At 73.5% G+C, this 51,494-nt stretch carries 50 protein-coding genes and 3 pseudogenes; 33 read left to right on the top strand and 20 right to left on the bottom strand.

Translation table 11 applies throughout. From position 1 onward, the window contains the following. Positions 1-352 precede the first annotated feature (352 nt). The 3 genes from AB0P06_RS29850 (at position 353) to AB0P06_RS29840 (ending at position 2,596) form a co-directional block, all read left to right on the top strand. Positions 353-538, top strand: coding sequence for a hypothetical protein (locus AB0P06_RS29850; protein WP_363612758.1), 186 nt, complete (start codon positions 353-355; stop codon positions 536-538). 90 nt (positions 539-628) lie between these two features. Further along, positions 629-1,969, top strand: a complete 1,341-nt coding sequence (locus AB0P06_RS29845; RefSeq protein WP_363612756.1) for an RICIN domain-containing protein — start codon at positions 629-631, stop codon at positions 1,967-1,969. Between the two features lie 87 nt (positions 1,970-2,056). Continuing rightward, complete coding sequence (locus AB0P06_RS29840; protein ID WP_363612754.1) at positions 2,057-2,596, top strand: winged helix-turn-helix domain-containing protein; 540 nt, start codon at positions 2,057-2,059, stop codon at positions 2,594-2,596. Between the two features lie 98 nt (positions 2,597-2,694). Here AB0P06_RS29840 and AB0P06_RS29835 read toward each other — a convergent pair whose 3' ends face one another. Continuing rightward, positions 2,695-3,813 (bottom strand): NAD(P)/FAD-dependent oxidoreductase, encoded by a 1,119-nt coding sequence (locus tag AB0P06_RS29835; protein ID WP_363612752.1) that lies wholly within the window; start codon positions 3,811-3,813, stop codon positions 2,695-2,697. 53 nt (positions 3,814-3,866) lie between these two features. Here AB0P06_RS29835 and AB0P06_RS29830 point away from each other — a divergent pair, with 53 nt between their 5' ends. Continuing rightward, positions 3,867-4,559 carry a TetR/AcrR family transcriptional regulator C-terminal domain-containing protein gene (locus AB0P06_RS29830; RefSeq protein WP_363612764.1) on the top strand — a complete coding sequence of 231 codons (693 nt, stop codon included), beginning with the start codon at positions 3,867-3,869 and terminating at the stop codon, positions 4,557-4,559. A gap of 202 nt (positions 4,560-4,761) precedes the next feature. Here AB0P06_RS29830 and AB0P06_RS29825 read toward each other — a convergent pair. Then, a pseudogene (locus AB0P06_RS29825) lies at positions 4,762-4,983 on the bottom strand (Tn3 family transposase); the annotation flags it as partial. 525 nt (positions 4,984-5,508) lie between these two features. On the opposite strand from AB0P06_RS29825, the gene AB0P06_RS29820 reads away from it, so the two are divergent. The 8 genes from AB0P06_RS29820 to AB0P06_RS29785 all read left to right on the top strand — a co-directional run bounded on the left by AB0P06_RS29820 (position 5,509) and on the right by AB0P06_RS29785 (position 11,987). Continuing rightward, the gene (locus AB0P06_RS29820) at positions 5,509-6,090 is read left to right on the top strand and encodes a TetR/AcrR family transcriptional regulator (protein ID WP_363612750.1); all 582 of its coding nucleotides are present in this window, start codon (positions 5,509-5,511) and stop codon (positions 6,088-6,090) included. A 243-nt stretch (positions 6,091-6,333) separates the two neighbouring features. Beyond that, on the top strand, positions 6,334-7,086 hold the full coding sequence (locus AB0P06_RS29815; protein ID WP_363612748.1) for an SDR family oxidoreductase: 753 nt from the start codon (positions 6,334-6,336) through the stop codon (positions 7,084-7,086). Beyond that, complete coding sequence (locus tag AB0P06_RS29810) at positions 7,086-7,409, top strand: hypothetical protein (RefSeq protein WP_363612746.1); 324 nt, start codon at positions 7,086-7,088, stop codon at positions 7,407-7,409. Before AB0P06_RS29815 ends, AB0P06_RS29810 begins: the two co-directional genes overlap by 1 nt. 399 nt (positions 7,410-7,808) lie before the next feature. Continuing rightward, entirely contained in the window at positions 7,809-9,350 is a 1,542-nt protein-coding gene (locus AB0P06_RS29805; RefSeq protein WP_363612744.1) for an ATP-dependent DNA ligase, read from the top strand. Positions 9,351-9,544: 194 nt separating this feature from the next. After that, positions 9,545-9,781: a ferredoxin gene (locus AB0P06_RS29800; protein WP_363612742.1), complete on the top strand. Its 237-nt coding sequence runs from the start codon at positions 9,545-9,547 to the stop codon at positions 9,779-9,781. A gap of 176 nt (positions 9,782-9,957) precedes the next feature. Continuing rightward, positions 9,958-11,172, top strand: a complete 1,215-nt coding sequence (locus AB0P06_RS29795) for a cytochrome P450 (protein ID WP_363612740.1) — start codon at positions 9,958-9,960, stop codon at positions 11,170-11,172. 200 nt (positions 11,173-11,372) lie between these two features. Continuing rightward, positions 11,373-11,525: a hypothetical protein gene (locus AB0P06_RS29790; RefSeq protein ID WP_363612738.1), complete on the top strand. Its 153-nt coding sequence runs from the start codon at positions 11,373-11,375 to the stop codon at positions 11,523-11,525. 108 nt (positions 11,526-11,633) lie between these two features. Beyond that, positions 11,634-11,987 carry a hypothetical protein gene (locus tag AB0P06_RS29785; protein ID WP_363612736.1) on the top strand — a complete coding sequence of 118 codons (354 nt, stop codon included), beginning with the start codon at positions 11,634-11,636 and terminating at the stop codon, positions 11,985-11,987. An 84-nt stretch (positions 11,988-12,071) separates the two neighbouring features. On the opposite strand, the gene AB0P06_RS29780 is transcribed toward AB0P06_RS29785, so the two are convergent. From AB0P06_RS29780 to AB0P06_RS29765, 4 genes are all read right to left on the bottom strand, one after another. Then, on the bottom strand, positions 12,072-12,977 hold the full coding sequence (locus tag AB0P06_RS29780) for a hypothetical protein (protein ID WP_363612734.1): 906 nt from the start codon (positions 12,975-12,977) through the stop codon (positions 12,072-12,074). 36 nt (positions 12,978-13,013) lie between these two features. After that, positions 13,014-13,298 carry a DUF427 domain-containing protein gene (locus AB0P06_RS29775; protein ID WP_363612732.1) on the bottom strand — a complete coding sequence of 95 codons (285 nt, stop codon included), beginning with the start codon at positions 13,296-13,298 and terminating at the stop codon, positions 13,014-13,016. Positions 13,299-13,368: 70 nt separating this feature from the next. Further along, entirely contained in the window at positions 13,369-13,605 is a 237-nt protein-coding gene (locus tag AB0P06_RS29770; protein ID WP_363612730.1) for a DUF6296 family protein, read from the bottom strand. 33 nt (positions 13,606-13,638) lie between these two features. Next, complete coding sequence (locus AB0P06_RS29765) at positions 13,639-13,887, bottom strand: DUF2277 domain-containing protein (protein ID WP_363612728.1); 249 nt, start codon at positions 13,885-13,887, stop codon at positions 13,639-13,641. Between the two features lie 197 nt (positions 13,888-14,084). Here AB0P06_RS29765 and AB0P06_RS29760 point away from each other — a divergent pair, with 197 nt between their 5' ends. Beyond that, the gene (locus AB0P06_RS29760; RefSeq protein WP_363612726.1) at positions 14,085-15,341 is read left to right on the top strand and encodes an MFS transporter; all 1,257 of its coding nucleotides are present in this window, start codon (positions 14,085-14,087) and stop codon (positions 15,339-15,341) included. A 43-nt stretch (positions 15,342-15,384) separates the two neighbouring features. On the opposite strand, the gene AB0P06_RS29755 is transcribed toward AB0P06_RS29760, so the two are convergent. Further along, entirely contained in the window at positions 15,385-16,743 is a 1,359-nt protein-coding gene (locus AB0P06_RS29755) for a serine hydrolase domain-containing protein (RefSeq protein ID WP_363612724.1), read from the bottom strand. 210 nt (positions 16,744-16,953) lie between these two features. After that, a complete protein-coding gene (locus tag AB0P06_RS29750) occupies positions 16,954-17,520 on the bottom strand; it encodes a DJ-1/PfpI family protein (RefSeq protein WP_363612722.1) in 567 nt (188 codons plus the stop codon). 239 nt (positions 17,521-17,759) lie between these two features. Here AB0P06_RS29750 and AB0P06_RS29745 point away from each other — a divergent pair, with 239 nt between their 5' ends. The 3 genes from AB0P06_RS29745 to AB0P06_RS29735 all read left to right on the top strand — a co-directional run bounded on the left by AB0P06_RS29745 (position 17,760) and on the right by AB0P06_RS29735 (position 20,411). After that, the gene (locus tag AB0P06_RS29745) at positions 17,760-18,308 is read left to right on the top strand and encodes an alpha/beta hydrolase (protein ID WP_363612720.1); all 549 of its coding nucleotides are present in this window, start codon (positions 17,760-17,762) and stop codon (positions 18,306-18,308) included. 33 nt (positions 18,309-18,341) lie between these two features. Beyond that, entirely contained in the window at positions 18,342-18,929 is a 588-nt protein-coding gene (locus tag AB0P06_RS29740; protein WP_363612718.1) for a hypothetical protein, read from the top strand. 192 nt (positions 18,930-19,121) lie between these two features. After that, entirely contained in the window at positions 19,122-20,411 is a 1,290-nt protein-coding gene (locus tag AB0P06_RS29735) for a glycerophosphodiester phosphodiesterase (protein WP_363612716.1), read from the top strand. Between the two features lie 64 nt (positions 20,412-20,475). Here the strand turns inward: AB0P06_RS29735 and AB0P06_RS29730 are convergent, their stop codons facing one another. The 3 genes and pseudogenes from AB0P06_RS29730 to AB0P06_RS29720 form a co-directional block, all read right to left on the bottom strand. Beyond that, positions 20,476-22,752 carry a transglycosylase domain-containing protein gene (locus AB0P06_RS29730; RefSeq protein ID WP_363612714.1) on the bottom strand — a complete coding sequence of 759 codons (2,277 nt, stop codon included), beginning with the start codon at positions 22,750-22,752 and terminating at the stop codon, positions 20,476-20,478. A gap of 296 nt (positions 22,753-23,048) precedes the next feature. Next, positions 23,049-23,309 (bottom strand): annotated as a pseudogene (locus AB0P06_RS29725) (alpha/beta hydrolase); the annotation flags it as partial. Positions 23,310-23,384: 75 nt separating this feature from the next. Continuing rightward, positions 23,385-24,446 (bottom strand): hypothetical protein, encoded by a 1,062-nt coding sequence (locus AB0P06_RS29720; RefSeq protein ID WP_363612712.1) that lies wholly within the window; start codon positions 24,444-24,446, stop codon positions 23,385-23,387. A 131-nt stretch (positions 24,447-24,577) separates the two neighbouring features. Here AB0P06_RS29720 and AB0P06_RS29715 point away from each other — a divergent pair, with 131 nt between their 5' ends. Both AB0P06_RS29715 and AB0P06_RS29710 read left to right on the top strand, forming a co-directional pair. Further along, on the top strand, positions 24,578-25,627 hold the full coding sequence (locus AB0P06_RS29715) for an SPFH domain-containing protein (protein ID WP_363612710.1): 1,050 nt from the start codon (positions 24,578-24,580) through the stop codon (positions 25,625-25,627). Then, positions 25,624-26,523, top strand: a complete 900-nt coding sequence (locus AB0P06_RS29710; RefSeq protein ID WP_363612708.1) for a hypothetical protein — start codon at positions 25,624-25,626, stop codon at positions 26,521-26,523. Before AB0P06_RS29715 ends, AB0P06_RS29710 begins: the two co-directional genes overlap by 4 nt. Positions 26,524-26,574: 51 nt before the next feature. Here AB0P06_RS29710 and map read toward each other — a convergent pair whose 3' ends face one another. Beyond that, on the bottom strand, positions 26,575-27,342 hold the full coding sequence (gene map / locus AB0P06_RS29705) for a type I methionyl aminopeptidase (protein WP_363612762.1): 768 nt from the start codon (positions 27,340-27,342) through the stop codon (positions 26,575-26,577). Between the two features lie 126 nt (positions 27,343-27,468). Between map and AB0P06_RS29700 the strand changes: the two genes are divergently transcribed. Further along, complete coding sequence (locus AB0P06_RS29700) at positions 27,469-27,738, top strand: helix-turn-helix transcriptional regulator (RefSeq protein ID WP_363612706.1); 270 nt, start codon at positions 27,469-27,471, stop codon at positions 27,736-27,738. A 91-nt stretch (positions 27,739-27,829) separates the two neighbouring features. Here the strand turns inward: AB0P06_RS29700 and AB0P06_RS29695 are convergent, their stop codons facing one another. Next, positions 27,830-28,591 carry a glucose 1-dehydrogenase gene (locus AB0P06_RS29695; protein WP_363612704.1) on the bottom strand — a complete coding sequence of 254 codons (762 nt, stop codon included), beginning with the start codon at positions 28,589-28,591 and terminating at the stop codon, positions 27,830-27,832. Positions 28,592-28,789: 198 nt separating this feature from the next. Next, on the bottom strand, positions 28,790-29,371 hold the full coding sequence (locus AB0P06_RS29690; protein WP_363612702.1) for a TetR family transcriptional regulator: 582 nt from the start codon (positions 29,369-29,371) through the stop codon (positions 28,790-28,792). A gap of 256 nt (positions 29,372-29,627) precedes the next feature. Here AB0P06_RS29690 and AB0P06_RS29685 point away from each other — a divergent pair, with 256 nt between their 5' ends. Continuing rightward, complete coding sequence (locus AB0P06_RS29685) at positions 29,628-30,116, top strand: DoxX family protein (RefSeq protein ID WP_363612700.1); 489 nt, start codon at positions 29,628-29,630, stop codon at positions 30,114-30,116. Between the two features lie 158 nt (positions 30,117-30,274). Here the strand turns inward: AB0P06_RS29685 and AB0P06_RS29680 are convergent, their stop codons facing one another. Continuing rightward, complete coding sequence (locus tag AB0P06_RS29680; protein WP_363612760.1) at positions 30,275-31,795, bottom strand: SulP family inorganic anion transporter; 1,521 nt, start codon at positions 31,793-31,795, stop codon at positions 30,275-30,277. Between the two features lie 973 nt (positions 31,796-32,768). Between AB0P06_RS29680 and AB0P06_RS29675 the strand changes: the two genes are divergently transcribed. Continuing rightward, a complete protein-coding gene (locus AB0P06_RS29675) occupies positions 32,769-33,257 on the top strand; it encodes a pyridoxamine 5'-phosphate oxidase family protein (protein ID WP_363612698.1) in 489 nt (162 codons plus the stop codon). Positions 33,258-33,321: 64 nt separating this feature from the next. Here AB0P06_RS29675 and AB0P06_RS29670 read toward each other — a convergent pair whose 3' ends face one another. Next, positions 33,322-33,783 carry a MarR family transcriptional regulator gene (locus AB0P06_RS29670; protein WP_363612696.1) on the bottom strand — a complete coding sequence of 154 codons (462 nt, stop codon included), beginning with the start codon at positions 33,781-33,783 and terminating at the stop codon, positions 33,322-33,324. A gap of 59 nt (positions 33,784-33,842) precedes the next feature. Here AB0P06_RS29670 and AB0P06_RS29665 point away from each other — a divergent pair, with 59 nt between their 5' ends. From AB0P06_RS29665 to AB0P06_RS29650, 4 genes are all read left to right on the top strand, one after another. Then, positions 33,843-34,955 carry an ABC transporter substrate-binding protein gene (locus AB0P06_RS29665; protein WP_363612694.1) on the top strand — a complete coding sequence of 371 codons (1,113 nt, stop codon included), beginning with the start codon at positions 33,843-33,845 and terminating at the stop codon, positions 34,953-34,955. A 161-nt stretch (positions 34,956-35,116) separates the two neighbouring features. Then, a complete protein-coding gene (locus AB0P06_RS29660) occupies positions 35,117-36,568 on the top strand; it encodes an APC family permease (RefSeq protein ID WP_363612692.1) in 1,452 nt (483 codons plus the stop codon). Further along, positions 36,565-37,584 carry an acetamidase/formamidase family protein gene (locus AB0P06_RS29655; protein WP_363612690.1) on the top strand — a complete coding sequence of 340 codons (1,020 nt, stop codon included), beginning with the start codon at positions 36,565-36,567 and terminating at the stop codon, positions 37,582-37,584. The genes AB0P06_RS29660 and AB0P06_RS29655 overlap by 4 nt, the downstream gene beginning before the upstream one ends. Before the next feature lie 163 nt (positions 37,585-37,747). Beyond that, positions 37,748-38,236, top strand: coding sequence for a glutathione peroxidase (locus AB0P06_RS29650; RefSeq protein WP_363612688.1), 489 nt, complete (start codon positions 37,748-37,750; stop codon positions 38,234-38,236). A 75-nt stretch (positions 38,237-38,311) separates the two neighbouring features. Here the strand turns inward: AB0P06_RS29650 and AB0P06_RS29645 are convergent, their stop codons facing one another. After that, a complete protein-coding gene (locus AB0P06_RS29645; RefSeq protein WP_363612686.1) occupies positions 38,312-39,274 on the bottom strand; it encodes a LysR substrate-binding domain-containing protein in 963 nt (320 codons plus the stop codon). A gap of 96 nt (positions 39,275-39,370) precedes the next feature. On the opposite strand from AB0P06_RS29645, the gene AB0P06_RS29640 reads away from it, so the two are divergent. The 3 genes from AB0P06_RS29640 to AB0P06_RS29630 are packed head-to-tail and all read left to right on the top strand — an operon-like array spanning position 39,371 to position 42,752. Next, positions 39,371-40,075 (top strand): succinate dehydrogenase cytochrome b subunit, encoded by a 705-nt coding sequence (locus AB0P06_RS29640; RefSeq protein WP_363612684.1) that lies wholly within the window; start codon positions 39,371-39,373, stop codon positions 40,073-40,075. Further along, positions 40,072-42,018: a fumarate reductase/succinate dehydrogenase flavoprotein subunit gene (locus tag AB0P06_RS29635; protein ID WP_363612682.1), complete on the top strand. Its 1,947-nt coding sequence runs from the start codon at positions 40,072-40,074 to the stop codon at positions 42,016-42,018. Before AB0P06_RS29640 ends, AB0P06_RS29635 begins: the two co-directional genes overlap by 4 nt. After that, entirely contained in the window at positions 42,015-42,752 is a 738-nt protein-coding gene (locus AB0P06_RS29630) for a succinate dehydrogenase/fumarate reductase iron-sulfur subunit (RefSeq protein ID WP_363612680.1), read from the top strand. The genes AB0P06_RS29635 and AB0P06_RS29630 overlap by 4 nt, the downstream gene beginning before the upstream one ends. A gap of 50 nt (positions 42,753-42,802) precedes the next feature. On the opposite strand, the gene AB0P06_RS29625 is transcribed toward AB0P06_RS29630, so the two are convergent. Then, the gene (locus AB0P06_RS29625) at positions 42,803-44,602 is read right to left on the bottom strand and encodes a sulfatase (RefSeq protein WP_363612678.1); all 1,800 of its coding nucleotides are present in this window, start codon (positions 44,600-44,602) and stop codon (positions 42,803-42,805) included. Then, positions 44,599-45,243, bottom strand: coding sequence for a helix-turn-helix transcriptional regulator (locus tag AB0P06_RS29620; protein WP_363612676.1), 645 nt, complete (start codon positions 45,241-45,243; stop codon positions 44,599-44,601). The genes AB0P06_RS29625 and AB0P06_RS29620 overlap by 4 nt, the downstream gene beginning before the upstream one ends. Before the next feature lie 94 nt (positions 45,244-45,337). Here AB0P06_RS29620 and AB0P06_RS29615 point away from each other — a divergent pair, with 94 nt between their 5' ends. Together AB0P06_RS29615 and AB0P06_RS29610 are read left to right on the top strand one after the other, a co-directional pair. After that, positions 45,338-46,315, top strand: coding sequence for a formylglycine-generating enzyme family protein (locus AB0P06_RS29615; protein WP_363612674.1), 978 nt, complete (start codon positions 45,338-45,340; stop codon positions 46,313-46,315). 330 nt (positions 46,316-46,645) lie between these two features. Then, entirely contained in the window at positions 46,646-46,957 is a 312-nt protein-coding gene (locus tag AB0P06_RS29610; protein WP_363612672.1) for a hypothetical protein, read from the top strand. 66 nt (positions 46,958-47,023) lie between these two features. Here AB0P06_RS29610 and AB0P06_RS29605 read toward each other — a convergent pair whose 3' ends face one another. Then, complete coding sequence (locus AB0P06_RS29605) at positions 47,024-48,019, bottom strand: hypothetical protein (protein WP_363612670.1); 996 nt, start codon at positions 48,017-48,019, stop codon at positions 47,024-47,026. Positions 48,020-48,198: 179 nt separating this feature from the next. Between AB0P06_RS29605 and AB0P06_RS29600 the strand changes: the two genes are divergently transcribed. The 3 genes and pseudogenes from AB0P06_RS29600 to AB0P06_RS29590 all read left to right on the top strand — a co-directional run. Beyond that, on the top strand, positions 48,199-48,870 hold the full coding sequence (locus AB0P06_RS29600) for a hypothetical protein (protein WP_363612668.1): 672 nt from the start codon (positions 48,199-48,201) through the stop codon (positions 48,868-48,870). A gap of 166 nt (positions 48,871-49,036) precedes the next feature. Then, entirely contained in the window at positions 49,037-51,205 is a 2,169-nt protein-coding gene (locus AB0P06_RS29595; protein ID WP_363612666.1) for a restriction endonuclease, read from the top strand. Between the two features lie 190 nt (positions 51,206-51,395). Beyond that, positions 51,396-51,494, top strand: a pseudogene (locus tag AB0P06_RS29590) (ABC transporter ATP-binding protein); the annotation flags it as partial.

Below are 51,494 nucleotides of genomic sequence, written 5' to 3'. Positions count from 1 at the left end.
CAGTTGCGCTCGCGTCACACACCACGGTCTACCGGATCAGGACCCGCCGCGAAGGTGAATCACACAGATTGATCACGACCGAATACGCGCCCTAGAACAGGCCGCTGAACAGCACCTTCGGTGAAATCTGCTCGACCAGGACGCACCGTGTAGGGGTACATCTCGGGTTCGAGAGAGAGTCCACGACGAGTGGGCAAATGAGAAAAGGGCCCTCGGCCTCCCTTCGCGGGAGGCCGAGGGCCCTTTTCGTCATTTCGGGGCCAGCCAGTCCGGGGCCCAACTCGCCGTCCGCCGGCGGCGTTCGCTACTCGTCCCGCGCTTCCAGCTGGTACCCGATGCCCAGGACTGGCGGGTGTCCGTCCGCCGCGCCACCCACTGGGCCCTCTCCCAGTCCCGCCTCTCGGAGTTCGTCACGGAGACCGGTTTCGAGGCGCCCACCTGGCACGCTCCGGAGGCATCCGGCTTCTTCCAGCCCCTGCTGACGGCCGGAGCTCCGGGTCCGGCGCGGCTCGGCATGCGTCCGTTTAATGAACGTTGATCTCCGCTTTGCATGCTCTTCGAGTCCTTGCCGCCCACGCCGCACCCGCGGCGAAACGGGGCGGACGAGGGGGACAAGGAGTCGCATCACATGCAGACGATTGCAAGAGGCCGACGGCAGGGGCTGCCGGCCGTGGCCTGGGCGATGGTGGCGTTCCTGCTCGCCTTCGGGGCCGTACTGGCTCCCACGCCCGCCCAGGCCGCTCCGCCGGACGGCTGGAACAACCGCCATCTCGACGAGATCACTCTGCTGGGCAGCCACAACGGATTCTCCAACAGCGCCGACGGCGTCAACTTCGCGCAGAACCAGAGCTACTCCCTGCGCGACCAGCTGAACAGCCTGAACGTACGGGCGACGGAGCTCGACATCTGGGGTACCGGCAACGGGGTGTGGGTCGAGCACGGAGCCCCCGACTTGACCGGGGGCAAGCGGCTGTTCCTGCACATGCAGACCATCGTGGACTTCCTCCGCAACAATCCCCACGAGATCTTCGTCCTCACCTTCGAGGACTACACCGACACCGCTCAGCTCCAGCGGGAGTTCGATCTGGTGCCGGGCCTGCAGGACCTGGCGTTCAACCCCAACGCGTGGGACGTCTGGAACAAGGGCTGGCCCAGGGTCGAGGACATGGTGAACACGAACAAGCGCCTGCTGATGCTGTCGGGGAGGTACGACAAGCAGGATCTGAACGTCTTCCCCATGAAGGAGTGGACCGTACAGAACCACTACGACGACGGCGTCGGCGCCTGCAACGACCGCAAGGGCGATGGGATCTCCACCCAGCTGGGAAAGGCGACCTGGGCCAATGGTGACGGCCCCAACAGCCATGCCAACACCAACGCCCGCGCGTTCCAGAAGCTGTTCTTCAACAACAACTTCTCCGCGCGTTCGTACGACGACTTCTACCGCTCGGTGAAGGCGTGCGAGCCGAAGACGCTCGGCCGGATGCCGAACATGATCTCGACGGACTGGATCGGCTACAGCAACCGCGATGCCGAGCGGTTCGTCAACGACACCAACCGGGCGGTCGGCTGGAACGTCGGGAGCACCAACCTGTGCCTCGACGTCGAGGGCGGACGTACCGAGGACCGCACCCCCGTCCAGTTGTACGGGTGCAACTGGTCCAACTCGCAGGCATGGCGGCGCGTGCCCATCGACGACGCCCTGGACGGGTTCGAGCTCCGCGCCCTGGGCCAGTGCCTCGACGTGGCGGGCGGCATCGCGGCCAAGGGCACCAAGATCCAGACCTACGGCTGCAACGGCACGGTCGCGCAGCGCTGGGTCCACGAGGGCACCGGCAACAGGCTGCGCAACCTGGGGACGAACATGTGCCTGGACGTCACCAATGGGATCATCGCGTCAGGGACGAAGCTGCAGCTCTGGGACTGCAACGGCAGCCCCTCGCAGTACTTCGACTGGCGCATGGTCTGACCTCGTCGGACCGCTACTGAACCTGAAAGCGTGATGTCGGGGCGGTTCGCCTGACAGCTGTCGGGTGGGTCCGGTAGCCCTGAGCCTGTGAGATACGCGCAGGGCGGCGGGTTGACCGACACCGAGAGGGCCGCGCGGGAGCGGATCCGGCTGCAGGCCATGGAACGCTTCGAGGGCGGGGAGAAGAACCGGGAGATCGCCACCGCGCTGCGGGTGAGCGAGCGGTCGGTGGAGCGATGGCGCCGGCAGTGGCGTGAGCGCGGCGAGGCCGGGGTCCTCTCGAAGGGCTCACCCGGTCGCCCGAGGCTCGGCGAGAAGCAAATCGTCAGGCTGGAGCACGAGTTGGAGCGAGGTCCGCTCGTCCATGGCTGGGAGGACCAGCGGTGGACGCTCGCGCGGGTGAAGACGCTGATCGGCCGGCTGTTCCACGTCGGCTATACCGTCGAGGGGACCTGGGCACTGCTCAAGCGCCACGGCTGGTCGTGGCAGCAGCCGACCCGCCGGGCCATCGAACGGGACGACCAGGCGGTCGAGTTGTGGAAGAAGGAGGTGTGGCCCCGGGTAAAAGCGCGGCGGCGGCTCGGGGAGCCTGGCTCGTCTTCGAGGACGAAGCCGGGCAGACCATGAGACCGCCGCGCGCCAGGACCTGGGGCCGCATCGGGTGCACGCCGGTGGTCCGTGAAGCCGTGGCGAGCTGTCAGTGCTGGTGCTCTCGCGCTTGGCGGTCAGGATGGCTGGACTTGGTCGAAGAGGGCGAGGGCTTCGGCGGGGTCCGGGCTCACGAGGCGTTCCAGCCCGGCCATCGTGATCTTCGCCCACCTGCCGGCCCGTGCCCACATCTGTTCCTCGAAGGCACGGACGGCCTCGTCCAGATCTCCAGGGCCGGTGGCGATGGACTCGGCGAGTTCGGCGCCTTCCAGCATCGCGAGGTTCGCGCCCGCCCCCAATGGGGGCATCAGATGGGCGGCGTCGCCCAGTAGCGTCACCCCGGAGACGTGGGTCCAGGTGTGGGACACGGGCAGGACGTAGAGGGGGCGGTGGACGAAAGCGGTGCCGTGGCGGAGGAGGTCGAGGACGGGAGCGGCCCAGCCGTCGAACAGAGCCAGCAGACTCGATCGCACGGCCTCGACGTCGGCCAGGTCCAGGTTCGTGTGCCAGTCCAGCGGCGCGCGGAACTGGGCGTACACCTTGACGTGGCCGCCGCTGTTGCGCTGGGCGACGAGAGCTCGGTTCACGCCGTACACAGCCACGGAGCCGTCGCCGATCAACCGGGCGAGGTCGGGGTGGCGGGTGTCGACGTCGTCGAGGGAGGTCTCGACCGAGGTGACGCCGGTATAGTGCGGCGTCACCGACGAGACTGCCGGGCGGATCCGGGACCAGGCGCCGTCCGCGCCGACCACGAGGTCGAACGTCTCCTGGCGCCCGTCCGCGAAATGGACCAGTACGCCATCCCGGGTCCCCGGCACCACCTGCGTCACGCCCCGCCCCCACCGGACGTCGAGAGGGCCGAGCAGCAGGTCACGGAGTTGCCCGCGGTCGATCTCGGGATTGGCCCGGTCATCTGAACGGGGTCGCCAGTCGCGCAGGACGGTCCCGTCCGGGTCCAGGATGCGCATGGCCTGCCCCTCGGGACGAGACAGCGCCCGGAATTCCGCCAGCAGCCCCGCCTTGTCCAGCGCGAGCTGGCCCAGCCCTTCGTGCAGGTCCAGTGTGCCGCCCGGGGGGCGGGCGTCGGGGGCGGGATCGCGTTCGAGGACGGCGACGGGGTAGTCATGGCGGTGCAGGACACGGGCGAAGGCAAGGCCGGCAGGGCCGCTCCCGACCACAGCGATACGATGTCTCATGTCGATACACTGTATTTCCCCATGACGACGCATCGCAACAGAACGGCGTGACCATGACTGTGTGGGACCGGCCGGAGCCGCCGACTCGCCCCGTGCCGCTCGACCGGGAGCGGATCGTCGCCGCCGCCATCGCGCTGGCCGACGAGGGCGGGCTGGGGGCGGTGTCGTTGCGCAAGGTCGCCGCCCGGCTGGACGCCGGCCCGATGCGGCTGTACGGATACATCTCCACCAAGGAGGAGCTGTTCGACCTCATGGTGGACGAGGTCCACGCCGAGATTCTCCCCGAGGAGCAGTCCGGCGACTGGCGGGAGGCCCTGCGCATCCTCGCCCACCGCACCAGGCAGGCCGCTCTCCGTCACGAATGGCTGGCCGACCTGCTCGGCGGCCGCCCGACCCTGGGCCCGAACGGCCTCGCCGTGACCGAGGCCACGCTGGCCGCCCTCGACGGCCTCGCCGACATCGACACCGTCATGCGCGCCGTGGAGACTGTCAGCGCCTACTTCACCGGCGCGATCAGACGCGAGATCGCGAACCTTCGGGCCGAACGCGCCACGGGGCTGTCCAAGCACGACTGGCAGCGCGCCTCCGGCCCGCATGTGGTGAGAATGCTGGCCACGGGCCGCTTCCCGGCGCTGACCAAGGCCGTGTACGACGGCACGGACGTGAACGCCGAGACATCCTTCGCGACCGGCCTGGACTGGGCCCTCGACGCCGTGGCCGCCAAACTCACCCGGCCGCCGGCGTGACGCTCAGCTCTTGCCGAGTGTGAGCGAGGTCGGCGCCGGTGTCCCCGGGCCGTGCGGGCTTGCGCCGCCACCACTTCATAACGTTGGTGCCGCCCTCAAGTGGGTGGGCCCCTGCCTGGTCACGCCCGCCGCGCGCGAGGACGCTCCCATCCTCGGCGGGGAGCGGGTCGTCGGCGTCCTGCGCCGCTGACGACCGTCGCCGGGGGGAGCGGCGGGCCACGTCCTCGTCGCGGACGTCGAAGCCGTCCTCGCGCAGCTGCGTGACGGCGGCGTCCATGTGCCTGGTGTCGAAGAACACCAGGGCGTTGAGGACCAGTCCGAGAGCGCCGGTCTGATCCTCCATGCCGTCCTGGTAGCGCTGGTAGAGCTGTCCGGCCCGACCGTGGAAGATCTTCCGGGCGAGCGCGTGGCGCCCCTCCTGGAGGTTGGCCTGCACCACGTGGTCGCGGATCGCCAGGGGCACGCGTCACTCGGCGCCCCCCGACACGTCGCCGTGGCTGTTCCCTGGCGGACGACCAGGACACCCGATCAGTTCGTTCCGGCTCTCCGAGCGACTCCGCGCCATCGGCGTCCTCCCCGGCCGATCCCGCACTGCGGCCCTGTTCCAACTCGCCGAGGAACTCCCAGCCGCACCACTGGCACGCATGCTCGGCATCCACATCAGCGCCGCCGTCCAATGGCAGCGAGCCGCAGCCGGCGACTGGACCACCTACGCCGCTGACATCAGCCAACGCACCGCAAGACGGGAACACTGATGACAGCTCACCATCGCGCCGGGAAGCCGTCAGGCCCGAGATCTTCCAGTGGCGATCCAATACGACTTGCCATACGTTATCCGTGCGGATAACTTTATCCGTATGGATAAATCTCTGGCCGTGGTGGCGGTCGTGGCGGGCCGCAAGGCCGTCCCCGTGGGCCTACCCCCAATCAGACAAGTAAGCGCACCATCATGACTACCCGTCATGCAGCGACTGCGGCCCGCAAGGAACAGATCACTCGTGCCGCAATCGCCTTGCTGGGCGAGCGCGGCTACCAGGCCACCACCTTCGAGGCCATCTGCAAGGAGGCCGGGCTCAGCAGCAAGCGGCTGATCACCTACCACTTCTCCAGCAAAGACGAACTGTTTGCAGCCGTCGCCGACCAGATCGTCGCCGACGTTGAAACGTACATGCGGCCCGCCCTTGAGGCCGCCACGGGCACTCGCGAACTGCTCGCCGCCGCCATCCGGGCGAACGTGGGGTTCATCGCCGGCCACTCGGCGCACATGCTGGCGCTCCAACAGATCCTTCTCAACGGCGGTCTGGGCGGCTGGGAACGACACCACATCGAATCGCAGAACCGGCTGGCCAGCCTGTTCGCCACCGGGCAGCGCACCGGAGCCTTCCGCTCCTTCGATCCGCAGGTCATGGCGGCGGCGCTGCGAGCCTCGATCGACAACGCGGCCCCGCTCCTGTCCGCCGGCCTCGACCCCGACCTGTGCGCAAACGAGCTCATCGAACTCTTCGACCGCGGCACGCGTGAGCAGCCATAGATGGTCCGCAGGTCCCCGGTGAACCAGCCGCGCCAAGCCGGACCTCGGTCGCAGGCAGCCCTTTGTCACTACCGACGGCGCGGGGTCCCGGCCTCCCCTTGAGGCGGGCGTCGAGTGCCTGAAATCGCAGGAAGCAGTGTGAGGGAACGCAGATTCTGCGGTCCTGAAACGCCACCGCCGTCCAGGACGGGAACACGGAAGGAAGCAATGCCATATACAGGAATCGTCGGGCGGACGTACGTCGTGACCGGCTCGGCGTCCGGCATCGGCGCTGCCACCGCGACGCTGCTTCGCGAGCGCGGCGCCCAGGTCATCGGGTGTGACCTCAACGACGCCGACATCCAGGCAGACTTGTCCACGCCCCGGGGCCGACAGGCACTGGTCGACCAGGTGACCGAGCGTGGGCCCATCGACGCAGTGCTCGCCGTCGCGGGTGGTGGCAGGACCGGGCTCCTCGAGACGAATTACTTCGGTGCCGTCGCGACGCTCGAAGGCTTGCGGCCGCTGCTGGCGCAGAGCGATGCGCCTCGAGCTGTGGCCGTGTCGTCGACCTCTTCGCTGGCGCCCGCGGACGAGCGCGTCTTGCAGGCATGCCTCGACGGCGACGAAGCCGCTGCCGTGGCTCTTGCCAACGCTGAGCCATCTCTCGTTGGTGCCGCGGGCGCCTACGGCGCCGCCAAGCGTGCGCTGAATCGTTGGGTGCGCAGGGTTGCCTCAACACCAGAATGGGCGGGAGCCGGCATCGCCCTCAACGCCGTCGCACCCGGCGTCGTCGACACACCTGCCGCCTCCTGGATCTTCGCGAGCGAAGACATCCGCACCGCCGTCGAGACCGCCTCACCGCAACCGTTCGGCGGCTTTCCTGGGCGGCCGGAGTGGGTTGGCGAGCTCATCTGCTGGCTTGCCGGTGCGGACAACCGTTTCGTTACCGGTCAGGTCGTATTCGCCGACGGAGGCGCGGAAGTTGCGATGATCGGAGATCTCCATTGGCGCTGATGGACACGGACAACTCCGCAGTCCTCCTGATCCATGGCGGCCTCTGGATCGCAAGACTGGCGCTGGCATGGCCCGCAACCGCCGGAGACCCCGCAGCGGACTCCCGCACCCGCATCGGCCTGACCAACCTCGGTGCCTCCGACCAGATCATTCGTGACTTGCCGGACGGGCAGACCCCGCGAGCCGTCACCGACACCGAGCTGGCGACGCTCAAGATGCCGGTCAGCGTGCTCCCCTCAGTTCCAGAGAACCCGTTCCACCGACGTCAGACCGTCGATGGACTCCGACGACTTCTGCCGGACAGCGAAGAACTCCCCGGCTGAGCCGCCATCCGACAGCAACTCCTGGAGATGCCCGCCCCCGTCGTCGCGGACGCTCTCGGCTACCACGACAAGACCACCACCCGCCTGCTCAAGGAGACCGGCGGGACCTGGAGCCGATACGCCACTGGAGACCACACACGGTCACCAGCCGGCTGGGTTCCACAAGGAACTGGCGACAGTTGATTACGAGAGCACACCAGTACCAACCCCCGATCGTGTTCCGGCCGCGCCCGGCGGCGAACGGCCCCCGGGCGGGCAGTGCGTCCACCCGCCGTCCACCCCACCGTCCATCGCGCCGCCGGCGAGACCGCCGAAGCGTGTCCTGCGGCCCGGGCCGGGCCCGGTCGCCGATCCTGGACCTCCCGGCCGACACCCGCACCCGCACCCGAGGAGCCCCGTATGCTGCTCCGACACCTGGCCCTGGTCTCCCGTGCCGTGGCGGACGAGCCCGGTCGCCGGGCCAAGACCGCCCTGCTGGCGGACCTCCTGCGCGAGCTCGGCCCGGCCGAGGCCCCGGCGGCGGTCTCGCTGCTCTCCGGCGAGTCGCACCGGCTGCGCACCGGCATCGGGCCCGCGAGCCTCCGGGATCTCCCGCCGGCCGCCGCCGGGCCTTCGCTCGGCGTCCGGGAAACCGAACGGGCCCTGGAGCGGATCGCCGAGGTGCACGGCGCGGGCGCGCAGGCCGAGCGGCGCCGGCTGCTGACCGGGCTGTTCGAGCGGGCCACCGAGGCCGAGCAGGGGTTCCTGCGCGCGGTCCTGATCGGCGAACTGCGCCAGGGCGCGCTGGACGCCGTCGTCGCGGACGCGGTGGCGCAGGCCACCGGAGTACCGGCGGCAGCGGTGCGCCGGGCGCTGATGTTCCGGGGCTCGGCCCGCGCGGTCGCCGAGGCGGCGCTCACCGGCGGGGTGCCGGCCCTGGACGCCTTCCGGCTGGAGGTGGGCCGCCCGGTACGGCCGATGCTGGCCGCCTCCGCACCGGACGTGGCCTCGGCGCTCGACCGGACCGGACCGGCCGCGCTGGAGTGGAAACTGGACGGCATCCGGGTGCAGGTGCACCGGGACGGCCAGGACGTCGCGGTGTTCACCCGCGGTCTGGAGGACATCACCGCCCGGGTGCCCGAGGTGGCGGAGGCCGCGCTCAGCCTGCCCGTCCGTTCGGCGGTGCTGGACGGCGAGGCGATCGCGCTCGCCCCCGACGGCCGTCCGCGCCCGTTCCAGGAGACCGCCGCGCGGACCTCCTCCCGCCGGGACCCGGGCCGGCTGCGCACCGAAGTCCCGCTCAGCGCCTACTTCTTCGACCTGCTGCACCGGGACGGCGACGACCTGGTGAACCGTCCGGGGCGGGAACGCTGGTCCGCCCTGGCCGAGTCCGCGCCGGCCGGGCTGCGGGTGGCGCGCGTCGAGACCGGGGACCGCGCGCGGGCACTGGCGTTCTTCCGCGAGACCCTGGCGCTCGGCCACGAGGGCGTCCTGGTCAAGGACCCGGCGGCCGGCTACGCGGCCGGGCGGCGCGGCGCGGGCTGGATCAAGGTGAAGCCCCGGCACACCCTGGACCTCGTGGTGCTGGCCGCCGAATGGGGCAGCGGCCGGCGGCGCGGCTTCCTCAGCAATCTGCACCTGGGGGCCCGGGCCGCGGGCGAGCCCGGCCTCGGGCCGTGGGTGATGCTCGGCAAGACCTTCAAGGGCCTGACCGACGAAATCCTCGCCTGGCAGACCGGCGAACTGCTCGCCCGCGAGGTCGAACGAGATGCGTACATCGTGAGGGTACGGCCGGAACTCGTCGTGGAGATCGCCTTCGACGGCGTCCAGCGCAGCCCACGCTACCCCGCCGGGCTGGCCCTCCGGTTCGCCCGGGTACTGCGCTACCGGACGGACAAGAGCGCCGACGAGGCGGACACCGTCGCCACCGTCCGCCGGATCGCCGCGGCCGAGGGGCTCTGACACCCGCCCAGGTATGACGTTCACTCAAATCCCTTCCGTGTCATGGTTGTTCGATGCGAGAACAGATTCGGCCATTCTGTGCGATACCGCCTCCGCACTCTTCGTGTGCGACAGAGCGACGGTTAGGTTGACACCGATAGCGGGGGCAGCCGGCCCGGATGATCCGGTGCCACACCACCGAGAGGTGTCCGTACATGCAGGTGAGCATCGACCAGGACCGCTGCTGCAGCTCCGGCCAGTGCGTTCTGACCGCGCCGGAGATCTTCGAACAGGGCGACCCGGACGGGATTGTGAGATTTCGTCAGACTCTTGTGACACCAACGCGGTTCGACGATGTGAGACTCGCCTCGGAGCTCTGCCCGGGCGGTGCGATCACCGTCACCGAGGACGCGGGAGAGGCGGGAGACGCCGGGGACGACCGGGCGTCGTGACCGACGGGTGGGGCGCGGGGCCCCCTGTCCCCCACGCCCCGTCGAGGCCCGGTGCCCCTGCCCGGTGCCCCATACCGGGTGCGCGCCGCGGGTACCCGGGCGGCCCACCGCCGACCGGCCGCCACCGTCCACTCGCCACCCGCTTTCCGTCACTTGCCACGCGAGGAGAATCCACCTTGACGAGCACGCCCACCGCCCCCGCCCGCCTGTTGCCCGCCCCGCGCGTCGGCGGGTGCCCGTTCAGCCCGCCGCCCGCCTACACCGAGGCCGCGCACGAGGGCCCCGTCACCCGCGCCGAGCTGCTGGACGGCTCCTCCTGCTGGCTGGTGACCGGCTACCGCGAAGTCCGTACCGTGCTCTCCGACCGCCGGTTCAGCGCGGACGCCCGTCGGCCCGAGTTCCCCTTCGTCACCCCCGGCCGGCGCGAGATCGCCGCCGCCGATCCCAGCTTCATCCGCCTCGACGACCCCGAGCACTCCCGGCTGCGCCGCATGGTCACCGGGGACTTCCTGGTCAAGCGGGTCGAGGCGCTGCGCCCGGAGATCCAGCAGATCGTCGACGAGGCGATCGACCGGATGATCGCGAGCGGCTCCCCCGCCGACCTGGTCACCGGCTTCGCGCTGCCGGTGCCCTCGCTGGTGATCTGCCTGCTGCTCGGCGTCCCGTACGAGGACCGCGAGCTGTTCCAGGCCCTCAGCCGCGTGATCATCAGCACCACCGCCGAGGAGGCGGAGGTCGCCCGGGCCCAGGCCGAGCTGCTGGACTACCTCGGCGGCCTGGCCGCCCGGAAGCGCCGCAGCCCCGGCCAGGACATCCTCAGCCGGCTCGCCGCCCGCGACGACCTCTCCCTCCGGGAGATCGCCTCGACCGGCCTGTTGCTGCTGGTCGCCGGGCACGAGACCACCGCCAACATGACGGCCCTCTCCACCGTTCTCCTGCTCCGCCGCCCCGAACAGGCCGCCCGGCTGGCCGACCCCTCGGCGGTACCCGGCGCGGTGGAGGAGCTGCTGCGCCACCTCAGCATCGTCCACACCGGCCTGCCCCGGCTGGCCCTGGAGGACGTCGAGCTGGACGGCACCCTGGTCCGGGCCGGCGACGGGGTGATCGCGATGCTCTCCACCGCCAACCGGGACGACGCGGTGTTCGCCACCCCCGGCCACCTGCCCGCGGACGAGCTGGACGTGGACCGGGACGCCCGCCGCCACGTCGCCTTCGGCTTCGGCGTGCACCAGTGCCTGGGCCAGCCACTGGCCCGGGCCGAGCTGCAGATCGCCCTGGCCACGCTGTTCCGCCGGCTGCCCGGGCTGCGGCTCGCGGTACCCGAGAGCGAGCTGTCCTTCCGCACGGACGCGGTCGTCTTCGGAGTGGAGTCGGTACCGGTCACCTGGTGACACCGCGCGGGCGGCCGGTCGGCCCGATCGGCCCCGGCGCGGGCCCCGGTTGGCCGTACGGCGGCTGCGGAGGCAGGCTTGAGGGGCAGAGAAACCCGGCCCGGCGGCCGCCCGGCGCCGCGGGGCGCCCCGGCGTCCCGCGACCTGCGACCTGCGGCACGCCCCGGTCGGCCGAGGAGACGGAGCCCACGATGACCGACATGAGCGCACGGTCCGAGGTGAGCGCCGACCGCGAGGAGGACATCCGCGCGGCCGACCCCGAGGAGGGCATCACCTCGATGCAGAACCAGCACGCGCAGGACACCTCGCAGGCGGAAGGCGCCCCCATGGAAGAGCCCGTGGCGGGTAGCTGACCGTCCACGACGAACGAGTTGCCACGAGGCCGCCCGGCGTACGGGCGGCCTCAGCGACCGCGATGTCGCTGCCGCAGCGGCGGCAGACCGGCGAGGAAGGATCGACGCATGAGCGAACAGCAGCACGGCACGGAGGCGCAGCGCGGGCAGCAGGCGGACCCGCCCGGGGATCCGCGGGCATCCTGGGCGACCTGGACCACCCAGTCGATCATCAGCGGGCCCGGCGGGGTCACCACCGCCGAAGTGGGCCCGATATCCGGCGACCTGACCCTGCACACCACCTGGGCGGACGGCGAGGCCCGGCTGACCGTGCAGTACACGGGCGCGTTGGACTGGTACACGGTGGCGGGCAGTCCCGTGCCGGCCCCGGACGAGGCCGTCGCCCGGGCGGTCCACCAGGCGATGGTCAACGGCGTCAAGGCCGGACGGGGCGCGAGCGCCCCGGAGGCACCGGGCACGTAGGGGCTCCGTCCGGCATCACCGGACGGCCGCGGTGGAGGCCCTGCGGCCGCCCGGTCCCGGGCCCGGGCCTCCGTCAGGTCTCCGTCAGTCCTGCGGCTCGGCCTCGCCCGGGACCGCCGGGGCCGCGGCGGACCAGTAGGCGGGGACGGCCGGGCCGCGGGAGCGCAGGTCCGCGCGCACCTCACGGGCGAGCCTGCGGGTGTCGCGCCGGTTCACGTTCGCGCCGATGCCGGCGCCGACCAGCAGCGGGGTCAGCGAGGGCAGGCGGCGCAGCGAGCTGCGGGTGAGCCGTTTGCGGACCTGCTGGCGCACCTCGGAGCCGAGGGCCATCGCGGCGAACCCGGCCGGTCTGACCAGGGCCGCCCCGTCGACGCCCCGGCGGTTGGCCCAGGCCCCGAGGTAGGCGAAGGCCCGCTGGGTGGCCGTCCCCTGGGCCGGGACGCCGTACACCTCGTGCAGCTCCGCGATCAGCTTGATCTCCACGGCCGCCACGGCGAGCGTCTCGGCGGCGATCTCCACCGGCATCGCGGGCGGTACGGGCAGCATCGCCGCCGCGCCGACCCCGGCGCCGAGCGCGCCCGAGGCGCGGCAGGCGCCGGTGATCAGCAGGTCGGCCAGCCGGTCCGGGTCGGCGGCACCGGGATGCTGGGCCCGCAGGGTGGCCAGATCACGCACCGGGATTCGCGGTGCGGCCTGCACCAGTTGGTCGGCGAGGGCCCGGCCGCCGTACGCGGCGCCCTTGGCGGCGACCCGGCCGCCGCTGCCGAGCAGCCGGGCGACGGAGGCGACCAGAGCCGCGCCCCGGCGCCGGGCGCGCTCGGCCCGGTCCCCGGTGACCCGCCGGGCCGGGGCGCCCGCGGGCGCCCCGGGGGTGGGCCGCTCCAGTTCCTCGACCAGTCCGGCCAGCTCGTCGGCGACGTGTTCCGGGGTGGGCTCGGCAGGCCCGCGGCGCCCCGGTTTCCTGAGCCCCGGTTTCCTGAAGAGTGCCATGCTCTGCCGGTACCCGGTGCGGCGCGGCGGTACGCGCTACTCGGTGATCTCCACCCCGCGCCAGAAGGCCACCCGGCCCCGGACGTGCTCCGCCTCGGGCTTCGGGTCGGCGTAGTACCAGGCCGCGTCCGGGTTGGTCCGGCCGTCCACGGTTAGCGTGTAGTACTCCGCGGTGCCCTTCCAGCTACAGACGGTGGTGGTGTCGGACGGGCTCAGGTACTCCGCGCGGACCGAATCGGCCGGGAAGTAGTGGTTGCCCTCGACGACGGTGGTGTCATCGCTCTCGGCGATGACCTGGCCCTGCCAGCGCGCTGTGGTCATGTGTCGATTCTGCCCGGCTCCGCGGGCCGACAACCGCCGGGTCGGCCGGCCCGCGGCAGGCGGTCGCCGGCTACGGCAGCGGCTCGGCGTGGACGGGGAGATGCACGGACTGGTGGCCCCCGCTGGCGAGGATCCGGACCTCCCCCGCCTCACTGATCTCGGCCCGGACGATGCCGCTGTCGTCCTCGTACACGGGGTGCCCGCCGGGACCGACCGTCGCCGTGCGGCTGACCACCACGACATCCTGCGGGGCCTGGGTGCCGGGGGTGCCCGGGAACGTGAGCACATAACGATGGGCGGGGTTCATCACCGGCCTCCTGGTCCCTGTTCCGCCGCCGGTCTAGACGGTCGCGTCGGCGGTGGCGTGGTCGGCACGGGCGGGGGCGCCGCGTACCTCGAGCTCGGCGAGCAGCCGGGCGGTGGCCTCGGCGACCGCCTCGACGGCCCGGTCGAAGGCCTCCTGGTTGTGGGCCGCCGGGGCTCGGAAACCGGACACCTTCCGCACGTACTGCAGGGCGGCCGCGTGGAAGTCCTCCGTTCCGGCGTCGGGCGTCACGGGCGGTCGCAGTGTCTTGATATTGCGGCACATGACCCCAGTCTCGCGCCTGGGCGCCCGCCTGGCGACCCCCGTGCGTCACCGTCTTGCCATGAGCTCCACACGGGGGCGCCATCCGGCCCGGCTAGGATTCCGCACGAACCCGTCACCCCCGCCCTGTCCCGTGCTGTCCTCGCGCGGCCCCTTCCTCCCGCCGCCCCCGCGTGCGGGCGTCACTCCGGAGTACCCCCTTGCCACTCGCGCTGGTTGCCCTGGCCGTCACCGCGTTCGCCATCGGCACCACCGAATTCGCCGCCATGGGGCTGCTCCCCCAGGTGGCCGACAGCCTCGACGTCTCCATCCCGCAGGCCGGCTGGCTGATCTCCGCGTACGCCATCGGAGTGGTGATCGGCGCCCCGCTGCTCACCGCCCTCGCGGCCGGGCGGCCGCGCAAGGCGGTCCTGGTCGCCCTGGCCGGCCTGTTCGCGACCGGCAACCTGCTCTGCGCGCTCGCCCCCGACTTCTGGTCGCTGGCCGCGGCGCGGCTGGTCACCGGGCTGCCGCACGGCGCGTTCTTCGGCGCCGGGGCGGTGGCCGCCGCCGAGCTGGTCGCCCCGCAGCGACGGGCCAGGGCGGTCGCCGTGATGTTCTCCGGTCTGACCGTCGCCAACATCGTCGGCGTGCCGGTCGCCACCCTGCTCGGCCAGCACCTCGGCTGGCGGGCGACCATGCTGGTGGTGGTCGTGATCGGGGCCGCCGGAACGCTCGCCATCGCCCGTCTGGTACCCCAACTGCCCTCCCCCGCGCAGTCCGGGCTGCGGCACGAGCTGCGCACGTTCCGCGACGGGCAGCTATGGCTGGCGCTGGCCACCGTGGTGTTCGGCTGCGGCGGCTTCTTCGCCTGCTACAGCTACATCGCGCCGCTGCTCACCGAGGTCTCCGGATACGCCACCGGGTCGGTGACCCTGGTGCTGGCGCTGTTCGGCGTCGGGATGACGATCGGCAACGTGCTGGGCGGCTTCGCGGCCGACCGGGCGCTGCGCCCGACCGTCTGCGTCGCCTTCCTGCTGCTCGCCGCGACCCTCGCCCTGTTCGCGGTGACCGCCCGCACCGAGTGGTCGGCCGCCGTCACGGTGGTGCTGGTGGGGATGTTCGGCTTCGCGATCGTGCCCGCCGTGCAGACCCTGGTGATGCAGAAGGCGCGCAGCGCGCCGACCCTGGCCTCGGCGACCGTGCAGGGCGCGTTCAACCTGGCCAACGCCCAGGGGGCGTACTTCGGCGGCCTTGCCCTGGACGCCGGGCTCGGCTGGACCTCGCCCACGCTGGTCGGCGCCGGGCTGGCCGCCTCGGGAGCGGTGATCGCGGTGATCGCCTGGGCCGCCGACCGTCGCCCCCGGCACCGGCCGGTGCCGGGGGCGACGGAGCTTCCCGCGGCTTCCCCGGTGCCGGGCGGGCGTGCCCCGGTGCCGGACGGCGAGCCGTGCACCGGGGCGGGGCTGCCCGGCTGAGCGGCTCCGGACGCCCGGACCGCTACCCGGCGGGCCGGGCCGGTCAGCCGATCCGCCCGGCGCTCTCCGGGAGCCCGGCCGCCGACGGGGCGGCTGCCGCCGCGGCCGGCGGGCGGCCGCCGCACATCCCGGTGGCGACCAGGTTGTCGAAGGCGGCGTTGGCGGCGGGCCCGTTGGAGACGTCATAGGGGTTGATGGAGGCGGCGAACTGGCGCTGTCCGTGGACCTCGCCGAGCATCATGGTGCTGTAGCCGGGGATGCCTCCGCCGTGGCCCCAGTACTCGCCACAGGGGCCGTCCTTCCGCTGGAGGCCCAGGCCGTAGGTGGTGCCCTCGCCGTAGGCGCTGGTCCGCTTCATCTCGCGGAGTTCGGCCGGGCCGAGCAGCCGCCCGCCGAGCAGGGCGGAGATGAACGTGGTGAGGTCGGCGGTGGTGGAGATACCGGCCCCGGCCGAGCCGGCCATGGACGGGTCGAGCGAGGTGACGTCCTCCGGGCCGCCGGCGACCTGGTAGTAGCCGTTGGCGTGCGGGCCGGGAATGACGGGCGAGTTGATCGGCATCGAGGTGCCGGTCAGGCCGAGGGGCTGGATGATCCGGCGCTCGACCTCGTCGGCCCAGCTCCGGCCGGTGACCCGCTCGATCATCATCCCGGCCAGGATGTAGTTGGTGTTGGAGTAGTGCCAGCCCTGGCCGGGGGCGAAGTACGGCGGGTGGGTGTTGGCGAGGTCGACGAGCTGCTGCGGCTGGTACGACGTGTAGCGGCCGCCGCTGAGCCACGCCTGGAGCCTGGCGGGGTCCGAGAGGTCGAAGGAGGCGTCCTCGGTGTAGTTGAAGAGGCCGCTGGTGTGGTTGAGCAGCTGGCGGACGGTGATCCCCGAGCCGTTCGGCACCGCGCCGGGCAGGATCGTCTCGACGGAGTCGTCCAGCCGGATCCGGTGCTCGGCGGCGAGTTGGAGGATCACCGTCGAGACGAAGGTCTTGGTCACGCTGCCGATCCGGAACCGGCCGTCGGCGGTGGCGGGCGCGCCGGTGGCGAGGTCGGCGGTGCCGGCCGCGCGCTGCCACGTGATGCGGTAGTCCTCGCGCACCGCCGCGAGCGTGGCCGAGGCGCCGCCCGCCTTCACCATGCCGCGCACGGCGTCGTCGAGCGCCGACCGGTCCACGCGCAGCGCGGGCCCGGCGGCGGCCGGACCGGTACCGGGGGCCGCCGGCCGGTAGGGCGAGGTGCCCTGCGCGCCGGCGGCCGGGGCGAGGGTGCCCAGCAGACCCGCGCCCGCGATCACGACGACCGCCGCCCGGGCGGCCAGCGCGCTCCGTCGTCGCTGCCGCCCCCGCCCGGCGACGTCCACGCCGTCCGCCCGGTCCACCCGGTCGTTCGCCCCGCTGTTCAGTGCCCCTGCCATGCCAGCCTCCCGCGTTCGAACGGGCGGATCCGCACAACACCCGCCCCGGTCACGACAGCTGACACTCTGACAGCCGGCCCGCACCCCGGTCGTCAGCCCCAGGGCCTGGTGCGCATCCGACCCAGGTCCCATCTTCTCCGGCCGAGTCGCTACGCCTCAGGTCGGGCACCGACCCTGACACCCCCTCGGGGGCACGTCCGGCGGCCGAGGTCAGGCGAGCGGCGCCTTGACCCGCAGCACCTCGACGAACGCCCGGATCCACGCCGGGTGGTCGGGCCAGGCGCGGGCCGAGACGACCACTCCGTCCACGACCGCCTCGCCGTCCACGTACTCGGCGCCGGCGGCGGCCACATCGGGCTCCAGCGCCGGGTAGGCGGCGCTGCGGCGGCCGGTGAGCACCCCGGCGGCGGCGGTGATCAGCGGGCCGTGGCAGATCTGCGCGACGGGCTTGTCGGCCTCGAAGAAGTGCCGGACGATCCGCTTCACGTCGGCGTTGTTGCGCAGGTACTCGGGGGCGCGGCCGCCGGGGACGACCAGCGCGACGTAGTCGGCCGGGTCCACGTCGGCGAGGGCGAGATCGGCCGGCCAGGTGTAGCCGGGCTTCTCGGTGTAGGTGTCGAAACCGTCGACGAAGTCGTGGACGACGAACTGGAGCCGCTTCCTGGTCGGCGCCGCGATGTCGACCTGGTAGCCCTCCTCGCGCAGCCGCTGGTAGGGGTAGAACACCTCCAGCGACTCCGCGGCATCACCGGTGACGAGCAGGATCTTCGATGCCATCGCGGACATCCCTCCATATGATCGACCGTCAGACATGGTGCGGGCCCGGGCCGGTGGTGTCCGGCAGGGCCTGGAACAACCTCCCGCACCGGGCGTCTCCGGCGCAACAGGGCGCACCGGGTGCAGAACAGCGCGTGAGCGGTCGCGCGCGCCCCCCTCGGACCGGGCGGGGCTCCGGGGCTGGGCGCCCCCTAGACTCCTGCTGCCCGCGCCCGCTCTCCCGGAGGGACTCCGTTCCGATGTCGGACCGCACCACCTACCTCGTCCTGCCCGGCTACCAGAACTCGGGGCCCGAGCACTGGCAGAGCCGCTGGGAGGCCGCGGAGCCGGCGGCGTTCCGGCGGGTCCGGCAGGAGGACTGGGACCACCCGGATCCGGAGTCCTGGGTGGCCCGGCTGGACGCGGCGGTCGTGGACGCGGCCGCCGACGGTCCGGTGGTCCTGGTGGCCCACAGTCTGGGCTGTGTGACGGTGGCCCGCTGGGTCGCCGCCGCTCCGGCCGGCCGGACCGCCGCCGTCCGGGGCGCGCTGCTGGTCGCGCCCGCCGACGTCGACCACGCGGACGTCCAGGAGCTGACGGGTTTCCGCCCGGTGGCCCTGCGGCCGTTCCCGTTCCCGTCGGTGGTGGTGTCCAGCACCGACGACCCCTGGGTCGCCCCGGACCGCGCCCGGGCGTTCGCCCGGGCGTGGGGCGCCCGGTACGTCGAGCCCGGCGCGTACGGTCACCTCAACGCCGAATCCGGCCTGGGCGACTGGCCGGCGGGGCGGAAGCTGCTCCTGGAGCTCTGAGACATCCACGCCAGGAGGCAGGGGGGTACGACGATGCCGACAGCGCATCGCGGGGCGGTGCGGCGGCTGCTGACCGTCGCCGGGCTGCTGTCCGTGGTCCTCTACACCGAGGGCCAGTGGGAGAGCCGTTCCGGCGGCCGGATGCTGGTGGCGGACCTGCTGAACCGGCCCGAGCCGCTGCTCGGCTCGGCGCTCGCCGCGCTGATCACCGCCGCCTGGCTCGGCGGGCGCCGCACGGCCGCCCGGACCGCGGTCCGGGCCGTCGCGGTGACCGCCGGTGTGCTCTTCCTGATCGGGGTGCTCGCCGTCCACGTGTCCGCGGCGGACGAGACGCGCAGCCGTCAGGACGCCCCGACCCGGCCGGAGCGGACGCTGGTCGTGGTGCACCGCTCGTACGGCTCGGAGACCGAGGCCAACAGCTGGCAGATCCTGCTGGAGACCGGCTCCGGCTGGTCCGGACGGCGCTGGTCGCTCGGCACCGTCGACGGGAGGTTCCCCGGCGAGGGCGCCTTCCTGGCGGCCACCTGGACCGGCCCCGACCAGGTCACCGTGGTCACCGACACGCACCGCCGCGTCTTCAACGTGGATCCGGACACCGGCGAGCCGGTGGAGGCGCGGTAGCCGCCCGGCGCACCCGGGCCGTCGTCCGCCCGACGGCGGCCGGGCACCTGAGTACGGGTACCCACACCGCCCGGCGCGCGGGCGGAGATTCGCCCGCAGTTCGCCCGACGGCCACCCGGCGGGGCGCCGCTGCTCCTAGTCTGCGGGCGACGACCAGCACCGCCATGACAACAGTGCGAGCAAGGAGCATCCATGACGTACCGTCCGCTCGACGGCAGCAGCCCGGCTCACGACGCCCAGGACGCGGGCGGCGAGGCGGGGGCCGCCTCCTCACGGCGCCGGTTCCTGCGCGCGACCGGCGTGGTCGGTCTCGGCACCGCCTTCGCCGCCGCCGGCGCCGGTGAGGCGCTCGCGGCCCCGGCCGACGACCAGCCCGACGCCTCCGACGAGCGCGGTGCCGCCGCCGCCCGCCCCACCGGCACCCGCACGCCGGTGCGCACCGGCACCGGCCTGGACCGGCTGCCGCACCCGCTGATCATCGGCCACCGGGGCGCCCCCGGCTACCGGCCCGAGGAGACCCTGGGCTCGTACGAGCTGGCCCTGGAGCTCGGCGCGGACGTCATCGAGCCGGACCTCGTCCCGACCAGGGACGGCCACCTGGTCGTCCGGCACGAGAACAACATCGCGGAGACCACCGACGTCGCCGACCACCCCGAGTTCGCGAGCCGCAAGGCGACCAAGAACATCGACGGCCAGCCGCTCACCGGCTGGTTCACCGAGGACTTCACGCTCGCCGAGCTGCGCACCCTGCGTGCCAAGGAGCGCCTGCCGCAGCAGCGCCAGCGCAACACCCTGTACGACGGCCGGTGGCAGATCCTCACCTTCCGCGAGCTGGCCGACTTCGCCCGCAAGCGCTCGCGCGAGCTCGGCCGCGAGGTCTGGCTCTACCCGGAGACCAAGCACCCGAGCTACTTCCGCTCGATCGGCCTGCCGCTGGAGGAGCGGCTGGCGGACGAGCTGCGCCGGGCGGGCCTGGCCGGCAAGCGCGGGCGGGCGATCCTGCAGTCCTTCGAACCGAGCAGCCTGCAGCGGCTGGCCAAGCTGGTCGACAACCCGCGGATCCAGCTGCTGAGTGGCCTGACCAGCCAGCCGTACGACTTCGTGCTCTCCGGCGACAAGCGCACGGTGGCCGATCTGGTCACCCCGGCGGGCCTGCGCTGGATCGCCTCCTTCGCGCACGGCATCGGCCCGACCACCCAGCTGATCGCCCCGGTGGACGCGGCCGGGAAGCTGCTGCCGCCGACCACCCTGGTCCGCGACGCGCACGCGGCCGACCTGCTGCTGCACCCGTACACGGTGCGCAACGAGAACAGCTTCCTGCCGGTGGACTACCGGCGCGGCACCGACCCCAACGCGTACGGGGACGCGATCGGCTGGGCCCGGTACCTGTACGAGCTGGGCGTGGACGGCTTCTTCACCGACCAGACCGACACCACCGTGCTGGCCCGGCAGGACTTCTGGGCCGCCAAGGGCGTCAACTGACCCCGCCCGCACGGTGACACGCCCGTGCCCCGGACCGTTCGACGCGGTCCGGGGCACGGCGGTGTCACTGGTCGTCGGCGGGCGGCTGGCTCGGGCGCGTGGTGTGCGGCCGGCCTGATCCCGCGCTACCGCCCCCGGACGACGGCTGGCCGCTGCCGGGCGCGTTGGTGCCGGAGCCGGTCGGGCTCGTGGACGGGTCGCGCTTGGGCGGCGGGTCCGGGATGTAGACGGTGTCGAAGGTCTCCTCCGGCATGTTCCTCAGCGCCTGGTTCATGGCCAGCTGCCAGATCGGGCCCGGGCCGGTGGAGCCGAAGATCTCCGGGTAGTACCTGCCGCCGATCCGGATGTTCTTCATCGGCACGCCCTTGGACGGGCCGCCGAGCCAGACCGAGGCGGCCAGGTTGGCGGTGTAGCCGCTGAACCAGGCCGACTTCTTCTCGTCGGTGGTGCCGGTCTTGCCCGCGATCTGCCGGCCGTCGTCCAGGCCGAGGTCGCGCGCGGTGCCGCCCTTCTCGGTCACCCCGAGCAGGACGGTGTTGATGACGTCCGCGGTGTTCTCGGACATCACCCGCTCGCACTTGGCGGGGCTCACCGGCACGTCCTTGCCGTCCATCGTGGTGATCCCGCTGATCGCCAGCGGCGCGCAGTGGGTGCCCCCGGCGGCGAAGGTGGCGTAGACGTTCGCCATCACCAGCGGGCTCACCTCCTGGGTGCCGAGGCCCAGCGCGGGCAGCTCCTGGAGCGGATCACCGCTCGCCTTGCCCGCGACACCCAGCTTGTTGGCCATCTGCTTGACCGCGCAGAGGCCGATCTCCTGCTCCATCTGCACGAAGTAGGTGTTCACCGAGAGGGCCATCGCCTGCTTCAGGTCGTACGGACCCTCCTCACTGGAGGACTCGTTGGGGATCGAGCCGCCCTTCTTGCCCTTCTCCAGGTTCTTCCAGGTGCCGTCGCAGGTCTTGATCGTCGGCCAGTCCATCCGGTTCGGCGACGGGTACGACTGGGTGGCCGGCAGCCCGGCCTCCAGGGCGGCGGCGGCCACGATCGGCTTGAAGTTGGAGCCGGGCTGGAAGCCGTTGCCGCCGCCCATCGCCGCGTCCACGTTGTAGTTGACGACGGTCTCGTTCTTGTTCGGGTCCAGCCCGTAGGGGCGGGTCTGGGCCATCGCCAGGATCTTGCCGCTGCCCGGCTCGACCATGGTCACGGCCGCCGAGACCGGGTCGGTGACGTAGACCCGCTTGGTCACCGCGTTCTGGGCGGCGGCCTGCTTGTCCGGGTCCAGGGTGGTGTAGATGTTCAGCCCGCCCTGGTCCCACAGCTTCTTGCGCTCGGCGGCGGTCTTGCCGAACACCGGGTCCTGCCTGACCACGTGCCGGACGTAGTCGCAGAAGAAGCCCATGCCCGCGTTGGCCATGATGCAGCCGCTCTGCGGGTCCTTGTAGCGGAGGCCGAGCGGGGCGGCCTTGGCCTCCCGCGCCTGCTCGGCGGTGATGTGCTTGTTCTCCACCATCTTGTCGATGACGGTGTCCCGGCGCTTCTGCGCGGCCACCGGGTGCAGCTTCGGGTCGTACTGGGAGGGGTTCTGCACCAGGCCCGCGAGCGTGGCCGCCTCGGGGAGCGTCAGGTCGATGGCGTCCTTGCTGAAGTACCGCTGGGAGGCCGCCTGGATGCCGTACGCCTGGTGCCCGTAGAAGGTGATGTTCAGGTAGTTGGTGAGGATCTGATCCTTCGTCAGGTCCTCTTCCAGCTTGATGGCGTACTTGAGCTCCTGGATCTTGCGGCCCAGCGTCTTGCGCTGCGCCTCCAGGACGGCGGCCTGGTCGTCGCCGGCCTTCTCGACGTTGACGTTCTTCACGTACTGCTGGGTCAGGGTCGAGGCGCCCTGCACGGTGGCGCCGCTCTCCGCGTTCTTGGTGATGGCCCGGAGGACACCCTTGAGGTCGACCGCGCCGTGCTCGTAGAAGCGGGCGTCCTCGATGTCCACCTGGGCCTGGCGTATCAGGGGGGACATCCGGTCGGCGGTGATCACCGTGCGGTCACGCTCGAAGACCTTGGCGATCAGGCCGCCCTTGGCGTCGAAGATCTGGGTGGCCTGGGTGAGCGGCGGGGCCTTGAAGTCGTCCGGAATGTTCTCGAAGCTCTCGACACCGCTCTTCGCACCGAGGCCGAGCGCCCCCGCCGCGGGCAGCACCAGACCCGCCAGCAGGACGCCGCCCAGCGTGCTGTAGCCGAGGAACTTCGCCGCGTGGCCGGCCAGGGCGAGCGGGGTGGCGCGGCGCCGGGGTCGCGGCACCCACGTGTCGCCCGGGTCCGGGGAAGGTATGCGGCTCTTCGGTGGCATAGCTGGAACACTACGTCCACGAAAACCGTGCGTGGGGCGGGTGTTCGCCAAGCCAGGTTACAAATCTGCGACAGATTCGCCACGTTCGGATCGCTCGGCGCAGGCCCGCCGGGGAGGCCCCGCGCCGAGCGGGCCGTTCGCCCACGGCCCGTCCCACCGCGGGCGGTTCGGCTCCGGCGGCGACCGCCCTGCCCGGCCCCGCGCCGGCCGCGGTGACGCGGGGCGGACGAAGACCCGGGGCACGGACGGCGGGCCGGTCCGGGCCCCGGCCGGACGGCCGGGCGGGTGTCCCCGGCGGTGCGGTGGCCGGTGACCAGGAAGTCCGTCACCACCGCGCCCCCGCAGGCGCTCCCGTTGGCGACGTGGGCATCGTGGCCGCCCGAGCCGACGACCACCATCCGGGCCCGCGTGCCGAACGCCTCGCGGAGGCGGAGGGCGCCCTGGTAGGGCGTGGCCGGATCCCGCAGGTTCCGGGCGAGCAGGATGGTGGACGGGCCCCGGTCGGTGCCCCGCACCGGCGGCTCGGCGGGCGCGTACGGCCGGAAGGCACAGGGCATGATGCCGGCGGGCCGCCCGCCCCATCCGGTCAACCGGCCTGTGCGGGGTGGGGAGTTCCCTGCCCCGACACCGCCTCAGCCGGAGCGGCGTTTCCTGCGCAGGCCGGCCGCGGCGGCCACGGCGGCGATCACCACCAGCAGGCCGAGGGCGCCGTTCGACGGCCCGCCGGACGAGTCGCCGGCGGAGGCGGCGGCGGGCGCCCCGGAGGGCGGCGGGGCGGGTGCGGTCGCAGGGGGCGAGGACGGCGAGGTGGACGGTACCGGCTGCACGGTGTCCGGGAGTTGGCCGTCGCCGAGCGGTGAGCGCCAGACCGGACTGCCCTTTCCCTCGCTGCCGTAGAGCAGCGCCCGGCCGTCCGCGGTGAAGGTGACCGACTCGCCCTGGCGCTGCAACGGCGCGCTGAGCGGCGTGGGCTGACCGGGTGCGCCGTCCTGCCAGCGGTAGAGGGTGGCGGAGAAGTAGCCGCGCAGGACGAGCCGGGTGCCGTCCGGCGAGAAGGCGCCGTCCGTGGTCCAGGGGGCGTCGCCGATCCGGCGGAAGGTGTTGACGCCGGTGGCCGACAGCTTCTCGGGGCCCTGGTAGAGGCCGCCGCCGCCCTGCTTCTTGCTGGCGACGTAGGCCCGGCCGGTCACCGGGTGGACCATCAGTGCCTCGGCGTCGCGCGGCCCGTCCTCGTAGCGCACCCGGTAGCGGACGGCGTCCACGGTCTGGTCGCGCAGCTCGGCGGGTTCGGCGAAGGCGTAGATCCAGACCTCGGGCCAGGTGCCGCCGAGGTTGTCCCCGATGTCGCCGAGGTAGAGCCGTCCGTCGGGGCCGAGCGAGATCGCCTCGACGTCGCGCGGCTTGACGCCGCGCAGGGTGACGGTGGCGACGGTGCGGCCCTCGCTGTCGACGGCGTAGACGTAGGGGCCGTCGTCGCTGTCGTTGTGCGTCCAGTAGACGCCCGGGTGGGCCTGGCTGGCGGCGAGGCCGCTGGACTCGGTGATGCGCGGGTCGGTGAGGGTGAACAGCTCGCCGGCGCCGTCGGCCGCGCGGGCGGGCCCGCCACCCGCCCCGACCGCGCAGGCGGCCGCGAGCAGCACCGCCGAGGCGCGCACCGCCCCCCGGTACCGCTCCCGCGCCGTGTCCGTTCGCATCCTCAGCACCCGGCGATCCTCCCACGAGGGCCCGCGCCGGGGGGCTCGGGCTCCGCCCACCCCTTTTCGTCACCTTGACGAGATTGCGGACTCCGCAATATCGTCCTAGTGACGAAAAGAGGGAGTAACTCATGGCCGACATCAGCAAGCGCTTCGGACTGCGCCATCTGCGCGCCGTCCCCACCGCCCACATCCGCCACCTGAACCGAGGGGAGATCGCCCACGAGGGCACCGGGCTGGCCTTCTGGTTCCGCCCGCTCACCGCCGCCCTCTCCGAGGTGCCGGTGGACGACCGCGAACTCGCCATGCTCTTCCACGCCCGCACCTCCGACTTCCAGGACGTCACCGTCCAGGCCACGCTCACCTACCGGATCACCGAACCGGCCACCGCGGCCACCCGCGTGGACTTCGGCATCGACCCGGACACCGGCGCCTGGCGCGCCGCCCCGCTCGACCAGCTCGCCACCCTGCTCACCGAGACCGCCCAGCAGCACGCCCTCGGCCTGCTCGCCCGCACCCCGCTCGCCACCGCGCTGGTCGACGGTGTCAGCGCGGTCCGCGAGCGGATGGCCGCCGGGCTCGCCGCCGAGCCCCGGATCACCGAGACCGGGCTCTCCGTGATCGCCGTCCGGGTGGTCGCGCTGCGCCCCGAGCCGGAGGTGGAGCGCGCGCTGCGCACCCCCGCCCGCGAACTGGTCCAGCAGGAGGCCGACCGGGCCACCTTCGAGCGGCGGGCCGTCGCCGTGGAGCACGAGCGCGGCATCGCCGAGAACGAACTCGCCAACCGGATCGAACTGGCCCGCCGGGAGGAACAGTTGCTCGCCCAGCAGGGCGCCAACAGCCGGCTCCAGGCGGAGGAGGAGGCGGTCGCCGACAAGGTCCGCACCGAGGCCGAGGCCGAGCGCCGCACCCGGCTCGCCACCGCCGAGGCCGACGCCGCCCGCGCCCTCGGCGACGCCCGCGCCGCCGCCGAGGCGGCCTGGCTGACCGCCCACCAGCAGGCCGACCCGGGCGTCCTGCGGGCGCTCGCCCTGATGCGGCTGGCGGAGCACCTGCCCCGGATCGACAGCGTCACCCTCACCCCGGACGTGCTCACCGGGCTGCTGGCCAGGCTCGGCGCACCGGCGGGCGCCCAGGGCGGCGGTCCCAGCGGGGGCAACGGCGGCGGGGCCGGACGGTGAGCCTCGCACCGAGGGCGGTCCTGGTGCACCGCCGCACCGAGTACGACGAACTGCTCGCCCACCACGGCACGCCCGGCCAGGCCGCGTTCTTCCTCTCCTCCCGGGGCCGGTCCGCCGAGGAGGTGGAACAGCGCCACCGCCGGCAGACCGAGGCGCTGGGCAGGGCCGCGGCCGCCGTGCCGCTGGACTGGCGGCGCACCCGGGTGGAGCGGACCGACCTGCCGCGCTTCCTGTTCGAGCCGGAGGACGTGGTGGTCGTGGTCGGCCAGGACGGACTGGTCGCCAACGTCGCCAAGTACCTGGACGGGCAGCCGGTGATCGGGGTGGACGGCGACCCCGGCCGCAACCCCGGCGTGCTGGTCCGGCACCGCGCCTCCGCGCTCTCCGCCCTGCTCCCGGCCGCCGTCAGCCGCACCGGCGCCCGGCACCTGGAGGAGCGCACCATGGTCGAGGCGGTCGCGGACGACACCCAGCGGCTGCTGGCCCTGAACGAGGTGTACCTCGGGCAGCCGGGCCACCAGACGGCGCGCTACCGCCTGGCGGTGAGCGGCGGCGAGGCGGAGCCGCAGGCCTCGTCGGGCGTGTTGGTCGGCACCGGGACCGGCGCCACCGGCTGGTGCCGCTCGGCCTGGCTGGAGCGCGGCGGCCCGGTCCAGCTGCCGGAGGCGGTCGCGCCGGCGCTCGCCTGGTTCGTCCGCGAGGCGTGGCCCTCCCCCGCGACCGGCACCAGCCGGGTGCACGGGGTGCTCGACGGCGGCCGGGAGCTGGTGCTGACGGTCGAGTCCGAGCGGCTGGTCGCCTTCGGGGACGGCATCGAGGCGGACGCGCTGGAGCTGACCTGGGGCCAGAGCATCCGGGTGGGCGTCGCCGCGTCCCGGCTGCGGCTGCTGGTGTGACGGCGTCGGCTGCGGCCGCTCGGCACCGGGGCTCCCGGCGCCGGGGCGGCCCTACGGCAGGGTCAGGACGCGCGGGCCGTCCTCGGTGATCGCCACGGTGTGCTCGATGTGCGCGGCCCGGCTGCCGTCGGTGGTGCGCAGCGTCCAGCCGTCCGGGTCGGTGCAGTAGTCGTCCCGGCCGCCGGCCGTGAGCATCGGCTCGATGGCGAGCACCAGCCCGGGCCTGAGCGGGTAACCCCGGCCCGGGCGGCCCTCGTTGGGCACGTGCGGGTCCTCGTGCATCCGCCGCCCGATCCCGTGGCCGCCGAAGCCCTCCGGCAGGCCGTAACGGGCACCGCGCGCGACGCCGGCGATCGCGTGCGCGATGTCGCCGGTCCGGTTGCCGACGACGGCCGCGGCGATCCCGGCCTCCAGTGCCCGCCGGGTGGCGTCGATCAGCTCCCGGTCGCCCGGCCTCGGGAGGCCGACGCTGAAGCTGACGGCGGCGTCGCCCGCCCAGCCGTCCAGCACCGCGCCGCAGTCGATGCTGACCAGGTCGCCGTCGCGCAACCGGTAGCCGTCCGGGATTCCGTGCACCACGGCGTCGTTGACGGAGGCGCAGATCACCGCGGGGAACGGCACCGGCGCGAACGACGGCCGGTACCCGAGGAAGGGCGAGGTCGCCCCGGCGTCGCGCAGCACCCCGCGCGCCACCTCGTCCAGCTCCAGCAGGCTGACGCCCACCGCCGCCGCGCCCTCCACGGCGGCCAGGGCGTCGGCCACCACCCGCCCGGCCTCGCGCATCGCGGCGAGCGCCGGATCCGACTTGAGCTCCACCATGGTTTCGACTCCCCTCATCAACCCAATTCTTATACCGGTATTTGTATCACGCTCCCCGGCCCTCCCCACTCCGGCCCGCCAGCACCTCGCTCCGTCTCCCCCGCCGCACCCCCTACTATCGAAACCATGGTGAGGACTCCACTGACACCCTGGGAGCGCGAGCGCGGCGAGCGCTTCGGCGCGCTGCTGCGCGAGGCGCGCGGCGAGCGCAGCATGGTCGAGGTCGCGGCGGCCGCCGGCGTCTCCGCGGAGACCCTGCGCAAGATCGAGACGGGCCGCGCCCCCACTCCCGCCTTCTTCACCATCGCCGCCCTGGCCTTCGCCCTCGACCTCTCCCTCGACGAACTCGCCGCCGCCTGTGCCCTCACCGACGACGGGCAGGCGCTGTCCGCGTAGAGCACGGCCGGACGGCCGGACGGCGGCGGATGCCGCCACTCGACCGTCCGGGGCCGTTCGGGGCCGGGGCTCAGGACTCAGGGCTCAGGGCTCAGGCCGTGATGCCGCCGTCCAGGACGAGGTCGGCGCCGACGGTGAAGCCCGCCTCGGGGGAGGCGAGATGGAGGACGGCGGCGGCGATCTCCTCGACGGCGCCGGAGCGGCCGACGGGGACCTGGACCTTCATCCGGTCGGCCTTCTCGGCGGTGCCCTCGCCGGGGCGGGTGGACATGGCGGTCTCGACCGGGCCGGGGCTGACCGAGTTGATCCGCACGCCGTCGCCGATGTGGTCACGGGCCGCGCTGCGGGTGAGGGTGCCGATGGCCGCCTTGGAGACGGCGTAGGCACCGAGGCCGGGCAGCCGCAGGTGAACGCCGAGGTTGGAGGCGATGTTGACGATGGCGCCGCCACCGTTGGCCCGCATGTGGGCTATCTCGTACTTCATGGCGAGCCAGGTGCCGGTCAGGTTGGTGTCCAGGACGCGCCGCCATTCGTCCTCCTCCAGGTCCGCGACGGGTGCGGGGGTACCGAGGATCCCAGCGTTGTTGACGGCGACGTCCAGACCGCCGAAGTGCTCGACGGTCTCCCGGACCAGACGGGCGGCGTCCTGACTGTTCGTCACATCGGCGACCAGGGCGACGGCCTTGCCGCCCTCCCGCTCGACCAGGCCGACCGTCTCGGCGAGCGAGCTCCCGGTGCGGCCCGCGACGGCGACCCGGGCGCCCTCCCGGGCGAAGGCGAGGGCGATGGCGCGGCCGATTCCGCTGCCGCCACCGGTGACGAGGACGGACTGGTCGGCGAATCGCGTGGTCATGAGAAGTGCTCCTTGGCAACCCCGGGGAAGGGGCGGGTGCGGATCCGGGAACGGCGGCGACGCCCGCCCAGGAGGTCGCACAGACCCCATCTATATTGATCGTTCGGTCCAATATTGAGCCAGAAAAATGGCCGGTCCACGAAGAGGACCGGCGACGGGACGCCGACCGGGCACACCCCGGCCGGCACCGCGAAACCCTCAGTCCAGCAGCGCCAGCGCCAGCTCGGCCGCGTCGTGCAGCCGGGCCGCGCCGTCGCCGACCTTGCCGATCACGCGCATGCCCTGCATCAGCACCAGCAGCATCCGCGCCAGCGCCCGCGGATCACGGCCGCCGGGCAGCTCCCCCTGCGCCTGCGCGCGAACCAGGGCGGCAGCGAGCACCGTCTCCAGGTGGCCGAGGCTCGCCTCCACCCGGCGAGCCGCGGCCGGTTCGTGCGGGGCGAGTTCGACCGCCGTGTTGGTGACGAAACAGCCACGCCTGAGATCGTCCTCGGCGGCCTCCCGCGCATAGCGGCGGACCAGCGCGCGGACGGCCGGCAGCACCGGCCCGGGCTGGGACAGCTCGGCCAGCAGCACCGGCTCGTTCTGCTCGCCGTAGCGCTCCAGCGCGCGCAGATAGAGCTCGCACTTGCTGCCGAAGGTGGCGTAGATGCTGGCACGGGCGATCCCGAGCTCCTCGACCAGGTCGGCCATCGAGGTGGCCTCGTAGCCGCGCCGCCAGAACAGCTCAAGAGCCGACTGGAGCACCGCGTCGGGGTCGAATTCCTTGGTACGCGCCATGCCTGAACGCTATCCCTATCTAGATCGATCGGTCAAGAAAGGCCGCAGCCACTCACCGCTCTTCGCGCCCCGCGCGATCCGACGCTCCCCGGCACCCACCGGCGCGCCCCGGCGCACCGCTTCGGACCCCGATCCGCCCCGGGCTCGCGACAACCCGGCATAAGCAACAGTTAATTGACGACACATTGTCAAATGGACTAGACCACCGCTAGCTTTGCTCCACCATTCCTCCTCCCCCCACAGGAGGCGCTTCCCCATGTCAGTACACCCCCGACACGCGGTGGACACCGCCCGACCCCTCGTTCTGACGGCCTTCCGGATCGTCGTCGGACTGCTCTTCGCCTGCCACGGAGCCGCCTCGCTGTTCGGCGTGCTCGGCGGTGTCAAGGGCGGCGGCTCCGTCCCGGCCGGCCAGTGGCCCGGCTGGTGGGCCGCGCTGATCCAACTCGTCGGTGGCGGACTGGTCCTGGCCGGTCTCGGCACCAGGGCCGCCGCGCTGCTCTGCTCCGGCTCCATGGCCTACGCCTACTTCACCGTCCACCAGGAGCACGCCCTGCTCCCGATCCAGAACGGCGGCGAGGCCTCGGTGATGTTCTGCTGGGCGTTCCTCGCGATCGCCGTGCTCGGCCCGGGTCCGTTCGCGCTGGACCGCCTGCTGCCCCGACGGGTCGGCGGCCGGGGAGCCCGAGCCGGGGAAGGGACCGATCGCACCCGGCACGGCTCGCAGCCGACGCCGACCGGCTGACCGGCTGACCGGCTGACCGGCTGACCGGCCGGCCAGGCTGAAACCCGCCCGGTCGAAACCGAACCGGGCGGAACCGAACCGGACCGACGAACGCCCAACCGCCCCGGCCGCCCGACGGATCTTCCGAAGGGCGGCCGGCTCGGCTCCGTCGCCGCCCGTCAGACCACGGTGGGCAACGGCGGCTCCACCGCCAGCGGCGCGGAGCTGCGCGCCCGGTGCTGCGCGGCCCAGGCGGCGAGCGCCACCGCACAGGCGTGGTCGAGATGGCGCAGCCCCGACCAGTCGAGTTCGACCGGGCGGTCCGCCGGCAGCTTCTCCAGCGTGTCCAGCAGCCGGGGCAGCCGCAGGAAGGTGGCATTGCCGCTCAGCCGCACCCGCAACGGGCGCTCCCCCGGTTCCTCCCCGGGCCCCCCGGGCAGGTCCTCGACGCCGATCTGCAGGTGGGAGGTCTGCCAGGCCGACTTGACCACCGCCAGGCCGATCCCGATCAGCACCCCCTCGAACAGATCCGTGGTGATGATCGCCACCGCCGTCACCCCCAGGACCACCGCCTCCCCCCGGTGCTCCCGGCAGAGCCCGACGATCCGGCGGACCGGGACGAGCTTGGCACCCGCGTGTACCAGCACGGCGGCCAGCGCCGTCAGCGGGACGAGGCCGAGCACGCCGGGCAGGAACGCGGTGAACAGCAGCAGCCAGAGCCCGTGCAGGGTGCGCGAGACCTTGGTCCGGGCGCCCGCCTGGACGTTGGCCGCGCTGCGCACGATCACCGCCGTCATCGGGAGCGCGCCGAGCAGCCCGCAGAGCGTGTTGCCGACGCCCTGGGCGGTCAGCTCCCGGTCGTAGTCGGTGCGCGGGCCGTGGTGCATCCGGTCGACGGCGGCCGCGCTGAACAGGGTCTCGGCGGAGGCGATCAGGGTGAAGGCGAGGACGGTGCCGAGGCCCGCCGTGCCGGCCAGTGCGCCGAGCGCCCCGCGCCCCGGCAGATGGACCACGTCGAGCAGGCCGGAGACCCGGACCCGGGCCACCGGCAGGTCGGCGGCGGCCGTGACGGCGGCGGCGAGGCCGACGGCGGCCAGCGGCGCCGGCACGGCCTGGGCCACCCGGGCCGGCAGGTACTTCCAGAAGGACAGGACCAGCAGGGTCGCCACGCCGAGGGCGACCGCGCTCGGGGTGGCCGCGCCGGTGACGGCGTCGCGCAGCAGCGCGGGCAGGCCGGCGATCTTCTCGGGCCCGGTCGCGGGCGCCCTGCGGTCGGCGAGCGCGTACAGCTGGCCGAAGAGCAGGGTCAGGCCGATGCCGGCCAGCATGCCGTGCACCACGGAGGCGGACATGGCGCGGAACCAGCGGCCCAGGCGTAAGGCGCCCATGGCCAGTTGGAGCAGCCCGGTGGCGAGCACCAGCACACCGAGCGCACCGGCGCCGTACTCCCTGACCGCCTCGTAGACCAGGACGGTCAGCCCGGCGGCCGGTCCGCTGACCTGGAGGCTGCTGCCGGGCAGCGCGCCGACCACCAGGCCGCCGACGATCCCGGTGACCAGCCCGAGTTCGGCCGGGACGCCGGAGGCCACCGCGACGCCGACGCAGAGCGGCAGGGCGACCAGGAAGACCACCAGCGAGGCAGGCAGGTCGTACCGCCAGGGGACGGCCCGCAGCGCGCGGACGGGGGTGCGGTGGCGCAGCGAGCGGCGGGGGCGGGCGCTGCCCGGCGGGGCGTTCTTGCGGGGGCGGCCCGGCGGGCTCTTGGGCCGGCGGGGCAGCGCGCTCACCGGGCCACCGCCCGAAGGCGGGCGGTGCGGGCGAGGCCGGGGGTGGGGCGGGCAGGGAGACAGCAGGCGTGGCGGGTCATGGGTACGTTCCTTCCGCGCGCCCGCCGCTGCGGGCGCGCTGCTGCTGGTCGCGGCGTGGCGGACCAGGGGGCGCGGTGGTGGACCGGACGGCGGAGACGACATCGGTGCGGCGGCCGACCGGGCGGGCCGGGTGGCGGCGGTGGGCGTCGTGTCGGGTCGAGTCGGGTCGGCTGCGGTCAGGGGAGGGCGTCCCTCGATCGGGTAAGGGCGTACCGGGCGCGCTGGTCCTGAACGGGACACGACGGCCGGGGCTTCCCCCGCCCCCGGGCCGACCCCCATCCCCCCTGCCGCAACCCCGGGGCGGTTCCCCCGGTCCCGCCGCGTGTGAGGCTCCTGCCTCGCATGCGGCAACACCCTTGGGAGAAGCCCAAGTTGAACATGGCAACCATGACAGGCCCGGCGTGCCACCGACGGTACCCAGGAAGCCGGAGCGGGCCAACCTCGCACACCGTCCCTTCACGCCCGCCACACACCGGACGCGCTTTCCGGCCCGGATCGGACCTCCGGCCGGGCACGTCAGTTCGGTGGCCGGACAGGTGCACGAACAGAGCCCGCACCGAGCCGCCCCGCACCGGCCCCACCCGGATCGCCGGCGCGCGGCACCGGATCCCGCCTGTGCACGTGCCGGTCGACACACCGCGCCTGGGCCCGACCCACCGGGCGCGGCGGAGCTTCGGCATCGGCTTCCGGGTCAGGCCGGAGTTCGGGGTACGCGTTCGGGGCGGCGACTGTGCGGGTACGTAGCAGGAGCCGCCCGCGCGCGCCCGCTGCGCGCGGGGCTTCCGCACCCCGGGAGGCCCACGCCATGTCCTTCAGCATGAGCGCCACCGAGCGCGAGAGCTTTCTGGCCGCCGTCCACGTCGGCGTCCTCGCCATCGCCGACGAGGGCATCGAACCGGACCGGGGCGTCCTCGCCGTCCCGATCTGGTACTCCTACCGACCCGGTGGCGTACTCACCATCCTCACCGGCCGCCACTCCGCCAAGGCCCGCCGGATCAGGGCCGCCGGCCGGTTCGCGCTCTGTGCCCAGCAGGAGGAGCCGCCGTGCCGCTACGTCAGCGTGGAGGGCCCGGTGGTGGAGATCGAGGACCGGCTCGATCCCGCCGAGCGCGCCGCCCTGGCCCACCGCTACATGCCGCCCGCCACCGCCCGCGCCTACCTGGCCGCCACCACCGAGCAGCTGACCGCCGACATAGCCATCCGGATGCGCCCCGAGCACTGGTACAGCGCCGACTTCGCCGCCGTCGCCGCGCGCCTGGACGGGAGTGGCACGCCACCGGTGGAACACCGGTAGGGCTTGTCCGCACGAGGACTCCCGGAGAGGGCGCCCGGGTCGGTCCCGGGGCGGCCGTGACCGCTCAGGCGCCGGTGAGGTGGCGCAGCAGGGGCCCCGGGTCGGCGGAGCCGCAGGCGGTGCGGACGGCGGCGTCGTGGGCGGCGGCGAGCGCGTCGAGGCGGGTGAGCCGGGTGTGGCCGCGGCGGGAGAGGTGGGCGGTGATGCGGCGGCGGTCGCGGTCGTCCTGGCGGCGGTAGACCCAGCCGGCGTCGGCGAGGGCGTCGACCACGCGGCTGAGGCTGGCCTGCGGGATGAGCAGGGCGTGGGCGAGGTCGCCCATGGAGTGGCCGTCGCCGTCGGCGAGGGCGCGCATGACCCGCCACTGGTCGAGGGTGCAGCCCTCCGCCTCCAGCTGGGCGGCGAGGCCGCGGGCGAGACGGCGCTGCGCGACGGTGAGGAGTTCGATCAGCAGCGGCTCACCGGCGGCAGGACCGGCCGGAGCGGCGGAAAGGGTCTCGGCGGCGGCGGAGGTGTCTGTCGTCATCGCCTTGCCTCTTTCCCCACCGCTTGCCGGAATCGCTGCCATGACCATACTCGCAAGCGATGAGCGCCGACGTGAAGTTGTTCGAATCGCTCGACGCGCTGCACTCCCCCCGGGAGGCACCGGCGCTTCGGGTGGGCCTGGTCGTGCCGCAGTCCGGGCCGCTCGGGCTGACCGGCCCGTCCGCGCTGGACGGTGCCCTGCTGGCCGCGCACGAGGTGAACGCGGGCGGCGGGGTACGCGGGGTGCCACTGGAGCTGGTGCTGGTGGACGGCGGGGCGGAGCCGGCCGCGGTGGCGGGCGAAGTGGCGCTGCTGCTGGCCGCGGGCGCGGTGGACGCGGTGGCCGGCTGCCACTCCAGCGACGTGCACCGGGCTGTGGAGACGGTGACGGCCGGGCGGACCGCGTACGTGTTCACCCCGCCGCACGAGGGCGGCACCCGGCTGGCCGGGGTGGTCTGCACCGGCGCCACACCGGACCATCAACTGCACTCCACCATCGAGCAGTTGACTACCAGTCACCAGATTCGCCGCTGGGCGCTGGTCGGCAACGACTACATCTGGCCGCGCGCGGTGCACCGGGCGGCCGGGGCGGCGATCGCCCGCACCCCGGCCCGGGTGGTGCTGGCGCGTCACCTGCCGTTCGGGGCGACGGAACGGGCGCTGGAGCCACTGCTCGACGCGGTCCGCGCCGCCCGGGCCGACGCGCTGCTGCTGAGCCTGATCGGCCGGGACCTGGTGCGGTTCAACCGGGCGCTGCGCCGCAGCGGCCTGGACCGCCGGCTGGTGCGGCTCTCCGGCGCGCTGGAGGAGAACAGCCTGCTGGCGTACGGCGGCGACGACACCGGGACGCTGTACGCGTCGATGCCGTCGTTCGCGAACCTCACGGAGGAGCGGCGGCTGCGGCTGGCGGAGCAGCACCGGGCGGTGTTCGGACCGTACGCGCCGGTGCTGGACGCGTACGCGGTGGGCCTCTACGACGGACTGCACCTGCTGGCGGCGCTCGCGGCGCGCGGCGAGCTGGTGCCGGACGGGCTCGCGGGGGCGGCGCTGCGGCTGCTGCACGGGGAGGACGCGGCGACCCGGCGGGCCTGGGCACGGGCACCGCTGGGCCCGGCGCGGGAGCGGGTGCACCTGGCGCGGGCGGAGGGGCTGGGCTTCACCGTGCTGTCCTGACGGGCGGCCGCGGAGGCCCCGGCGGGTCCGGCGGCCCGGGGGGCGCCCGCCCGCCCGGCGCCACGCCCGGCACCTCACCCGGGCCGAAACTCTTCCATTTGGAAATAACTGCCTCTACTCTCTCCCCCACCACCCCAGGGTCGTCACGGGAGAGAGCCCCCATGTCCGAAGCACCCGCGCCCCAGAACATCGAGAACTACGGCTACCGACAGGAGCTGCGCCGCTCACTCCGCTTCACCGACCTGCTGGTCTACGGTCTGGTGTTCATGGTGCCGATCGCCCCGTTCGGCATCTTCGGCAGCGTCTTCCAGGGCTCGGGCGGCATGGTCGCCCTGGCCTACGTGCTCGGGATGGTGGCGATGATGTTCACCGCCCTCTCGTACGCGCAGATGTCGCGGGCCTTCCCGATGGCAGGCTCGGTGTACACCTACGCGGGCCGGGGCATCGCGGCGCCGATCGGGTTCCTGTCCGGGTGGATGATCCTGCTGGACTACGTGCTGGTGCCCGGCCTGCTCTACCTGATCGCCGGCGTGGCGATGAACTCGCTGGTGCCCGCGGTGCCGGTCTGGCTCTGGCTGGTCGGCTTCGTGCTGCTCAACACCGCCGTCAACTACCTGGGCGTCGAGATGACCGCCCGGGTCAACAAGGCGATGCTGATCGGCGAACTGGTGGTGCTGGCCGTCTTCATCGCCGTCGGCCTGGCCGCCCTCGCCTCCGGCAAGGGCCGGGGCTTCGACCTCACCCCGCTGTACAACCCGCACACCTTCTCCTGGAGCCTGGTGTTCGGGGCGGTGTCGATCGCGGTGCTGAGCTTCCTCGGCTTCGACGGGATCTCCACCCTCTCGGAGGAGAACCGGGACTCCGCCCGCGCGATCGGCCGCTCGATGATCGCCGCACTGCTGCTGGCCGGGTCGCTGTTCATCGCCCAGACCTGGATCGCCTCCCTGCTGGTGCCAGACCCGGAGGCACTGATCAGCCAGGGCGACCCGAACGGCACCGCCTTCTACGACGCGGCCCGCACCGCCGCCGGCGGCTGGCTCGCCACCCTGACGGCCGCCGCCACCGCCGTCGCCTGGGGCTTCGCCAACTCCCTGGTGGCCCAGGCGGCCACCTCGCGGCTGCTGTACGCGATGGCCCGCGACCGGCAGTTGCCCGCCTTCCTCGCCAAGGTCCACCCGCGCCACCGCGTCCCGGTCAACGCCACCCTGCTGACCGCCGGGGTCTCGCTGCTGCTCGGCCTCTACACGGCCTCCCGCGAGGACGGCATCACACTGCTCAGCACCCTGGTGAACTTCGGGGCGCTGACCACCTTCCTGGTGCTGCACGTGTCGGTGGTGGTGCACTACCTGATCCGCTCGCGCAGCCGCGACTACTGGCGCCACCTCGTCGCCCCGGCCATCGGCTTCGTGATCCTGGCGTACGTGGTCGTCAACGCCGACATCGCCGCCCAGCGGCTGGGCTTCGTCTGGCTGGCGCTCGGCCTGCTGGTGCTGACCGGGCTGGTCGCCACCGGACGCCGCCCGCGTCTGGCGGTCGCCGACCCGGGCACCGGCGCCGATGCCGATACCACTCCCAGGACCGCCGCCGGCCCCCTCCCGAAGGAGAACCAGTGAACCTGCCCGACATCGTCTCCCTCACGCCCGGCCCGGAGGAGTACGCGTACACCTTCGGCGGCCGTGCGCCGCTGGTGACCGTCCAGCCCGGCACCGTCGTCGAACTCACCACCGAGGACTGCTTCGGCGGGCGGGTACGCGGCTTCGGCGACCTGCCCAGCCAGGTCTGCGACTTCCCCTACCTGAACCCCGTGACCGGCCCGATCGCGGTGGCCGGCGCCGAACCGGGCGACACCCTCGCGGTGCACTTCGTGGAGATCACCCCCGCCCGGGACTGGGGCGTCTCCAGCACCTTCCCGCACTTCGGCGCGCTGACCGGCACCCACACCACCGCGCTGCTGCACCCGCCGCTGGAGGAACGGATCTGGATCTACGAGCTGGACACGGCGGCCGGGGTCTGCCGGTTCCGGGCCCGGAACAGCGACTTCACCGCCGAGCTGCCGCTGGACCCGATGCACGGCACGGTGGGCGTCGCCCCGGCGGCCGGCGAGACCCTGATGTCGATCACCCCGGGCGCGCACGGCGGCAACCTCGACACCCCGGAGATGCGGGCCGGCACCACCGCCTACTTCGGCGTCAACGTGCCCGGCGGACTGCTGGCCCTCGGCGACGGCCACGCCCGCCAGGGCGAGGGCGAGGTGTGCGGGACGGCGGTGGAGACGGCGATGCGCACCACGGTGGTGATCGACCTGGTCAAGGGCGGCGGACCGGCCTGGCCCCGGCTGGAGAACGACCGGTACCTGATCTCCACCGGCTCGGCGCGGCCGCTGGAGGACGCCTTCCGGATCAGCCAGCACGACCTGGTCGGCTGGACGCGCGCCCTGCTGGGCCTGGACGAGCTGGACGCCTACCAGCTGGTCAGCCAGGCCGGGCTGGCCCCGGCGGCCAACGTCTGCGACACCAACTACACGATGGCCGCCAAGCTGCCCAAGTCCCTGCTGGGCCGCGCCCACGCGTACGACGGCCTGCACGAGCGGCTGCGCGCGACGGCCACCGCCTACCTGCGGCACCGCTGACGGCGGCGCCGGGACCGCCGGGCGCCCTGCCCGGTGGCCCGTGGTCACCGGGCAGGACACCGCCCGGACCGGGCCCACCCGGTCGTGGGCGACGGCCTCGGGGGCGGCTACCGTACCGAGACGAGTCCCGTCCCGACACCCGACCATCCCGAAGGGGACCTACGTGAGCCTGTACGACATCCCGCTGCGCACGCTGTCCGGCGAGGCCGCCTCGCTGGGCGACTACCGGGGCAAGGCCCTGCTGATCGTCAACGTCGCCTCCAAGTGCGGTCTGACGCCGCAGTACGCGGGCCTGGAGCGGCTCCAGGAGCGGTACGCCGGGCGCGGTTTCACCGTGCTGGGCTTCCCGTCCAACCAGTTCGCCGGTCAGGAGCCGGGCAGCGCCGGGGAGATCCGGACCTTCTGCTCCACCACCTACGGCGTCACCTTCCCGCTGTTCGAGAAGACCGACGTCAACGGTGAGGACCGCCACCCGCTCTACGCCGAACTGACCCGGAGCGCCGACGCCGAGGGCCAGGCCGGGGACATCACCTGGAACTTCGAGAAGTTCGTCATCGCGCCGGACGGCACCGTCGCCGCCCGGATCCGGCCGCGCACCGAGCCGGAGTCGGACGAGGTGACCGCCGCGATCGAGGCCGTGCTGCCGGCCTGACGGCCCGTCGAACGGCCCGTCCGACGGCGGGGCGAGGGGCCCGGGACCACGCGGCGGTCCCGGGCCCCTCGCCTGTCACGGCCCCAGCAGCAGCCGCGTCCCCGGCGGCAGCTCGCCGTCGCGGGCCGCGCCGCGCAGATGGGAGAGCAGCGTCTCGCGCAGGGCGGCCGCCGCCCTGGTCAGCGGGACCTCGTGGCCGTGCGCGACGGCGATGGTCCGCCCGAGGCCCGGGCCGGCGAACGGGGTGACGACGAGCCCCGAGCGGGCCGCGACCATGCCCGGCAGCACGGCGGGCCCCAGCCCCGCCCGGACGAAGCCGAGCACCGCGTCCATCTCGCCGCCCTCCACCGCGAACTCCGGCTCGAACCCGGCCTCCCGGCAGGCCGCCAGCGTCGCCTCCCGGAGGTCGTAGCCCTCGCGGAACATCACCAGCGGCCGCCCGCGCAGCTCCGCCACCCGCGCCCGGCGGCGCGGCCCGGCTTCGGCTTCGGCTTCGGCTTCGGCTTCGGCTTCGGCTTCGGCGGAGACCAGCACCAGCTCCTCGTGCAGCAGCTCGGTGACCGCCAGCGCGGGCGCCGCCTCACCGCTCGGCGGTGTGATGATCAACGCGACGTCCAGTTCCCCCGCCGCCAGGGTCCGGACCAGGTCCCGCGAGCCGCCCTCCCGGACCACCAGTGCCACCCCCGGGTAGCGGTCCCGGAAGAGCCGCAGGACATCCGGCACCAGGCTGGTGCAGAGGCTCGGCGGCGCCCCCAGCCGGACCCGGCCGCGGCGCAGCTGCACCGTCTCCTGGACGGCCAGCCGGGCGCTCTCGGTGTCCGCGAGGATGCGCCGGGCGAGTGGCAGCAGCGCGTCGCCGGCGTCGGTGAGGGCGATGTTGCCGCGGGTGCGATGGAACAGTTCGGCACCCAGCTCCCGCTCCAGTGCGCGGATCTGCTGCGAGAGCGAGGGCTGGGCGACATGGGCCGCCTCGGCCGCCCGGGTGAAGTGGCGGGTCTCGGCGACGGCGAGGAAGTAGCGGAGTTGCTGGAGCTGCACCCGGCCAGGATAGGCACACTCGATAGGCACTGGCTATCGTCGCGAGCCGCATCATGTCTTGGACGCACCCACCCGGCCGTCCCTACCGTTGTCGCCATGACAACCGCGACTCGGACGGGCCGGCATCCGTCCACCCTGGCGACCCTCTGGCGGTCGACCGTCGGCAAGAAGGCGGTCATGGCCGTCAGCGGACTGGTCATGCTGCTGTACCTGGTCGCACACATGCTGGGCAACCTCAAGGTCTTCTTCGGCCCGGACGACATCAACGGCTACGCGGCGTGGCTGCGCACCCTCGGCCAGCCCTTCCTCGGCCACGAGTGGTTCCTCTGGATCGCCCGGGCCGGCCTGCTCGCCGCCGTCCTGCTGCACGGCGTGGCCGCGTACCAGCTCAGCCGGCGCGACCTCGCGGCCCGGCCGAGCAAGTACGTGCACCAGCGGCGGCGGGCCAGTTACGCGACCCGCACGATGCGCTGGGGCGGGGTGATCCTGGCGCTGTTCATCGTCTGGCACATCCTGGACCTCACCACGCTCACCGTGAACCCGGCCGCCGAACACGGCCACCCGTACCAGAACATCGTGGCCTCCTTCTCGAACTGGTACAGCTGCGTGATCTACGTCGTCGCGATGCTGGCCGTCGGTCTGCACATCCGGCACGGCTTCTGGAGCGCCGCGCAGACCCTCGGTGCCAACAACGCCCGCCGGGACCGGGCGTTGAAGCTGACCGCCAACGGCCTGGCCCTGGTGCTGACCGTCGGCTTCCTGTCCGTCCCCGTGGCCGTGATGACCGGAGTGGTGAGTTGAGCGCCTACAGCGACTACCGCGTCGGCGAGCCGATCGCCGACACCAGGGCCCCCGCCGGGCCGATCGAACAGCGCTGGGACCAGCGGCGGTTCGACGCCAAGCTGGTCAACCCGGCCAACCGGCGCAAGCACACCGTGATCGTGGTCGGCACCGGCCTGGCCGGCGGCGCGGCCGGTGCCACCCTCGCCGAACAGGGCTACCACGTGGTGCAGTTCTGCTTCCAGGACTCCCCCCGACGGGCCCACTCGATCGCCGCCCAGGGCGGCATCAACGCCGCCAAGAACTACCGCAACGACGGCGACTCGATCCGCCGGCTCTTCTACGACACCGTCAAGGGCGGCGACTTCCGCGCCCGCGAGTCCAACGTGCACCGGCTCGCCCAGGTGTCGGTGGAGATCATCGACCAGTGCGTGGCCCAGGGCGTCCCGTTCGCCCGCGAGTACGGCGGCCTGCTGGACACCCGCTCCTTCGGCGGCGTCCAGGTGTCCCGCACCTTCTACGCCCGCGGCCAGACCGGCCAGCAGCTGCTGCTCGGCGCCTACCAGGCGCTGTCGCGCCAGATCGCGGCCGGGAACGTCGAGATGCACCCGCGCACCGAGATGCTCGACCTGCTGGTGATCGACGGACGGGCGCGCGGCATCGTCGCCAGGGACCTGGTGACCGGCGCGGTCTCGACCTACACCGCCGACGCGGTGGTGCTGGCCAGCGGCGGCTACGGCAACGTCTTCTACCTCTCCACCAACGCCAAGAACTCCAACGCCACGGCCGTCTGGCGGGCCCACCGGCGGGGCGCCTACTTCGCCAACCCGTGCTTCACCCAGATCCACCCCACCTGCATCCCGCGCTCCGGCGAGCACCAGTCGAAGCTGACCCTGATGAGCGAGTCGCTGCGCAACGACGGCCGGATCTGGGTGCCCTCGGCCAAGGGCGACACCCGGCCGCCGGCCGAGATCCCCGAGGCCGAGCGCGACTACTACCTGGAGCGGATCTACCCGTCGTTCGGCAACCTCGTCCCGCGTGACATCGCCTCCCGGGCCGCCAAGAACGTCTGCGACGAGGGCCGCGGTGTCGGCCCCGGCGGGCAGGGCGTCTACCTGGACTTCGGTGACGCCATCCGCCGGCTGGGCCGGGACGCCGTGGCCGCCAAGTACGGCAACCTGTTCGAGATGTACGAGCGGATCACCGCCGAGGACCCGTACCGGGTGCCGATGCGGATCTACCCCGCGATCCACTACACCATGGGCGGGCTCTGGGTCGACTACGACCTGCAGACCACCGTCCCCGGCCTGTTCGCGGTCGGCGAGGCCAACTTCTCCGACCACGGCGCCAACCGGCTCGGCGCCAGCGCGCTGATGCAGGGGCTCGCGGACGGCTACTTCGTCCTCCCGCCGACCGTCAACGACTACCTCGCCCGCAACCCGCTGCCGGCCGTTCCGGACGACCACCCGGAAATCGCCACGGCCGAGGCCGATGTGACGGACCGTCTGAACCTGATCCTGGCGGTGGACGGCGACCGGACGCCCGACTCCTTCCACCGCGAACTGGGCGAACTCCTCTGGGACGAGTGCGGGATGGCCCGCGACGAGGCCGGCCTGCGCCGCGCCCTCGCCCGGATCCCGCTGCTGCGCGAGGAGTTCTGGCGCCGGATCAAGGTCCCCGGCACCGGGCAGGAGCTCAACCAGTCGCTGGAGAAGGCCAACCGCCTGGTCGACTACTTCGAGCTGGCCGAGCTGATGTGCCTGGACGCCCTGCACCGCGCGGAGTCCTGCGGCGGTCACTTCCGGGTCGAGAGCCAGACCGAGGACGGCGAGGCGGCCCGCCGCGACGAGGAGTTCTCCTACGCCGCCGCCTGGGAGTTCACCGGCACCGGCACGGCCCCCGTCCTGCACCGCGAACACCTCGACTTCGAGCACGTCCACCCCACCCAGCGGAGCTACGCGTGAACCTCACCCTGCGCATCTGGCGCCAGGCGGGCCCGGAGGCACCGGGCTCGATGACCACCTACCAGGTCAGCGGGATCAGTCCCGACATGTCCTTCCTGGAGATGCTCGACACCCTCAACGAGGAGCTGATCACCCGGGGCGACACCCCGGTGGCCTTCGACCACGACTGCCGCGAGGGCATCTGCGGCGCCTGCGGCATGGTCATCAACGGCCAGGCCCACGGCCCCGAGCGGACCACCACCTGCCAGCTCCACATGCGGCACTTCACCGACGGCGACACCATCGACATCGAGCCGTGGCGGGCCTCCGCCTTCCCGGTGGTCAGGGACCTCGTGGTGGACCGCTCGGCGTTCGACCGCATCATCGGCTCCGGCGGCTACATCACCGCCCCCACCGGCAGCGCCCCCGACGCCCACGCCACCCCCGTGCCCAAGGCGGCCGCCGACACGGCCTTCGAGCACGCCGAGTGCATCGGCTGCGGCGCCTGTGTCGCCGCCTGCCCCAACGGCTCGGCGATGCTCTTCACCTCCGCCAAGGTCGTCCACCTCAACGTCCTGCCGCAGGGCGCGCCCGAGCGGAAGTCCCGGGTGCGGTCCATGGTCGCCGCGATGGACGCCGAGGGCTTCGGCGGCTGCACCAACACCGGCGAGTGCGCCACCGCCTGCCCGAAGGGCATCCCGCTGCCCAGCATCGCGGCGATGAACCGCGAGTTCCTCCGCAGCGCGACGGGCTGACCGGCCGGCCGAGGGCCCTCGCCACCGGGTGGCGGGGGCCCTCGGCGCGCTCAGCCCCGGGCGGCTCCGTCGGCAGGCGGGACGGCGGGCAGGACGGCGAGGGCGTCCGCGAGGAGGCGCAGCTGGGCGGGGCGGACGGAGGGGCCCATGGCCGCCAGGCGCAGCGGGCTCAGCGCGCCGAGCATCGCCCGGAGGCCGGGGGCGGCGAGCATCGGCAGCTGGTCGAGGACGGCGGCGCGCGCCCGGTCGTCCTGGAGCAGGACGCGCAGCGGGGTGTGGACGGAGAGCGGGGTCTCGGGGAACTCGGCCGGGTCGGGCAGGGGTTCGGCGGCGGCGCGGGCCTGCGGCTGCTGGGCGCGGGCGAGCAGGTGCTCCGCGGTGACCGGCCCCTCGGCGGGCAGCCCGAGGCGTTCGAACTGGTCCGCCGGGGCGTCGCTGTCCCGCAGGGCCTGGGTGAGCAGGGCTGCCAGCCGGAGTTCGAGTTCGTCGTCGACCAGCGGGTTCTCCTGCCCGGGGTCGGTGTCGAGGTCGAACAGCAGGGTGCCGAAGGCGTACGGGTTGCCGAAGGACTGGGCGGGCAGCCGGAGCACGGGGACGCCCTTGGTGAAGGGCAGCGGCGGTTCGAGGGTGGCGGCGGCCAGCTCCTGCGGGCTGAAGTGGCCGCGCATGTGGGTGGGCATCAGGGTGTGCTCGTGGAGCGGCCGGTTCGACGGGTCCTTGCAGGCCCGCATGTAGACGTAGCGGCCGTCGGTGACGCTGACGTGGCCCCCGAAGACGCCGAACAGGCCGTGCGGCCGGACGGGGGTGTCGTGGGCGACGGTGTCGGCGAGCGGCCGGCCCTGCATGTCGGGGGTGCGGTGGACGCCGAAGAACTCCAGCAGGGTGGGGCCGAGGTCGATGGTCTGGACGAGGGCGGCCCGGCGGCCGGTGGCGCGGGTGCGCGGGTCCCAGATGAACAGCGGGGTGTGGATGTTCTCGTCGTACCAGGGCTGGATGTTCTTGCCCCACCAGCCGCGCTCGCCGAGCAGCAGCCCGTGGTCGGTGCAGACGATCAGCAGGGTGTCGTCCCAGAGACCGTGCTCGTCGAAGGCGTCGAGGACCCGGCCGAGGGAGTCGTCGCACATGGTGAGCAGCGCGGCGTACTCGTTGCGGGCGTGCTCGACCGCCTCGGGGGTCTCGGTGACGCGCTTGTAGTCCGGCCAGTCGAAGTGCGGGCCGTCCCAGTCGTGCGGGTAGTGCTTCTTGTGCTGCTCGTAGGAGTAGAACGGCTCGTGCGGGTCGAAGCACTCGATCTGCAGGAACCAGCGGTCGGCGTCGCGGTTGGTGGCGATGAACTCCAGCCCGGCGTCGAAGGTGCGGGTCTGGGGGTGGTCGGCGAGGTCGGCCAGGTACTGGCGGTTGACCCAGTCCTGGCGCCACATCGGGCCGTCGCGCCAGGACAGCGTCTCGGGGATGTCCGGGTCGGCGACGTGGCCCTTCCACTTGTCGCCCTCCTGGCCGCGGAAGAACTCGTAGCTGTCGTAGCGGTTGTGGTAGGTGGCGCCGCCGTCCTCCCAGTAGTGCTGGTGGTCGGTGACCAGGTGGGTGTAGACGCCGGAGCGGCCGAGCAGGTCGGGGACGGAGTCGTCGAAGGGCTCCAGCGGGCCCCAGGAGCGGTGCAGGAAGTTGTAGCGCCCGGTGTGCATCTCGCGGCGGGCGGGCATGCAGGGCATGCTGCCGCCGTAGCAGTTGTCGAAGGTGGCGGCGCGCTCGGCGAGCCGGCTGAAGTTCGGGGCGAGGGTCCAGTCGCAGCCGTAGGGCGGCAGGAACCGCCGGTTGAGGCTGTCGAACATGACCATGACGGCTTTCACCGGGTGTCGTCTCCTTCGGTGGGCGGCGGGGCCGCGGACGTGCGGACGGGGTTCAGCGGGGTGCCGTCGGCGCCCTGGGCGTCCTGGGCGTCCTGGAGCAGCCTTCGGGTGCGCTCCAGCCAGTCGATCCAGGCGTCGACGGCGGAGGTGCCGTACTGGTGGGAGAGCTCGCGGATCAGGCGGATCCGGTAGGCGTCGGCCTCCGGGGTGCCCTCGGGGAAGGCGATGCCGCGGTCGCGGCCGCGCGAGGTGGCGACCTGGTGGCGGCGGTAGGCGAGTTCGGTGTCGATCAGGCCGGGCAGGACGTCGGGGGCGAGCATCCCGGCGAAGAAGAACCGGGTCATGAAGTCCGGGTCCTGGAACCGGCTGGTCGGCCGGTAGGGCGAGCGGGCCTCGGCCAGCAGCTCGGCCCGGCCGGCCTCGGTGAGGCGGTAGACCTTGGCGTCCGGGCGGCCGTCGCGCGGGTCGACCTCGAACTCGACCCAGCCCTTCTCGTTCATCCGGTTGAGCAGCCGGTAGATCTGGCTCTGGTGGACGTTGGAGCGGACGAAGCGGCCCTCGCTCGCCAGCCAGTGGCGCAGGTCCCAGCCGCTGCGCGGATGGAGGGCCAGCAGGCCCAGCAGGACATGGTCGAACTTCACGGGCGGGTCGCTCTCTTCCGTCGTCCGGCGGACGGACGGCTCCGCCCACCTAGATGAATAGTCACCTAGGTGAAAAATGCTATAGCTTGAGGCCATGAGTCAACCCCCGCCGAGGAAGGCGTGCTGCCTGCCGGACCGGCCGGCCACCCCCGTCCGGCCGCCGGAGCCCCCGCCGTCACCCGCCGCACTGCGGCCCGGGCACCGGCAGATCGAACTGCCCGGCGGCGCCTTCGCGATGGGCGACGCGTTCGGCGAGGGCTACCCGGCGGACGGCGAGACGCCGGTGCACACCGTGGAGCTGCCGCCGTTCGCGATCGACGCGACGCCCGTCACCACGGCGATGTTCGCCGCCTTCGCCGAGGCCACCGGCCACCGCACCGACGCCGAACGGGCCGGCTCCTCGGCCGTCTTCCACCTGTTCGTCGTCGCCGAACCGGCCGACGTCCTCGGCCGCTCCCCCGCCGCGCCCTGGTGGACCGAGGTGCGCGGCGCCGACTGGCGGCACCCGTACGGCCCGCTCAGCGACACCGCCGACCTGGCCGACCACCCGGTGGTGCACATCAGCCACCACGACGCGCTGGCGTACTGCCGCTGGGCCGGGCGCCGGCTGCCCACCGAGGCCGAGTGGGAGTACGCCGCCCGCGGCCCGCACCCCGGGCTGCGCTACCCGTGGGGCGACGAACTGCGCCCGGACGGCGCGCACCGCTGCCGGATCTGGCAGGGCCGGTTCCCGGATCTCCCCAGCGGCGAGGACGGCTGGTACGCCACCTCGCCGGTGGGCGACTACCCGCCCAACGACTTCGGTCTGTACGACGTGGCCGGGAACGTCTGGGAGTGGTGCGCCGACCGCTTCGACCCCGACTGGTACACCCGTTCGCCCCGGTACGACCCGCGCGGACCGCGGGAGGACCGGGACGGGCGGGGGCGGCGGGTGCTGCGCGGCGGCTCCTACCTGTGCCACGACTCGTACTGCAACCGCTACCGGGTGGCCGCGCGGACCGGCAACACCCCGGACTCCACCAGCGGCAACTGCGGCTTCCGGACGGTGGCCGACGGCGTCCCGACCCGCTGAGGCGCGCGGGGCACCGGGGCGCGCGCGGGACGTGCACGGAGTGCGCAGTAGATATGGGGGCGCACGCCGGACGGTCGCACGCGCCCCGCAGGAGTGGTGCTTCGTCAGCGCCGGTGCTGCACACCCGGAATTCGCGCTACGGTGGTTCCCGCGCTACGGAGGGTTGCATATGCCCGAGGTTCAGTCCTGTTCCGGGTGTGGCGGGTCCGGAGGGACCGAGAAGACCGAGGCCACGGTCGGGCTGGACGAGGAGAGGAACATGGTGCCGGAGATCCACACCTTCTGGTCGCCGTGCGGCCGGTGCCACGGATCCGGAACGGTGATCGTCGGATGAGGCTGGTCTTCGAGTGCGTCGAGTGCGGCGGCCATTACCTGCCGCCCGAGAGCATGACGTATCCGGACGGGCCCGCGTCCCCGCTCTGGTGCTCGCGCTGCCAGGAGGCGAAGCGGGCGGCGGGGATCGGCGAGGACCGGCTGCTGGCGCGGCTGGCGCTCGCCGCCGCGCGGGCCTCGGTCGCCACCCGCGCGGTGTGCCCCCCGGAGAGCGCCGAGCCCGCCCGGCCGGATGTCCGGCCCTCGCGGCCGCCGCTTTCCCGCCGGGCGCGGTCCGGCCCTGGCGGGGTACGCAGCAAGCTGCTCTGAGCGGGGCCCTCTGAGCGGGGCCCTCGCCCTCGGCGTGGGGGCTCTCCGCGCGGGGGCCGGGGCGGGTCAGAAGAGCGCCTCCTGGGCGTCCTCCTCCCTCGGCCGCACCCGGGCACGCAGGGCCAGGCCCTCGGGCCGGCGCCCGGTCACCGGGGTGAGGGTCCACCCGGTGAGCAGCCGGGTGTCCAGCAGCAACGGCGTACTGTCGGCGGCGTCCGCCGCTCCCCCCGGGGTCTCCGGGCGCCCCTGGGTCCCCTGGATCTCCTGGGCCTCCGGCGGGTCGAGGAAGAGGTGACGGCCGATGGGCGGCCGCAGCGTGCCCGCGACGACGGCGCCGGAGGCGAGCCCGGTGACCTGCCGGTAGGCGGCGGGGGCGCCTCCGGCCAGGCCGAACAGGTCGATGTGGTCGGTGACCGGGCGGGCGGGCAGGAGCTCCACCGCGTGGCCGTGGAGCAGCCGGTGGGCCCGGCCCCGGGCGTCGGACAGGATCGCCCGGCGCCCGTCCGCGTCGCCGTGCCGCCACCAGTGGTCGAGCTTGACCCGGCTGGTGAAGCGCTCCCGGGCCAGGCCCGCGGCGGCCACGGTCAGTTCGGCACGCCGGACGGCGGGCAGTCCGCCCCGGGCGGCGAAGGTGTAGGCCAGGGCGCCCTGTTCGAGCAGCCGGCTGGTGCCGCGCTGCTCGGCCGTGAGACCGACCTTCAGCAGGCCGTCGCCGAACCAGGCGAGGTAGAGCAGGTAGGTGCGGCCGTCGTCGAGGATCTGGTCCCGGGCGAGGGCGAGGCCGCGGTCGACGCTCTGGCAGGCGGCGCACTGGACGGCGCCGCCGCCCGGGTCGATGGCGGCCCGGTGGGGGCAGGGGGTGCGCTCGGGCATGTCGGCGATCCACGCGCCGGTGCAGCGGCGCGGCCCGGTGAGCAGCCAGCCGACCTCGGTGCCGGGCGCGGCGGCGCGTTCGTGCACCCGGCCGCCGTTGACGGCGCTGAGCACCGGCCGGCCGTCCTTCCAGTGCAGGCCGGTGGAGATCCAGCCGGTGGGCCGCTCCGGCCGCTGCTGTGGGTTCACGCTCGTCCTCCCGTACGAAACAGCGAGGTTACCCGCTGCCCCGGACAGTCCCGCCGGGCGGCCGCCGGGACAGCGGGCGCCACCGGGGCGACGCCCCGCCGTCGGGGCCGGTGAGCAGGCCGTTCACGCACCCCGGAAATCCGCTCGGCGGCCCGGCCGGCCGTTGGTACCGTCCCGCCATGATCGAAGAAACCGCCCCGGAGGCCCCCGGGCCCGTCACCGCCGACGACCTGGCGCTCACCCTGCGCCTCGCCACGGCCGCGCTGCGCGGCGCTCCCGAGGGCGCCGACTGGTCCCGGCCCGCCGGAGCGCTGGCGTGGGACTGCTGGGCCACCGTCGAGCACCTGGCCGACGATCTGCTCTCCTACGCGGCCCAGCTCGGGCCGGGGGCCCCGCCGCTCGACCGCTACGTGCCGTTCCTGACGGTGCGCCACGCCCCCGGCGCGCCGAACGGCTTCGTCCACGCCGAGCGCGACGCGGGCCCGGCCGGACTGCTCCAGGTGCTGGAGGCGAGCGGTGCGCTGATGGTCGCGATGGCCCGCACCGCCGCGCCCGGGACCCGCGCGTACCACCCGTGGGGCGTCTCGGACCCGGCCGGGTTCACGGCGATGAGCCTGGTGGAGACGCTGGTCCACGTGCACGACGTCACCCAGGGCCTCGGTCTGCCCTGGCAGCCCCCGGCCGGCCCCTGCCGGCGCACCCTGGCCCGGCTCTTCCCGGACGTCCCCCTCGGCCAGGGCGCCGACCCCTGGCAGACGCTGCTCTGGGCCACCGGCCGGGCCGGGACGCCCGGGCGCCCGCGTCGCACCGACTGGCGCTGGTACGCGGAAGTACCGTCCGCGGGGCGGTAGGTGCACTGACCACGGAGGTCGGTGACGGCGCCCCCGCCCGCGGAGGCCGCCGCAGGCCGTGGGCGCTTGGGCGGTTCGCCCGTCCACGTTCTATTGTGGCGGGCGCGGTGGTGGCGCGGCCGGGAGGCGGCGCGCCGGGGCCGGGTGCGGAACGAAGGGGTGGACGGTGGCGGGGCGGCGGAACAACGGGGTGCTGGCGGTCTGGGCGGAGGCGCAGCGGCAGCAGCAGCGCCGGGAGGAGGCCCAGTGGCGCGCCCAGACGGCCGAGCAGCGGCGGCGCGAGCGCGAGTCGCGCGAGGCCCAGCGGGCGGCGACCCGGGGCGAGCGTGAGGCGCTGCGGGCGTACCAGCAGACGCGGGAGGCGGAGGTGGCCCGGCGGACGGCCGAACTGGACGCCCGGGTCGAGGAGTTGCGCGGGCTGCTGCCCGCCGGTCTGCGGCAGCCCGCGTTCAGCCCGCAGGCGCTGCTGGCGCCGCAGGCGCAGCCGCCGTTCGAGCCGGGCCGGCTCGGCGAGCCGGTGCCGATGCCGGACCAGGCGCACTACCAGGTGCCGCCGCCGGACCAGGTCCAGGCCCGCAACCCCGGGGTCTGGCGGCAGTACGAGCAGTACGTGGCGCAGGCCCGGGCCCGGTTCGAGCAGGACTGGTACGCGGCGCAGGCGGCCGAGGCGGACCGGCAGCGGAGGCTGGCCGACTACCACCAGCAGTACCTGGACTGGGTCGCCCAGCACCGCCGGCAGGACGAGGACCGCGCCGCCCGGACGGAGGAGCTGCTGCGGCGGCTGCGCTCCGGCGAGGCGGAGGCCGTGCAGGAGTACTTCACCGCCGGGCTGTACGCCTCGGCGGCCTGGCCGGAGGGGTTCCCGCACCGTCTCGTGGCGGCCTGGGAGGTGTCGACCCGCCAGCTGGTGGTGAACTGGGAGCTGCCGGGCCCGGACATCGTCCCGGCGAGTTCGCGGGTGCGCTACGTCAAGACGGACGACCGGGAGGCGGAGGTGGCCCGGCCGGCCACCGAGCGCAAGGCGCTGTACCGGGAGGTGCTGGCACAGAGCGCGCTGCGGGTGGTGGCGGAGCTGTTCCGGGCGGACCGGGACGGGCTGCTGGACTCGGTGGTGCTGAACGGCTTCGTCCGGGGCATCGACCCGGCCACCGGCCGGGAGGCGGAGCGGTTCCTGTCGACGGTGACGGTGTCCCGGGCGGAGTTCGCGGCGCTGGCGCTGGACCGGGTGGCGGCCGTGGAGTGCTTCCAGGGGCTCGGCGGCGCCCTGTCGGCGCGCCCGGAGCGGCTGGACGAGGTGCGGCCGGACCGCCTGCCGGAGACGGTCGGCGGCAGTCTGGCCGGGCAGGGCGGCGAGGACGAGCCGGACCTCTTCGAGATGGACCCGATCGAGTTCGAGGAGCTGATCGCCGAACTGTTCCGGCTGCGCGGCTTCCGGGTGATGACCACGGCCCGCAGCGGGGACGCCGGGGTGGACGTGGTCGCCGAGGACCTCGACCCGGTGACCGGCGGACGGATCGTCATCCAGGCCAAGCGCTACCGGTCGACGGTCTCCCCCACCGCCGTCCGGGACCTCGATTCCACCGTGCGCCACCACGGTGCGATCAAGGGCATCCTGGTGACCACGGCCGGATTCGGGCCGGGCTCGTACGACTACATCCGCAACAAGCCGCTGACGCTGGTGAGCGGGCCGGAGCTGGTCGAGCTGCTGGCCGAGCAGGGGCTGCGCGGCCGGCTGGGCGGGGACCGCACCAACGGCGGCGGGCCGGCCGCGGCCGGGGCGGCGGCCCCCGCCGAGCCGGCCGACGGCGCGGCGGCGGACCACCGGACCAGCGTGGAGCTGACCTGGCGCAGCCGCACCGCCGGCGGGGACGCGGTGGAGCTGGACGTCTCGGCGTTCCTCTGCGCCTCCGGACGGGTGGTCAGCGACGAGCACTTCGTCTTCTTCAACAACCCGCAGGATCCGGACGGTGCCGTCCGGCTGCACCCCACCCGGTCGGTGCCCGGCGAGCCGGCCCGGGCCGCCCGCGTCACCCTGGAGCTGGGCCGGCTGGCGCCGGGGGTGGACGAGGTGGTGCTCGCCGCCTCCACCGAGGAGGAGGAGCCGCCCGCGGTGCCGCTCGGCTATGTGCACGGCCTCGCCCTGACGGCGGCGTACGGGCCGGGCGCCGCCGGGCCGGAGAGCTGGACGGCCGCCACCGGCGGAATGCCGGACAGCGCGATGCTGCTGGGCTCGTTCCGGCGGACCGGCGGGTCCTGGCAGTTCACGCCGTCCGGCACCGCGGTGACCGGCGGCCTGGCCGGGCTGGCGGTGCACTGGGGCGTCGCGGTCGAGTAGCGGCCGGGGCGGACGCCGCGACCCCTCTCAGGGGCGGATGTCATACCTGAGGATGAGAAGGACCCCCGCCGACCCGCCGGGACGGCGGGGGGTCACCGTCCCCGCGACCGACACATCGCGCCCGAACCGATTGGGAGGATTGAACGGAAGAAGATCATCCGTTCCCGTCCCCAGGAGTCCCCCCGTGACGATGCCCGCAACCGCCGTCCGTACCGGCCGGGCGGCCGCCCGCGCCACCGGTCTGAACAAGGTCTACGGGGAGGGGGAGACCCGCGTCGTCGCCCTCGAC

Source organism: Kitasatospora sp. NPDC088351, from assembly GCF_040685575.1.
Classification (GTDB): Bacteria; Actinomycetota; Actinomycetes; order Streptomycetales; family Streptomycetaceae; genus Kitasatospora.
The sequence above is the reverse complement of the archived record's forward strand: the minus strand, read 5'-3'. Positions and strand labels throughout refer to the sequence as shown.

Coding starts and splice junctions, on each gene's coding strand:
- AB0P06_RS29810 (WP_363612746.1), top strand. CDS start 7,086: ATGGACACGGACAACTCCGCAGTCCTCCTGATCCATGGCGGCCTCTGG.
- AB0P06_RS29830 (WP_363612764.1), top strand. CDS start 3,867: ATGACTGTGTGGGACCGGCCGGAGCCGCCGACTCGCCCCGTGCCGCTC.
- AB0P06_RS29745 (WP_363612720.1), top strand. CDS start 17,760: ATGTCGGACCGCACCACCTACCTCGTCCTGCCCGGCTACCAGAACTCG.
- AB0P06_RS29735 (WP_363612716.1), top strand. CDS start 19,122: ATGACGTACCGTCCGCTCGACGGCAGCAGCCCGGCTCACGACGCCCAG.
- AB0P06_RS29700 (WP_363612706.1), top strand. CDS start 27,469: ATGGTGAGGACTCCACTGACACCCTGGGAGCGCGAGCGCGGCGAGCGC.
- AB0P06_RS29600 (WP_363612668.1), top strand. CDS start 48,199: ATGATCGAAGAAACCGCCCCGGAGGCCCCCGGGCCCGTCACCGCCGAC.
- AB0P06_RS29720 (WP_363612712.1), bottom strand. CDS start 24,446: ATGCGAACGGACACGGCGCGGGAGCGGTACCGGGGGGCGGTGCGCGCC.
- AB0P06_RS29670 (WP_363612696.1), bottom strand. CDS start 33,783: ATGACGACAGACACCTCCGCCGCCGCCGAGACCCTTTCCGCCGCTCCG.
- AB0P06_RS29695 (WP_363612704.1), bottom strand. CDS start 28,591: ATGACCACGCGATTCGCCGACCAGTCCGTCCTCGTCACCGGTGGCGGC.
- AB0P06_RS29800 (WP_363612742.1), top strand. CDS start 9,545: ATGCAGGTGAGCATCGACCAGGACCGCTGCTGCAGCTCCGGCCAGTGC.
- AB0P06_RS29615 (WP_363612674.1), top strand. CDS start 45,338: ATGAGTCAACCCCCGCCGAGGAAGGCGTGCTGCCTGCCGGACCGGCCG.
- AB0P06_RS29675 (WP_363612698.1), top strand. CDS start 32,769: ATGTCCTTCAGCATGAGCGCCACCGAGCGCGAGAGCTTTCTGGCCGCC.
- AB0P06_RS29730 (WP_363612714.1), bottom strand. CDS start 22,752: ATGCCACCGAAGAGCCGCATACCTTCCCCGGACCCGGGCGACACGTGG.
- AB0P06_RS29765 (WP_363612728.1), bottom strand. CDS start 13,887: ATGTGCCGCAATATCAAGACACTGCGACCGCCCGTGACGCCCGACGCC.
- AB0P06_RS29775 (WP_363612732.1), bottom strand. CDS start 13,298: ATGACCACAGCGCGCTGGCAGGGCCAGGTCATCGCCGAGAGCGATGAC.
- AB0P06_RS29685 (WP_363612700.1), top strand. CDS start 29,628: ATGTCAGTACACCCCCGACACGCGGTGGACACCGCCCGACCCCTCGTT.
- AB0P06_RS29665 (WP_363612694.1), top strand. CDS start 33,843: ATGAGCGCCGACGTGAAGTTGTTCGAATCGCTCGACGCGCTGCACTCC.
- AB0P06_RS29740 (WP_363612718.1), top strand. CDS start 18,342: ATGCCGACAGCGCATCGCGGGGCGGTGCGGCGGCTGCTGACCGTCGCC.
- AB0P06_RS29715 (WP_363612710.1), top strand. CDS start 24,578: ATGGCCGACATCAGCAAGCGCTTCGGACTGCGCCATCTGCGCGCCGTC.
- AB0P06_RS29845 (WP_363612756.1), top strand. CDS start 629: ATGCAGACGATTGCAAGAGGCCGACGGCAGGGGCTGCCGGCCGTGGCC.
- AB0P06_RS29660 (WP_363612692.1), top strand. CDS start 35,117: ATGTCCGAAGCACCCGCGCCCCAGAACATCGAGAACTACGGCTACCGA.
- AB0P06_RS29780 (WP_363612734.1), bottom strand. CDS start 12,977: ATGGCACTCTTCAGGAAACCGGGGCTCAGGAAACCGGGGCGCCGCGGG.
- AB0P06_RS29785 (WP_363612736.1), top strand. CDS start 11,634: ATGAGCGAACAGCAGCACGGCACGGAGGCGCAGCGCGGGCAGCAGGCG.
- AB0P06_RS29805 (WP_363612744.1), top strand. CDS start 7,809: ATGCTGCTCCGACACCTGGCCCTGGTCTCCCGTGCCGTGGCGGACGAG.
- AB0P06_RS29690 (WP_363612702.1), bottom strand. CDS start 29,371: ATGGCGCGTACCAAGGAATTCGACCCCGACGCGGTGCTCCAGTCGGCT.
- AB0P06_RS29640 (WP_363612684.1), top strand. CDS start 39,371: ATGACAACCGCGACTCGGACGGGCCGGCATCCGTCCACCCTGGCGACC.
- AB0P06_RS29820 (WP_363612750.1), top strand. CDS start 5,509: ATGACTACCCGTCATGCAGCGACTGCGGCCCGCAAGGAACAGATCACT.
- map (WP_363612762.1), bottom strand. CDS start 27,342: ATGGTGGAGCTCAAGTCGGATCCGGCGCTCGCCGCGATGCGCGAGGCC.
- AB0P06_RS29750 (WP_363612722.1), bottom strand. CDS start 17,520: ATGGCATCGAAGATCCTGCTCGTCACCGGTGATGCCGCGGAGTCGCTG.
- AB0P06_RS29770 (WP_363612730.1), bottom strand. CDS start 13,605: ATGAACCCCGCCCATCGTTATGTGCTCACGTTCCCGGGCACCCCCGGC.
- AB0P06_RS29755 (WP_363612724.1), bottom strand. CDS start 16,743: ATGGCAGGGGCACTGAACAGCGGGGCGAACGACCGGGTGGACCGGGCG.
- AB0P06_RS29610 (WP_363612672.1), top strand. CDS start 46,646: ATGAGGCTGGTCTTCGAGTGCGTCGAGTGCGGCGGCCATTACCTGCCG.
- AB0P06_RS29835 (WP_363612752.1), bottom strand. CDS start 3,813: ATGAGACATCGTATCGCTGTGGTCGGGAGCGGCCCTGCCGGCCTTGCC.
- AB0P06_RS29790 (WP_363612738.1), top strand. CDS start 11,373: ATGAGCGCACGGTCCGAGGTGAGCGCCGACCGCGAGGAGGACATCCGC.